This is a genomic window from Lutimonas saemankumensis, from assembly GCF_020171465.1.
In the GTDB taxonomy this organism is placed as follows: Bacteria; Bacteroidota; Bacteroidia; order Flavobacteriales; family Flavobacteriaceae; genus Lutimonas; species Lutimonas saemankumensis.
The window spans coordinates 115,344-173,014 of the sequence record NZ_JAIUZR010000006.1 but is presented as its reverse complement, the minus strand read 5'-3'; the positions used below and the strand labels follow the sequence as shown (position 1 = coordinate 173,014).

Below are 57,671 nucleotides of genomic sequence, written 5' to 3'. Positions count from 1 at the left end.
ATGTTGGACTGAATGTTGCGTCTGACGTATTTATGAACATGGCGGTTTCAGGAATAAATGGAGGTCTGGTTGTCGTAGTAGCGGATGACCCATCAATGCATTCTTCACAAAACGAGCAAGATTCGAGGTTCTACGGGAAGTTTGCAAAGGTCCCTATCCTTGAACCCTCTAATCAGCAGGAAGCCTATAACATGATGCATTATGCTTTTGATCTTTCAGAAGAATTGCAGCTTCCAGTTCTCTTGCGCCTGGTAACGCGCTTATCCCACTCGAAATCCGGAGTGATTTTCAAAGAAAGAAGATGCCAGAACGGAATTCAATTACCGGTTAATACCGATCGCTTTGCTTTGATTCCTGCCAACGCCAAAAAGCAATACAAAAAACTGGTAAATAAAGGAGACCTCTTACTAAAGGCCTCTGAAAAATCTCCATGGAACAAATTGGGACAGCACAAAGACAGGTCTCTTGGAATAGTTGCTTGTGGTATTGGCTATAATTATGTCATGGAAAATCTGGCTGATGATCTTGAATTTTTCTCTTTGCTCAAAATCTCACAATACCCGATTCCTAAGAAAAAGCTTAAAAAACTTTATAAGGATTGTGACGAAGTACTCGTAGTTGAGGAAGGATATCCGCTTGTAGAAGAGATACTTAGTGATTATTTTGGCAATTCAAGAAAGATTACCGGAAAACTTACAGGGCACCTTCCGGAAACAGGAGAATTGACACCAAACCTTGTTGCCAAGGCCATAGGACTATACAGAAAGGAACCCATACCGGTATCCGAACTTGTTGTTGGTCGCCCTCCTCAACTCTGTGAAGGATGCGGACATATTGATCTCTTCAAGGTCATTCAGGAATTGATTCCTTCAATTGGTCAAAAAAAGGTTTTTGGAGATATCGGATGTTACGCTCTGGGAGCCCTGGCGCCAATGAATACGATCAATACACTCATTGACATGGGCGCATCTATTACAATGGCCAAAGGAGGCGCAGATGCAGGACTTGATCATGCCATTGCAGTAATAGGTGATTCAACCTTTACACATTCCGGAATGACAGGATTATTGGAAGCCGTCAATGACAATTCTCCCATCACGGTCGTAATTTCAGATAATTCTGCCGTAGCCATGACAGGCGCACAGGAATCATCCGCAACAGGAAGACTCAAAGAAATTTGTCTGGGATTAGGAGTCCATGCCGATCACCTAAAACAAATCGTTCCACTAAAGAAAAACTTTGAATCGAATGTAGAGATACTCAAAAAAGAAATCAAATATAAAGGTGTCTCGGTTATCATATCGGAAAGGCCCTGCGTTAGATTAAGCAGGGAAAGCAAAGAACAGATTAAACAAAAATTAGCCTCTCTTAACTAAAACCTAATTATGACCTTCAATATTATCTTATCAGGAGTAGGAGGACAAGGGATCCTCACCCTGGCTTCAATTATCGACATCGCTGCACTTAATGACAATTTATTTGTTAAACAGTCTGAGGTTCATGGCATGAGCCAGCGCGGAGGCGCGGTTCAATGTCACATCAGGATAGCTGATAAACAGATCTATTCTGATCTTATACCGGAAGGAGAAACTGACCTGATTCTCTCCGCCGAACCTATGGAATTATTAAGACACATTCCTTCTTTAAGGAAAAAGGGCTGGATCATTACCGACTCAAGTACTTTTGAAAACATTGTGAACTACCCTGACAAACACGAACTTTACAAGCAAATCAAAACACACTGGCATCATATGATCATCAATGCCAAAAGCTGTGCAAAAGATCTTGGAAATTCAAAAATCTGCAACATGGTTCTTCTGGGAGCCGCTTCTTCAAAATTACCTGTCAAAGAAGAAAAAATTGAAGCAGCAATCAATTACTTCTTTAGAGAAAAAAGCGAAAAAGTTCGCCAAAAGAATATAGAAGCCTTCAGGCTTGGGCAGAAAAAAGCAAAAGATTTTACAGAATTTGTTTACTGAAACTGAACTGTTTTCGGTTCCATATGTTTTTTGATGACTTTAGAGAGCAATTTAATTCCTTTTCCAATATCTCGCTTTGGCATATTGGAGAAGGAAAGCCTTATATGATCGTCTCTGACATTATTGGGATCAAAAGTCCTTCCGGTAACAAATACCACACCCTTTTTCAGACAATCATTAAAAACAGGAGTTGCTCTTAAAGGAGCAGGTAATTTGAGCCACACATAGAAACCTCCTTTTGGCTCTATCCAGCTAATCTCAGCTGGCATGTATTGTTTTAAGTTTCTTTGGAGAATTTCTTTTCTTTCCGTGTATTCTTTTCTAAGAAATACCAAATATTTTTCAAGATAACCCTTGGAAACAAATTCATTTGCAAGGATCTGAGTGAAATTTGAGGTACAGGCATCCTGTGCCTGTTTAATTGATTCTGCTTTTTCAAAAATTTCAGGGGAGGCAACCATATATCCAAGTCTAAATCCCGGACCCAGAATCTTTGAAAATGAACCCGTGTAAATTACCTCAACATCCGGTGAGGCCATGGCCTTTATTGATCCGGTCAAGGGCTTATATTCATCTTTGAAATAGAGATCTCCATAAGCATCGTCCTCAATTAAAATGATATCCGTCCCTGACAATACTTCAAGTAGTTGTTTTCTTCTTTCCTGAGAATAAATAATTCCTGCAGGATTGTGAAAATTTGGAGTTATATATAAAAATTTAGGTTTTGTTTTCTGCTGGGAAATAACTTCCCTGAGCTTATCGATTATTATTCCATTTTCATCAATTGGAACGCTCACCATTTTTGCCCCAAAGGTTTCAAAAACCGAAATGGCCCCCACAAAACAGGGATTCTCTGTTAAAATAAGGTCTCCTTCATTCACAAATTCCTGTGTGATAATACTTATAGCCTGTAAAGAGCCTGTAGTAATTAGAATTTTATCTTTTCCTGATTGCATCCCTTTCCCTAGCATCATTCTATGAAGAGAGCTCACCAATGGAGGATACCCTGTTGTTGGGCCGTATTGAAAACAAAGTTTCTTTATGTCATCGCTTAAATTATTGTATATCTCATCAATTTCCTTAATGGGAAAAAGATCGTTATTAGGCATTCCTCCTGCAAAAGAAATCAATCCGCTTCGCGAGGATTGTTTCATCAATTGCTTAATATCTTCGGAATGCATCGAATTGACCGATCTTGAGAATTCATACATCGCTTAGAACTTACATTAGGCTATTCAAAGTAAGGACTTTTTACAACGAAAAGAATTGATAAATGTCAGTTTATGACTACTTTTTTATACGTATTTTACATAAAACTTTTTGGCCTTACCATGTTACATTCAAAACTTATCAATCCGTCAAGTATTGCCGTCATCGGAGGGTCTGAACATATTGATCATATAGGAGGAAGCGTGCTAAAAAACCTTATAGATCAACCTTTTCCCGGAGACCTTTTTGTGGTAAACCCAAAAAAGAAAATCGTTCAGGGAATCAGAGCATTCTCAGATGTAACAGAATTACCTCAAACTGATCTGGCAATTTTTGCAATTCCGGCATCAGAAATACTGTCTTCCGTATTGGAACTCGTTGAGCGTAAAGGCACCAAAGGGTTTATGATCTACTCGGCCGGATTTGCAGAACTCAATGAAGAAGGAAAAAAAATGGAACTGGAAATCACTAAAGTGATTGATGAAGCAGGTGGAAGTCTTCTAGGACCGAATAATATAGGGATGATCAATGAAAATTTTGCCGGAATTTTTACACGACCCGTCCCAAAAATAACAAAATACGGGGCCGATTTTATTTCTGCCTCGGGTGCAACGGCCGTATTTACCATTGAAGCCGCACAACAGATCGGATTATCCTTTTCCGGGCTCTACACGGTTGGAAACAGTGCCCAGATAGGCGTGGAAGAAATACTGGAATATTTGGATATCTCTTATACCCCGAAAGAAAGCAGCAGGGTAAAATTACTCTATATAGAAGGCCTGAAACATCCTGAAAAACTTTTAAAACATGCGCTGTCATTAAAAAAGAAAGGCTGTACCCTGGTAGCCCTGAAAGCCGGCAAAACAAGAAAAGGCCAGCATGCAGCAGCTTCGCATACAGGGGCAATGGCAAATCCCGAAGTTTTTATTCAAGCCCTGTTTAAGAAGGCAGGAATTGTAGTTTGTGAGAGCAGGTATGAGCTGGTAACCATCGGGGCGATTCTTCAACCTTTAAAATCTGTTCCTAAAAGTATTGGCATCATAACCCATGCAGGGGGGCCAGCTGTAATTTTAACGGATGTATTGACCCAAAACAACCTTTTAGTACCTGACCTTTCAGAAGAGCACAAAAATAACCTGGCTTCAATGCTTTATCCAGGGGCAGCTACCGGTAATCCCATTGATATGTTAGCCACGGGCAATGCGGATCAACTTAGAGAAGTTGTCAAATATTGTGAAAATGAGGTCAAAGATATTGATGCCATCGCAGTGATCTTTGGCAGCCCTGGCCTGGGTAGCGTGAAAAAACCCTACGAGGTCATTCATGAAATGAGGTCTCAATGCAAAAAACCCATTTTTGCGATTATGCCTTCAGTGGTCAACGTCAAAAAAGAAATCCAGTTCTTTATTGAAAAAGGGAATATTGCTTTTTATGATGAGTATTTGTTTGGCTCCTGTCTATCTCGAATTGCGGGAGTTGATTTCTTCGATTCCCAGGAATCAGCTGCCAAAAAAAATGAATTCAGGGCTGTTTCTTCTTTGATTGCATCAGAAAAAAAAGGATTTCTTGCCCCGGAGGCATGTTTTAAGGTTCTGTCAGTAATAGGTATACCTGCTGCCAAGCAACATATAGTGCGCTCGAAATCAGAACTTGAAAATTGCTGTGAAGTGATTAATTTTCCGGTTGCGCAGAAGATAATTGGCCCTTTGCACAAAACGGATGAAAAAGGTGTTATTCTCAATGTAAGAAACAAGCAGGAGCTTTTTGAAAATTTTTCTTCACTGATGAAGATCAATGCAGCAGAAGGGGTTTTGATTCAGGAAATGGTCGACGGAAAAGAGGTTTTTGTGGGCGCCAAAAGAGAAGAAGGGTTTCCTCCCCTGATCATGTGCGGCGCTGGGGGAATATATGTGGAAGCATTAAATGACCGTACTCAGTCCCTCGCACCTATTGACAACATAGAAGCCGGAAAAATGATTGAATCGTTGCGGATTTTTCCTATTCTTAACGGGCTTCGGGGTGAAGCGCCTTGTAACCTGGAAGCGTTCCGTAAATCGATTGAGCTGGTCTCAGATCTGATGCTTCAAAACCCTCAAATCACGGAACTGGATTTAAACCCCCTTATTCTTAATGAAAAAGGCATAACGGCTGTTGATGCCCGGATCATGACAGAATAGATTTCTCTTTATAATTGCACTACCTCACCCCTACGATCAGAATAATCACTACCGAGATAATAACTTCGATCCTTCGAGAGAAATCTTTTCTTTATGACTGAAAACTCTGGATTTCCAATATGTTCAATAACCTCTGAATAGCCTAAGCTCTTGGAATCAAAAAAAACAAAGTCATAATCATGTGGCTGGAAATCAATATCCTTTATAAATGCACTCTTTAGAGGTTTTATTGTATCTACCAACCGCGCATAGCAGTCCTTATCTTTTCCAATAAGCACAAAAGATTTGATTTCGGAGGTCTGTTTCGTTTTCTTGGGAACCCCAATTGAATTTACCGAAATAATACCTTTGATAAAAAGGTCAATGGGTTTATAAAGCCATTTCTTTTCTGGAAAATGTTTTCTGTAAAATATACTTAGGGCCCCATAAAAATTCTTCAAATACATCTGGTCCTTTACGGTACTCTCTCCCTTAAAATGCAGAACTCTGGTGTTACCCAGATAAAAATTTCTATAACCTGATTTGAGAATCCTGTAACTCAAATCGATATCATCGCCATACATAAAAAAATCCTCATCGAAACCACCAACCTCATCATAAACACTTTTTTTGATAAACATAAACGCCCCGGTCAGTATATCAATTTCAGCAATTTCATCTCGTTCAATATGATTGGAATAATAAAGTTTTGAGTAACCCAGTAATTTGGTTCCTGCAACTTTCAAAGTGGGAAAATTTCGCTTGCTTTCAGGAAGGTATTTTCCTGACCCATCAATAAACTGTGGCCCCCCTGCGCCAAAATCTTCCTGCTTTTCGGCAAAAGAATAGAACTCTGATATTGTATTCGATTTAAGAATTGTATCCGGGTTCAAAATCAAAACATATTTCCCCTTGGCAATTTTTACACCTAAGTTATTCGCTTTGGAAAATCCTATATTCTCTTTGTTTTCAATCCAGGAAACCCCTTGAAATTCCTCCCTCAGCATGTCACAACTACCATCGGTGGAATTATTGTCCACAACAATGATCTCAACCTGATTTTTTATATCTGATTCAAGTAAACTTTCAATACAATTCTTTAAGAAGTATCGGGCGTTAAAATTGACAATGATAACTGAGACGCTGATCAAGGACAGGTATTTTTGACGCAAAAATAGGACAAATTCCCATTTACTCAAGACATAGCTTTATATTTGTGATATATTCGATCCGATGAAATCAGCTACAGTCAGAGAATTAAAAAAGGAATTGCAGGAGAGGTCCCCAAAGGAAATTCTTGAGCTTTGTTTACGACTTTCCCGGTTTAAGAAAGAAAATAAGGAATTACTCACCTATTTGCTTTTCGAAATAGAAGATGAGGAAGGTTATATAGAAAGCGTAAAAGAGGAAATTGATGAAAAATTCGATCGTGTGAATCGCAAGAGCCCCTATTTTGTCAAAAAAAGTATTCGTTCCATATTGAATCTTACAAAAAAATATATTCGTTATTCCCAGAATAAAGAAACGGAACTTGAATTGCTATTGTACTTTTGCCATAAGCTAAAATACTTCCAGCCCTCCATAAAATACAACCGGAAAGTTTTAACCCTTTATAACCGATTAAAGGAAGATTGCAGAAAAAAAATCGGATTGCTTCATGAGGACCTTCAGTATGATTTTATTCGCGAGCTTGAAAGGCTTTAGATTGATACGTATCAAAATATTTCATGATCTCGATCATTGGTGATAAATTGCTCATAAATTATCTTTATTGTTACGATATAATCTTTGCGGCTCAATCGATACTTCTTTCCAAGTATCTTGAATTAAAAGGATTATTAACAGTAAATCATGACAATCTTAGATTATTTTCTGTCCTGGGAAGAGCAAACACCAAATAACATATTCCTCAGGCAACCAAAAGATGCTGACTGGAAGAACTATTCATGGAAATACTGCGGAATTAAAGCCCGTCAACTTCTGGCTGCCTTAAAAGCTCAAGGATTTGAAAAAGGCGATCGAATTTCAATATTATCTGCAAATTGTGCAGAATGGATCATTTGTGACCTGGCACTTATGATGGGAGGCTATATTTCGGTGCCATTGTATGCAAATATCAATGCGGCATCGATGAAAAAAATCTTGAAAGATTCAGGTTGTAAAGCTATAATTACAGGTAAACTGAATCCTGAAGACTGGTTACTTCAAAAAGAGGTGATAGGAAAAGAAATGAAGGTTATGTCAATGGATGGGCATGATCGAAAAGGGTGTGTCTTATGGTCAGAATTTTGCCAGAGCTACCCTATACCTGAGCCGATTGAAATTAGTTGTGAAGATACAATGACAATTATTTACACTTCCGGAACCACTGGTGACCCCAAAGGAGTTGTTCATACATTTGGTTCTGTAATAACCGCCGTCAAGGTAGCTTCAGATGAAGTGGGATTGAACCAAAAAGGTAACAAATTCGTTTCTTATCTTCCCCTTAGTCATGCGGCAGAAAGGGGACTTATTGAATGCGGAGGCATTTACTGTGGCGGGACGATATCCTTTGTTGAATCCCTGGAGTCATTCTCGAAAAATATTCAAGACACACAGCCTACTCATTTTTTTGGTGTACCAAGAATATGGGAAAAGTTTCAAATTAAAATTTTAGAAAAAATACCGCAAAACCGAATGGATATTTTATTGAATATTCCGTTTATCAACAAAATCTTGATCAAAAAAATAAAAACTTCTCTCGGATTGTCAAATGCAGAGATAATTCTTTCAGGTGCAGCACCTCTTGCACCTGATATTATACGGTGGTTCATGAAGTTAGAAATCAATATCCGTGAAGCTTATGGAATGAGCGAAAATTTTAACGTGATCTCGATGAATCCGGCAGGAGCAATCAAAATTGGTTCAGTTGGCAAATTATTCCCCGGACAGGAAGTAATCATTGATAAGCGAACAAATGAGATTAAACAGAAATGCAGTTGGCTGATGAAAGGCTACTACAGGAATCCAAAACAAACCGCGGAAACAATTGTTCATGATTACCTGTTAACGGGAGATATGGGTGAGCTTACTGAAGACGGATATTTAAAAATTACAGGACGTGTAAAAGATATTTTTAAAACAACAAAAGGTGAATATATTTCCCCATCCCTTCTTGAAATTCCTTTTTTAGAATTAAAAATTATCGAACAGGTATGCATAATGGGAACCTTCTATCCTCAACCTTTTGTGCTCATTTCGTTGTCACATCTGGCTAAAACACTTTCAAAAAACGAAATTGTAAAGAGTCTTGAAAAAGTATTAAACCAGCAAAATGAAGGGGTGATGGAATATCAGCGACTTAAGAAAGTCATCGTATCGAAAAATCCCTGGACCATTGAAAATGGTCTTTTGACCCCAACGTTAAAACTAAAAAGAAGCTTAATCTCCAAAAAATATGAAAGGAAATTAAAGGATATCTATAACAATGATGAATTGGTTTCCTGGGAAAAATAAAGAAAACTTAAATTTCTGCTAAAAAATGGATAAAAATTCACCCTTTTTAAACAAAGTTATTTGGATAACCGGAGCATCTTCTGGAATAGGAGAGGCACTAAGTTATGAGTTTTCAAAAAGAGGTGCCTTTCTTATCCTATCCTCACGGTCTGAATCCAAGCTCTTAGAGGTGAAGAAAAATCTTCCTTTAAATAAGGATAAAGCCAAAGTATTGCCTCTTGATTTAGAACAATTGAATGAATTAGTAAAAAAGGTAGAAAAAGCACTTTCTTTTTTTGGTAAAATAGATTTCTTTATCAGTAATGCAGGGGTTGCTGTGAAAGATTTTGCCTTAAATACTCCTTTGGAAATTGATGTTAAACTAATGAATATTAATTATTTTTCTTCAATTTTGATTTCTAAAGCCTTACTCCCTCATTTTATAAAAAGAAATGCAGGGCATATTGTTGTAACAAGCAGTTTGTCCGGGAAATACGGAGTACCCAAAATTGCCTCTTACGCCGCATCCAAACATGCCCTTCATGGGTTTTATGAAACGCTAAGAAGTGAAATCGTAAACTATAATATCTTTCTGTCAATTATTATCCCTGGAATAATTAAAACTGAAATCACTGCTCATGCTTTAACCGGCAGTGGTAACAAATTCGGAAAAATTGATAAAACTTTTCAAACTGCCTATCCCGTTGATAAAGCCGCAACTAAAATTGCAGATGCAGTGATGAAGAGAAAAGAATCTGCATTTATTGGAGGATCAGAAGGAGTAACCCTATTTCTAAACAGGTTATCCCCCTGGTTATTAAGAAGATTCATACGAAATCATCCCTTAAAAAAAATGAGGCAATTAAAGAGAGCTATCGGCCTTAATTAACTATTCTTTTAAGGGCAGTTATTTCATTAAAGCCCCTTTAAACTACTGGCAAACGGAACCCTGTTAATGATACTTCTCCCCAGGGTAACCTCATCGGCATATTCGATCTCATCACCCACCGAAATACCTCTGGCAATCGTGGTAAGCTTTAGTTCATACTTTTGCAGTTGCCTGTAGATATAAAAATTTGTGGTATCACCTTCCATGGTGGAACTCAGTGCCAGAATAATCTCCCTAACCCCACCCTTATCGACTTTTTCTATCAGGTTATCAATCGTTAGATTATGAGGACCAACCCCTTCAATCGGGGAAATCTTTCCTCCAAGCACGTGATAAAGTCCTTTGAACTGAGATGTATTTTCAATGGCCATAACGTCTCTTATATCCTCAACCACGCAAATAACTTCAGGATCTCTTCGGCTGCTGCTGCAAATTTCGCACAGATCAACATCTGAAATATTATGACAATTTCTACACAATTTGATCCCTTCTCTAAAATCAAGTAAGGCTTTTGAAAGATATTGAGTCCGTTCCCTGGGCTGCTTTAAAAGATGCAATACAAGTCTTAGAGCGGTTCTTTTGCCAATTCCCGGCAACTGCGCCACTTCGTCAACTGCGTTTTGTAATAATTTTGAAGAAAAATCCATTAGGCAAATGTAAGCTTTTTTCACTTTTTAAGTAGTTTTTTTTCATTGGACTCGCGTCTTAATTAAAGTTGAATATGCCTTTTTATCAAAGAAAAATCTGCTATTTTTGCTCATTAAATTCTAAGAATGTCGCCCCTGCTTTTATTGTGTGTCATCCTGCTTTATTTCGGATTACTTTTGGGAGTCACCTATTTCACTTCCTCTGATGACAGCAACATGACTTTTTTCAAGGCCAACCAGAATTCTCCCTGGTATGTGGTGGCATTTGGTATGATAGGAGCTTCACTGTCAGGGGTCACTTTTATTTCTGTTCCGGGATGGGTAGATTCGACAAAGTTCAGTTATCTGCAAATTGTTATTGGTTATTTTCTTGGCTATCTGGTAATTGCCTATGTTTTATTGCCGCTTTATTACAAAATGAACCTTATCTCAATCTATGAGTACCTCAAGATACGGTTTGGAAATGGCAGTCATAAAACCGGGGCATTTTTCTTTTTACTTTCAAGGATACTTATTGCCTCATTCAGGCTCTTTCTGGTGGCCTCTGTTTTACAGTATTTTGTCCTGGATGCCCTTGGTGTAAGGTTTGAAATTACGGTTGTTCTTTCAGTGATGTTCATTTGGCTTTATTCCTTTCGGGGAGGTATAAAAACCATCGTATGGACGGATACACTTCAAACTTTTTTTATGCTGGCCGCAGTTGTCACAGCCACCTTTATGATTTTGGACCAGCTGTCCTTCTCTCTCAGCGATTTTGTAGCAACAGACCAATACAAAAGATACAGTAAAACCATTTTTACCGAGGATATTCGTCAAAAAAGTCACTGGTTCAAATCGCTGCTTGGCGGAATGTTCATTGCCATCGCCATGACCGGCCTGGATCAGGACAATATGCAGAAAAACTTAACCTGTAAAAACTTAAAAGACGCACAAAAAAATATGGTTTCCCTGGGCTTTGTGCTTATTCCCGTGAATTTAATCTTTCTGTTTTTAGGGACCCTGCTATTTACCTATGCGAACCAATTTCAGGTAGAAATTCCAAAGGTCAATGGCAGCGTAAAAACAGACCTTTTGTTTCCTGAAATAGCCCTGAACCAGGAACTGGGCATAGGATTTGGCCTCGTATTTATCCTTGGACTTATTGCCGCGGCTTATTCAAGTGCAGACAGTGCCTTGACCTCTTTAACCACCTCTTTTAGCATTGATTTTTTAAATATCGAATCCAGAACCAAAAACAAGAAAAAGATAAGGAAACTGATCCACCTTCTTTTCTCAGGGCTCCTGATACTGATCATCATCGCCTATGAATATATTCTTGAAGATAATGTGATCAGCAGCCTTTTACTTGTATCTTCTTATACCTACGGGCCTTTGTTGGGCTTGTTTTCTTTTGGCCTTTTCACCAGGTTCATGGTTAGAGAAAACTGGGTATGGTTGATTTCTGTATTATCCATTATCCTGAGCTATTTATTAAATGAATATGCTGAAATGTTATTTGATGGCTATCAGTTTGGATATGAAATTTTATTGGTAAACGGCCTATTCACATTTATTGGCTTGTTTCTGATTCGACAAAAAAGGGTTCAAAGTAAAATTTAGCTTATTTTTGAAGTATGGAAAAAGACCTTAGTCATTATAGAAAAAGTTACGAAAGGAATCCATTGATACGTGAGGATGTACCGGAGAATCCCATGGAGTTATTTCAAAAATGGTTTCATGAAGCCGATGATTTTGACGGGCTTGAAGAAGCCAATGCCATGAGTGTATCAACGATCGGGCTTGATGGATTTCCAAAAACCAGAATCGTTCTTCTCAAGAAAATAACATGGGAAGGTTTTATATTCTTTACAAATTACAACAGTGAAAAAGGTAAGGCCATACAGGCCAATCCCAAGGTTTGCCTGAATTTTTTCTGGCATGGCCTGGAAAGGCAGATCATTATCAAAGGTAAAGTTGAAAAAATCGCTTCAAACCTCTCGGATGGTTATTTTGAATCAAGGCCCGACGGTAGCAAACTTGGAGCAATAGCCTCAGATCAAAGTGAAGAGATCGATTCCAGAGCCTCTCTAGATGCGAAACTAAAAGAAATAGAGGAGAAATATAAGGACAAAGAAATACTGAGGCCTGAATACTGGGGTGGTTATATTGTAAAACCCAGCTCCATTGAATTTTGGCAGGGTCGACCCAATAGGATGCATGACAGAATACTTTATTCTTTACAAGAAGATTTTAGTTGGAAAAAATCTCGTTTGCAGCCTTGATCATGAATCAGATTCATCAGAATGAAAAAAAATATTTCAATTATTTGCTCGTTCCTTAATTTGATTATACTTTTATCTCATTGATCATTATTGTGATTTGAAAAAATGAAAACACTGTTCATTGTTCGTCATGCCAAGTCCTCTTGGAAATATGAAGGAATCAAAGATATCGATCGCCCTTTGAAAAAAAGAGGCATCAATGATGCTTATCTTATCTCCAAACAACTTCAGAAAAAAATTGAAACCCCTTCTGTATTTGTTTCCAGCTGTGCCAACAGGGCATTACACACAGCCATGATTTTTAGCTATTCATTCAACTATCCATTGGCCAACCTTAAGATTAGCAAATCGCTTTACAGCTTTAGCGATGGTTATTTGATTAAAACGGTCAAAGCACTGGATGACGGTTTTGACTCGGCTATTATTTTCAGTCATGATCACGGAATCAGTGATTTTGTGAACAAGTTTGGCAGCAAAGTTATTGATCACGTGCCCACCTGTGGAGTCGTTGCGATTGAATTCGACACCAAGCACTGGAAAAATATTAAAGACGGTAAAACTTTATTTACCGAATTTCCAAGATATTATAAATAGGAATTTTTGAATTTTACATCAATTCGCTTTTTCAAAGTGAAAAGGTTTCTTCATCGCTTTAGCGATGTCCTTATCCCTTTTATATACATCTTTCATAAACATGAGATTGTTATCCTGATCCACCGCGGCGGTTAAATAGATCAGATAGATATTGATGGGTTCCGGCAAAGTTATGGTTGTCGTTTCTCCAGACTTTAAGATCTCATTGATCTTATCCATGTTCCAGACTTCCGGATCATCCATCAGACTCATCAACAGACCCCATTTATCTTCTGTTCTGATACATCCATGGCTAAAGGCTCTATCCTGTTGGTTAAACAAACCTCTGGACGGCGTGTCGTGCAGGTATACCGCATATTTATTGGGGAACATAAATTTAACCTCCCCCAGGGCATTCCAGGGACCCGCTTTTTGTCGGATGATAAAGGGAAAATTTCCGGCCGAATACTGGCTCCAGTCTATTGAGGAATGATCAATTACCTTTCCATTTCTATCCATGACCTCCATATGCTTCGCCGATAAATATCCGGGATCTTTCTTTAATCGGGGTAACGTTTCATGGGTCGCTATGGAATAAGGAAGGGTCCAGGTAGGGTTCATGACAATATACTTCATGACTCCCTTGAAAACCGGTGTTTCTTTATGGTATTTACCAACAATAACTCTGGAATCGAACACTTCCTTTTTGTTCGTAATCCTCTTAACATGGAATCCTGCAATATTTACAATTAAGAAATCCTCGTCGAATTCCTGCAGGATCCATCTGGTTCTTTCAAGATTTAGAATAAGGTTTTCGATCCGTTTTTCAATGGGAACCTGCATCTGTTCAATTGTACCTTTTCCTATTATTCCATCACTTGTGAGCCGATGCCTCCACTGAAATTTCTTAACAGCCTCCTCCAGTTCCTCGTCAAAAACTTCAGAATTCTCTGATTCAAGGTCCTTCAGGTCTCCAACCGCAGTAAGGTACTTTCTGATTTCCGGGATGCGTGAAGAAGTATCACCCGGTTTTAAAGTTTCTCCCTCGCTAACCATGGGCCAGCCACCGGTTTCTGCTTCGTTTCTCAGTTTCTTGAGATGAAACTTCATCAATTTATACATGTAATGCTTGGGTTTCAAATCTTCCAGAACAGTTTTGATATTCCTGTTGTGAAGGGTGGCTGTTAAGAGACTATCAGGATTCGAAGGCCCTTCATTTCTTTCAACGTCCCATTTTTTTCGAATTTCAGATTGATCAAGTTTTCCATCAAGTAAATGAGAAGCATAAATGATCAAAGCATCTGTCATTAACAGATCAAGATCTGCCATCTCTTCCCTGCTAAGACTGGAGTGGTCAGATTTCATTATCAACCCCTCAATTCTCTCAAGATGATAATCTTTTGGCATGAGCCCTTCATCAAAAGATGCCTTCAAACTCTCGATAAGGTCATTTCTGTTCTTTGCATCCCTCCAGGCAGGTTTAAAAGCTCTGTTACTGTAAAATCTTGGCAGCTCAACCTGCGAAAACAATTCGATCCCGTCCACCGCAACAATATCTTCCTCTTGGGGCTGAACCTTGTTTTCGATCCATTGTTCAACAGAAATATTCTGAGAATTAAGGCTCAATAATGGCAAAAAAATCAAGTAAATCCAAATTCTAGAGAAAAGCTTTTGCATAATAAGTTGGTTGAGTTCATCACAAAAATATCCAAATAAAAATAAAAAATCAGATTTAATTGACGGACGAAAGTTCCAGCCCAAAAATTCCTGTCTAATTTTGTTCGATTTTAATTTTAACATTGATTTTTTTCTATATTAGTCAACTGACAATTACAATATCGATGCCTCACAAAGATTTAAAAAAATACTGGAGAACCAATCTTAAATACCTTGGAATCCTTTTGAGCTTCTGGTTTCTGGTTTCCTATATTATGGGTATTGTTTTAGTAGACGAACTCAATACGTTCAAATTAGGAGGTTTCAAGCTCGGTTTTTGGTTCGCCCAACAAGGATCTATTTACTTTTTTGTGCTTATCATAGTGATCTATATAGGGCTCATGAACCGGTTGGATAAAAAATATGGTGTAAACGATTAAATAATGACCTTACAAATCTGGACCTGGCTTTTGATAGCCATTACCTTTTCACTTTATATTGGGATCGCCATATGGTCCAGGGCTTCTTCTACCAAAGAATTTTATGTTGCCGGAGCAGGTGTCTCTCCTTTGGCAAACGGCTTGGCAACTGCTGCCGACTGGATGTCTGCGGCTTCGTTTATATCAATGGCAGGACTGATCTCCTTTAATGGTTATGATGCCTCAGTTTATTTAATGGGCTGGACCGGTGGATATGTCTTACTCGCATTATTGCTGGCTCCTTATCTGCGGAAGTTTGGAAAATTTACCGTTCCTGACTTTATAGGTGATCGCTATTATTCAAACATAGCAAGATCCGTTGCTGTATTTTGTGCTCTTATAGTTTCTTTTACCTATGTAGCAGGGCAGATGAGAGGTGTAGGTCTTGTATTTTCACGATTCCTGGAGGTAGATATAACTACCGGAGTACTCATCGGGATGATCATTGTTCTTTTTTATGCTGTACTCGGTGGTATGAAAGGAATAACGTATACCCAGGTAGCCCAATACTGTGTGCTTATTTTTGCCTTTATGGTACCGGCCATTTTTATATCGATTCAAATGACCGGTATTTTAATTCCACAGATTGGGTTTGGAAGCACCGGAACGGACGGAATATATCTCCTTGATAAGCTTGATCAACTTCACCGTGATCTTGGGTTTCATGAATATACCTCAGGGGCCAAAAGTAAACTAGATGTATTTTTCATTACAGCTGCCTTGATGGTGGGAACAGCAGGATTGCCCCATGTAATCGTGCGATTCTTTACCGTTAAGAAAGTAAGTGATGCCCGTAAATCAGCGGCATGGGCGCTTTTATTTATTGCGGTTCTTTATACTACGGCACCTGCAATTGCCGTTTTCGCCCGAACGAACCTGATTGAAACTGTATCCAACAAACCCTATTCTGAATTACCTCCATGGGTAAGTAACTGGGAGAAAACAGGGCTCATGAAATTTGTAGATAAAAATGGAGACGGCCTTGTACAATATGTTGGAGACCCCATGCTGAACGAATTAACCGTAGATAAAGATATCATGGTTTTGGCTAATCCCGAGATAGCTGAATTGCCAAACTGGGTGGCAGCTTTGGTGGCGGCCGGTGGACTTGCTGCAGCTCTTTCAACGGCCGCAGGCCTGTTATTGGTAATTTCGTCCTCAGTATCCCATGACCTCATCAAAAAGATGATCAATTCGAATATTTCTGAAAAAGGGGAATTGATAGCTGCAAGAATCTCAGCCATCATTGCGGTTTCCATTGCCGGATACTTTGGAATTAACCCCCCTGATTTTGTGGCTGCCACAGTGGCACTCGCCTTCGGATTAGCGGCTGCTTCTTTTTTTCCCGCAATTATTCTGGGGATTTTCGTCAAGCGCATGAACAAAGAAGGAGCCATTGCAGGGATGGTCATAGGAATGTTGCTGATGCTTTATTATATGATGCGATTTAAATTTGACTGGTTTGGAGGCGGAACCCAGGAAGACTGGTGGTTTGGCATCTCTCCCGAAGGGTTTGGAACAGTTGCCATGCTGGTCAATTTTTCCATTTCCTTGCTGATTTCCCTGGTTACTCCTGCCCCACCCGGGAACATTCAGGACATGGTTGAAAATATTCGAATTCCATCGGGTTCCGGAAAAGCACATAGTCATTGATACGATTATTGAGTCGTTCGTCGATTTTTTTTTAGAAATTTTATCGTTAATTTTATTTTCGTCTAGTTCACTTCGTAATAATAAAAACGTTTTAATCGGCTGAGATTAACTTATATTCTGCAGTCTGAATTACTATATAATTTAAATATTGAGTTTATGAATCCATTGCAAATCAACACCTTTAAAGAGTATAAAGAGAAATATGAAAAAAGCGTTTCCGATCCTGAAGCGTTTTGGTCGGAGGTAGCCGAACAGTTTCAATGGAAGAAAAAATGGGATAAGGTGTTGGAATGGGATTTTACAAAGCCCGAAGTCAAATGGTTTCAGGGTGGTAAACTCAATATAACAGAAAACTGCCTGGACAGGCATCTGGAAACCATCGGTAACAAAACAGCCATTATTTGGGAACCCAATGACCCAGACGAAGAATCGCGATATATTACTTACAGACAATTGTATGTCAAAGTCTCCCGATTTGCCAATGTACTGAAGAACAATGGTATCAAAAAAGGAGATCGTGTGTGTTTATATATGCCCATGATACCCGAACTGGCCATTGCGATGCTTGCCTGTGCACGAATAGGAGCGGTTCACTCCATTGTTTTTGCAGGATTCTCATCTACGGCACTGTCGAGCAGGATCAATGATTCAGCATGTAAAATGCTGATTACGGCCAATGAAGTATACAGAGGTACAAAACCGATTAATCTGAAGAAAGTTTGCGATCAGGCACTTGAGAGTTGTCCGTCAGTGGAATCTGTAATCGTATATCGCAGGACCGTTGAACCCACTGAAATGACTGAAGGAAGGGATAAATTCTGGTTTGACGAGCTGCAAAAGGTTGACAACAACTGTGAAGCTGAGTCGATGGATGCGGAAGATATGTTATTTATACTTTATACTTCCGGTTCTACCGGAAGGCCCAAGGGAATGGTGCATACAACAGGAGGTTATATGGTAGGGTCCACTTATACTTTCGAAAATGTGTTCCAGTGCAAAAAAGATGACGTCTACTGGTGTACCGCTGATATAGGGTGGATCACGGGACATTCTTACATTATTTACGGCCCTTTAAGTGCAGGTGCTACAACGGTGATGTTCGAAGGTGTTCCTTCTTTCCCCGATTACGGTCGATTTTGGGAAATTGTTGACAAATTAAACGTAACACATTTTTACACGGCTCCAACCGCCATCAGGGCCCTTGCAAAACACCCTTTGAGTCTGGTCGAGAAGCATGATCTGAGTTCGTTAAAAGTTTTGGGTTCTGTGGGTGAACCTATTAATGAAGAAGCCTGGCACTGGTATAACGACAACATTGGAAAAACCAAATGCCCTATCGTCGATACCTGGTGGCAAACCGAAACGGGTGCTATGATGATATCTCCCATTGCAGGGATAACTCCTACCCGACCTACTTTTGCAACCCTCCCTTTGCCTGGGGTTCAGCCCGTTTTGATGGATGAAAATGGAAAGGAGATAAAACCGAAGAATATGGAACCCGCAGAAGGAAGACTGGCCATGAAAGCTCCCTGGCCGTCAATAGCCCGTACGATTTATGGTGATCACCAAAGATATAAGGACACTTATTTTTCAGCCTATAAAAATATGTACTTTACCGGGGATGGAGCCTATAGAGATGCTTCGGGAAACTACAGAATTACAGGAAGAGTAGATGATGTTGTGATCGTTTCCGGGCATAATCTTGGAACTGCACCTATTGAAAATGCAATTGACGAGCATACCGATATCGTAGAATGTGCCGTAGTTGGATTTCCACATGATGTTAAAGGAAATGCATTATATGCGTTTGTCACTAAATATGATGAATGCAAAACTTCGAATGAGGATTTAAAAACAGAAATCAATCAACTTATTTCATCCACGATTGGTGCCATCGCTAAACTTGATAAGATCCAGTTCGTTTCCGGATTGCCAAAAACCCGATCAGGAAAAATCATGCGACGTATCCTAAGAAAAATTGCTTCCAATGAAGCAGATAATCTCGGAGATATTTCAACGCTTCTCAATCCCGATGTGGTTGAAGAAATCAAAGCGGGATCCTTGTAGAGATCATTTACAATTTTCAGGCTGCCTTTTTGCTGACAATTCGATTTGGGAATCAAATAAGAACCCCATGGATTGTGTTTTATTTTGTAAAAAGTTTTGTGTAACTTAGGTCACACAAAAACCAAACTATGCCCGTCAAAAGTTACCTTGCCCGTCCTCATAACGGGAAATTCAGTGAACTTTTACATGAACTTTCCCAGATTGAAGGCTGTGATATTATTCCCTCAACAAATCAGGAGGTTGCCGTTTTGGTAACTGATACAGAAACTGAATTAGAAGACAATAAACTTTTATCCCAAATCAATTCCATTGAAAGCTTAAAAATGCTTTCAATGGTTTCAGGTTTTGAGGTTGATTCTTAATAACCAAAATCAATTATGATCAAACAAGTAAAAAGCAGAAGAGAATTTTTAAAGAAAATTGCCGCTGTTTCTGCTATGACAGCAGCAGCTTCACTTTTCCCAGGAATTGTATTTGCCGAAGAACAAATCGCAAATGCAGAATCATTGGGAGACCTTGAATGGAACAAAGCGCCTTGCAGGTTCTGTGGTGTGGGATGCGGTGTCCTGATCGGAATGCAGGACAACAAAGCGGTTGCAGTTAAAGGCGATCCAAATTCTCCTGTAAACAAAGGTTTATGCTGTGTAAAAGGATATCATCAGACCATCTGTATGTATGCGGAAGACAGACTTACCCAACCCCTGGTGAAGAAGAACGGAACTTATGTTGAGACAAGCATGGAAGAGGCTTTGGATCTGGTGGCCTCAAAAATGAAGGAGACCATTGAAAAACACGGTAAAGATGCCGTGGCGATGTATACTTCGGGCCAGTCTACAATTCCGGAGGGCTATGTGGCTTCTAAATTTATGAAAGGTGCCATAGGAACAAATAACCTGGATTGCAATGCAAGACTTTGCATGGCGAGTGCCGTAACAGGATTTTTATCCACCTTTGGTGCCGACGAGCCTATGGGTTGTTATGATGACATTGATCAGGCGGATGTCTTTATTACCTGGGGAAATAATATGGCAGAAATGCATCCTGTTCTCTTTTCAAGAATGCTTGATCAGCAATTGAAAAGGGGCGCGGAAATTATCGATTTTGCTACACGAACAAGCAGGTCCAGTACGGCTTCAAACAGATCGATTCTGTTCCATCCCCAAACGGATCTTGCCGTAGCCAATGCCATCGCATTTGAAATTATAAAGAACGGATGGGTCAATGAGAAATTTGTTGAGGATCACTGTAATTTCTTTAAGGGACTTACAGAGATTGGGTACGGAACCGAGGATAAATTTAATTTTAATGATGTACCGGAAAAAATCGATTTTGAGTCTTACAAAACTTTTCTGAATGACTATAGCCCCGAAAAAGTTTCAAATATATCGGGTGTATCTGTAAAGGATATCAAATATCTGGCAAATTTATACGGAGATCCGAATAAAAAGGTAGTCTCTTACTGGTGCATGGGAGTCAACCAGCACACAAGGGGGACATGGATGAATAACTTGATCTATAATATACATCTTCTCACAGGTAAAATATCTCAACCTGGAAACGGACCATTTTCTTTGACTGGGCAACCGAGTGCATGTGGAACAGCAAGGGAAGTCGGAACCTTTACTCATAAGCTTCCCAAAGGAGTTGTGATGAATGAAAAAAACAGAGAATTTGCGGCTAAAATCTGGAAAGTCCCCGTGGAAAGAATTCCTTCGAAACCAACTTACCACGCTACGGAAATGTTCAGGGCCCTTGACAGAGGCGATATTAAATTTCTCTGGACCCAGGTAACGAACCCTCTTGTTTCTCTTCCTAATGTGGCTCGCTTCACCAACGGAGCCAAAAAAGAAGACAGATTTATCGTCGTATCTGACGTATTTCCGACGCCAACTTCAGATGTTGCTGATGTGATTCTTCCTGCAGCCTGGCATATTGAAAAAAATGGAATGTACGGAAATTCGGAAAGAAGGACGCAGCACTGGTTTAAGATGGTAGATCCACCAGGTCAGGCTATGCCTGATGCATGGCAGACCATTGAGGTTGCCAGACGTATGGGGTATGAAGAATTGTTCCCCTATTCCAAAGACAATCATGAAGAGGAAATTTACAACGAATACAGACAATTCCATGAAGGAAAAAAACATGGAATGGCGCCTTTGGAAGTTCTAAAAGAAAGATCAGGCGTCATCTGGCCGTTTGTTGAGGGTAAGGAAACCAAATGGAGATTTAATGCCACCTATGATCCGGCCTGTGACAATGGTAAACAATTCCACTTCTATGGGAAACCGGATGGAAGAGCCGTAATCTGGCAAAGGCCTTATGAACCGCCGGCAGAATCTCCTGATACTGAATATCCCTTCTGGTTGAACACAGGACGTGTGATCGAACACTGGCATACAGGATCCATGACCCGTAGGATTCCGGTCTTACACCAGGCAGTTCCAAATGCATATGTAGAATTACACCCGGAAGATGCAGAGGCCTATGGCATAAGAAATGGAGAACTGGTGAAGGTTGTTTCAAGAAGAGGAACCACAGTTTTACCGGCATCGATCAATGAACGTGGCTTACCAACCAAAGGGCAGGTTTTCGTACCCTTCTTTGATGAGAACATGATGATCAACGACGTTACTTTGGATGCTTTCTGTCCCATTTCCAAGGAACCGGATTTTAAAAAGTGTGCCGTTAGAATAGAAAAAGCATAGGTAGGTTATGAAAAGATTGTTTATCATATTTTTATTCGTTCTGCTTTTGGCGGCTACCATTGGTCTCTGGAGTTACAGTTATTTTGAATCTCTTGAAGAAGCAACTGTGAAGACGACGCGTATCCAGGAATATTCAACTATTCCATCTGAATCCGGAGTCTTTGAAAGATCTCAGTTTGCCTTGGAATACCAGATCATGCCTTTGGATAAAGACTATCAAAGAAACCTAAACACCTATTACAAAAACAGGGCCTTTTACGGAGGGCCTCCAACAGTTCCGCATCCGATTGAAGAAGGCGGAATAGGTGGTAGCAGTTGTTTAAAATGTCATGAGAACGGCGGGTTTGTGCAAAAATTTAAAGCCTATACTCCTGTTACTCCGCACCCAGATAAATTAAACTGTGTACAGTGTCATGTTCGTGTGAAAACGCAATCCAATTTTGTTGCTTCTTCCTGGTCGGGAAATAAAGGATCTACACTTGACAATCAGGCCCTACTAAACAGCCCTCCCGTAGTACCACATCCTTTGCAGCTTAGGGAAAACTGTCTGTCATGCCATGCTGGGCCCAGTGCCGCCAAGGAGATTAGAACAACCCATCCTGAAAGGGTGAATTGCCGACAATGTCATGTGATCAATGATAAAAAAACCAAAGATATAGGAACGTTCAAAAGAGCAATAAAATAGTTAATTCTTATGCGAAGTAGAATTCCTTTTAAAATATTAGGCTTATCACTTATTCTGTTTCTTACTTCCTGTAAGGGAAGAAAAAAAGAGTATCATAATATTATTGATAAAATAAAGGCCCACAGTGTTGAAAACAGCAGAGATGGTATTGAGGAACAATCCCTGTACAGCCTGAATGACCTCGTAGCCATTGATGAAAATGACATTCATTTTTATATAAAGAAGCGTAAAGGCAGTATAAAGTCTTATGCCTGCAGTGAGTGTCATAATAAACCTGTGGAACAACTTCAGAAAGAAGGTCTTGGAAAAAAAGCCCACTGGGATATTGTAATAAACCATGCCGATACCAAAACCATGAAATGTACCTCGTGTCACAATGGAGAAGACATGAACAACTTGAATAGTATCACCGGAGATCCCATAGATTTTGACCATAGCTATAAACTTTGCGGGCAATGTCATATCAAGCAGCAAAAAGACTGGATTGGTGGAGCCCATGGTAAAAATATAAGTGGCTGGAAAAGTGCGAGAGTTTCAAAATTGTGTGTGGAATGCCATAATCCGCATCAACCACAGATTAAAAACAGATGGCCTTCTCGGTACAACACAGTAATGGTGGAAGAACGTAAATAAAACTTGACCTTAAAAAACTTGACCTTACATATGATAAAAAAGGATATAAAAAAATGGTTTTCCCTGGACCTCGGGCAAAAAAAAGAAAAGGCTTGTGGATGCTCCGGAGGTTCGTGCTCCGGTGAGAGCAGTTCGCAACCTAAGGATGGTATTGACCAGGTCTTCAACGTTAATATGAACAGAAGGCAGGCATTTAGGAAAATTACAGCCGGGCTGTTGATCGGTGCCGGAGCCGCCAATGCCTCATGCAGCGTAACGGCGAGTGACAGCAGTAAAGAGAAATCTGAAATTGAATGGGAAGAATACTTTAAAGGTAATTATAAACTGATGTCCGAGGAAGAAAAGAATAAAACTGTGGACAGATTAGTAAGGTCCTATGAACTCAGGACGGGTAAAAAAATAAATATTTCTTCCAAAGACGCTGAACCAGATGTCCTTTTTGGATATGCGTTCAATATTTCTCAGTGTCAGGGCTATATGGACTGTGTCAATGCCTGTGTTGAAGAGAATAACCAAGACCGAGATTCTCAGATGCAGTACATCAGGATCCATGAAATGAAGGACGGTAAAGGGCTGGATTTTGGTGAAGCAGACGACACCTATTATCACGAAGTACCTGCTGAAGGCCATTTTTATCTGGGTACACAGTGCTATCACTGCGATAATCCTCCATGTATTGAAGTCTGTCCCGTTGAGGCTACCTGGCGGGAGGAGGACGGGCTGGTTGTCATTGATTATGACTGGTGCATTGGTTGCCGCTATTGTATGGCTGCATGTCCTTATGACGGACGAAGGTTTAACTGGAGTACTCCGCAGGTTCCCGAGGAAGAGGTTAACAAGAATCAGCATTATTTGGGAAATCGATTGAGGAAAAAAGGAGTCATGGAAAAATGCACCTTCTGTATTCAGCGAAGCAGAAACGGGAAAAACCCGGCATGTGTTGATGCCTGCCCTACAGGAGCAAGGATATTTGGAAATCTTCTGGATCCGGATAGCGAAATAAGATGGGTCCTGGCCAATAAGAAAGTGTTCAGACTCAAAGAAGACCTTGGTACAGAGCCAAAGTTCTGGTATTATATGGATTAACCTCAGTAATTCGAAAAAAATGAAAGTATTTAGAAAACTAGTCAAAGACAGTATCGTATATGTAACGCATGGGGGCATCTATTATCATATCTGGATGGCCCTGCTGACGGCACTGATGCTCCTGGGTATGTTCTGTTATTTTTTACAACTTGACGAGGGGCTAAGTGTAACAGGAATGAATGACAGGGTGAGCTGGGGACTTTACATTTCAAATTTCACATTTTTGGTTGGAGTGGCTGCCGCTGCCGTGATGCTGGTGCTGCCAACCTATGTGTTAGAGGATTTTGACTTTAAACAAGCTGTCTTGATTGGTGAAGGAATGGCCGTTGCGGCGCTGATCATGTGCCTCGCATTTGTTGTGGCCGATATGGGTGGCCCTGCGAGATTATGGCACATCATACCCTTTATAGGGGTCTTTAATTTTCCCAATTCCATGTTAACCTGGGACGTACTGGTATTAAATGGATATTTATTTATCAATTTATCAATACCCTTCTATATTTTATACCAGAGGTATCAGGGAAAAACCCCGAATCCAAAAATTTATATTCCTGGTGTCTTTATTTCTGTTTTCTGGGCCTTTGCTATTCATCTCGTTACTGCATTTCTTTACCAGGGACTGCAGGCCCGGCCATTTTGGAACAATGCCCTGCTCGGTCCTAAATTCCTGGCTTCAGCCTTTGCCGCAGGTCCTGCATTAATTATAATTGCTCTTGCCATAATAAGAAAATATACAGATTTTAAAATAGAGGATAAAACCATAAAGAAAATTGCGATGGTGGTTACCGTGGCGGCACAGATCAATCTGATCATGCTTATTTCAGAGTTATTTAAAGAATTCTATGCACCTACACATCACAGTGAGAGTGCCTATTACCTCTACTTCGGACTTCATGGAAAATCCAAACTTGTTCCCTGGATCTGGACAGCCATTTCGATGAACGTGATCGCTACAATAGCGCTCACGTTTCATAAACTGAGGAATAACCTGACCATACTTTACATTGCCTGTGGTCTCCTGTTTCTTGGGATTTGGATTGAGAAAGGATTCGGATTAATCGTACCAGGATTTATTCCTGGTCCCTGGGGTAAAATTGCCGAGTACTTCCCTACCCTTGTGGAAATAGGAGTCACTATTGGAATCTGGGCCATGGGAGCCTTTATTTTTTCAATTTTGGCGAGAACCGGAATCGCTATTGAATTAGGACAGCTTTCTTATAAAAATAAGAAGGATTGATAGATCATAAACAAGTGCTAATTTTCAGTTATCTTTACATAATAGCAATATTTTGATTTATTTTTCTTTATGATCTCTAAAAAAACTAAATACGGGCTAAAGGCAATGACTTATATTGCCAGAAATCCTGATCAAATGGTTCCGATTGCTCATATTGCTGAGGAAGAAAATATCCCGCATAAATTTTTAGAAAGTATCTTGTTGCTGCTGAAAAAGTCTGGATTTCTTGGTTCAAAAAAAGGAAAAGGAGGAGGATATTACCTGAGAAAGGACGCTTCTGAAATTTATATGACGGATCTGATGCGCATCCTGGAAGGGCCCATTGCTCCTGTGGCATGTGTCAGTTTGAATTATTATGAAAAGTGTGATGACTGCGCGGATGAAAAGACCTGCAGCTTAAATAAACTCATGATTCAGGTCCGGGATGCCAACCTTAATGTCTTTAGAAATACTACTCTCGAAGATTTAAAATAAATACATTTTAACATTTCAAAACTTGCAACTTTCATTTTTTTCTATACATTTGCATCTTTATCCTACTATTCCGATAGGATATATAGTTAAAGTATGTTAAAATATGTTAGTTGATAAATTTTATACGACGAAACCTTCAGATAGAGACTCGCAGGGCAAAAGTTTTGTCAAGGCGATTAGCTGGAGAATCATAGGAACATTAGATACCATTGTTATTTCCTGGATTCTGACAGGTACGCTAACCCTTGCATTATCCATTGGGTCCATAGAACTTTTTTCAAAGTTTTTTCTCTATTACGGACATGAAAGGATTTGGAATATGATTAAATGGAAATAGTTATGAATGATAGCATTTTACAAAAAGAACTAGATAAAGCAAATGCCTATTTACGGGCAAAAGATCCTGCTGAAATCATTCAATGGGCATTGGGTCAGGCAGAACGTCCAATTCTTACCACAAATTTTGGACCCTATTCGGCAAGCCTGGTACATGCAGTGAACACGGTAGCTAAAGATATAAAGGTTATTTGGTGTGATACAGGATACAATACGCCACATACTTACAGGTTTGCCAACGACCTGATAAAAAGGTTTGGTCTCAACATGCATATCTACAGCCCAAAACTTACAGCAGGATTTCGTGATATTACAACAGGAATTCCTCAAATTAATACTGTAGAGCACAAACAATTTACTGAAGAGGTCAAGCTTGAACCCTTTAGACGAGCTCTTAAAGAACACAATCCTGATGTATGGTTTACGAATTTAAGAAAAGATCAAAGTGATTTTCGAAGTTCGCTCGATATTCTGCACTTTGATAAAAACGGGATCTTAAAAGTTAGTCCTTTCTTTTATCACTCCGAATTTGAGATGGAACTATATCTTCAGGAGTTTGCCTTACCTAATGAAAAGAAGTATTATGATCCGACAAAAGTCCTTGCGAAAAGAGAATGTGGACTGCACCTTTAAATGTGGACTGCACCTTTAAATGTTGATTGCAATTATAATTTAACCTTATTAAAATAAAAAATGCTAAGCTTCAGAACCGAAATCGAAAACCCTGTGGTCCAAAAAGACATTATAGAACTTGATAAAAAAATCCAGTTATATCAAAACGGAAAAATCGATGAAGATGGCTTCAGGTCTTTGAGGCTCGCCCGTGGAATCTACGGTCAACGACAGGAAGGTGTTCAAATGATCCGAATTAAACTGCCCTTTGGCAGGTTAACTTCAGAGCAATTACATCGTATAGCTGACGTGTCCGATGAATATTCCAAAGGACGATTGCATATCACAACAAGGCAGGATATTCAGATCCATTATGTAAGCCTTGACAGAACTCCCGAACTTTGGGCCGAACTGGAGAAAAGTGACATTACCCTCAGAGAGGCCTGCGGAAACGCGGTCAGGAACGTAACCGCCTCTGAGACTGCCGGAATTGATCCTGAGGAGCCTTTTGACGTAAGTCCTTATGCCGATGCTGTGTTCAAATTCTTCCTAAGGAATCCTATTTGTCAGGAACTTGGAAGAAAATTCAAGATTTCTTTTTCCTCCAGTGAAAAAGACACTGCTCTAAGTTTTATACATGATCTGGGTTTTATAGCAAAAGTTAAACATGAGAACAATAAGGAAATTAGAGGGTTCAAGGTAATGATTGCCGGTGGCCTCGGGGCACAGCCGAGGCAGGCCGACATTCTTTATGATTTTCTTGAGACCGATAAGATCATTCCTTTTATTGAAAGTACGCTCAGAATTTTTGATCGGCATGGTGAAAGAAACCGGAGGGCAAAAGCACGTTTAAAGCACCTGGTCCTTAAAATTGGATTGGAAAAATTCATAGCGCTGGTAGAAGATGAAAAACTTGCTATTTCGAACAACTCAGTAAGGATTGACACCCATGAATTCGATATTGAAAAGAAAGATGCTAAAATAACAGCTCCTGAAGTACAATTAGAAAGTGAGATTGAGTTTGAAAATTGGAAAAAAAGCAATGTCATCGCTCAAAAGCAAGAAGGATATTTTGCCATAGGAATCAAGGTAAGGCTTGGAGATTTCTATACGGACAATGCCAGAAAACTAGCTGATCTTATCAGGGATTATGCCCAGGATGAATTGCGTTTGACCATCAGCCAGGACATACTGATCCGGGGAGTACAGGATTCTTTTCTACCCTTTTTCTATGTCAAATTAAAGGAATTAGGATTCACCGACCTGGGTTATGGCAGTATTATGGATGTAACTTCCTGCCCGGGAACTGATACTTGTAATCTGGGTATTGCAAGTAGTACCGGGCTCGCTCGAGAACTTGAGAAAACCCTTTCTGAAGAGTTTCCCATGTATGTGGATCGTAAAGATATATCGATCAAGATCAGTGGCTGTATGAATGCCTGTGGTCAGCACAGTATCGCTCAAATCGGATTTTATGGTATGTCCATGAAAAAAGGAAATTTGGTTATTCCCGCTTTCCAGGTTTTACTCGGCGGTGGAAACCAAGGTGATGGCCAGGGAAGATTTGCGGATAAAATTATTAAAATTCCGAGTAAAAAAGCTCCCGATGCTTTGCGACGTTTAATTTATGATTTTGAAGATCATAAATCAGAGGGGCAAAGTTTTAATGCCTATTATCTTGAACAGGGAAAAAGTTATTTCTATTCTCTTTTAAAACCGGTCAGTGAAATCAATGAAGACGATAAAGACCTTTTTATTGACTGGGGACACAATGAGGCATACATCAAAGCCATTGGAGTTGGGGAATGTGCCGGCGTGGTCATTGATCTGGTCAGTACGCTGTTATTTGAATCAGAAGAAAAGTTGGAGAATGCTTCTTTGGGCATTGACCAGGAAAGATGGGCCGACAGTATTTATCATTCTTACGCGGCGATAGTAAATACGGCAAAAGCTGTATTGATCGGAGAGAATATCAAAACCAATACGCAGTCAGGAATCATAAAGGATTTTGATCAGTATTTTGTTGAAAGCGGATTAATTCAAATGGACGGAACCCTGAGTGATCTGGCATATCAAATAAAATCCAACAAGCCCGAACCTTCTTTTGCCCAATCGTATCTAAAGGGGGCAAAAAGGTTTTATGAGATGATCGATAATTTAAGAACAAATGCCTTGAACGATGAATCCTAAAGCGAAATTGACTCTGGTTGGTGCGGGTCCGGGGGATCCTGACCTTATCACCCTAAAAGGGGTTAAGGCCCTTAAATCCGCTGACGTCATATTATATGATGCCCTTGTTAATCCGCAAATTCTGGAGCATGCTCCTCAGGCAAAGAAGATCTTTGTAGGAAAAAGAAAGGGCTTTCATCGTTATACCCAGGACGAGATCAATGATATCATCGTAGAACAAGCTCTTTCCTTTGGTCATGTTATCAGGCTAAAAGGAGGGGATCCCTTTGTTTTTGGAAGGGGATCAGAAGAAATTGACCACGCAGAAAACTTCGGTATACGCACCGAAATAATATCTGGAATTTCATCCAGTATCGCAGTTCCCTCGAGTATAGGTATTCCACTTACCAAAAGGGGCGTATCCGAAAGTTTCTGGGTCATAACAGGATGTAACTCTGAGAGACAGCTCAGTCAGGATCTGGCACTCGCGGCTCAGTCTTCGGCAACCATCGTTGTGCTTATGGGAATGCATAAACTTCCCCAGATCGTAAGCGTTTTTCAGGAATTAGACAAAGGCTTACTTCCTGCGGCTGTTATTCAGAATGGAACCCTGGACAATGAAAAATCTGTAGTAGGAAACGTAGACTCCATTATTGATAAAGTTGAATCAAAAGGTCTTTCCTCACCTGCCATTATTCTCTTTGGAGAAGTAGCAAGAAAAGAGTCTCAATTCAATTCCATTATTCACAGCTTAAATCTGGAAAAAGCATCTTAATCAAAATAACTAAATCCTTTTTTCGGATCAATTTCCAATAAAGAGTTATAAATAAGTCGAATCACATTTTCCACATCTTCCTTATGGACCATTTCAACCGTCGTATGCATATAACGTAATGCCAGTGAAATCAAGGCCGATGGGACCCCTCCGTTTGAATAGGCAAAAGCATCTGTATCCGTACCTGTCGCTCTGGAAGAAGCCAGCCTCTGAAAAGGTATTTTATGTTTTTCAGCGGTTTCAATAACCAACTCTCTCACTTTGTTCTGAACCGCAGGGGCGTATGAAATAACCGGTCCATCACCAGATTTCGTCTCTCCTTCTTTCTTTTTATCAATCATGGGTGTTGTCGTATCATGACACACGTCAGTAATGATCGCCATACTTGGCTGAATGGTATGGGTGATCATCTCGGCCCCTCGCAGCCCTATTTCTTCCTGAACCGAATTGGTAATATACAGCCCAAAAGGCAATTCTTTTTTATTTTGTTTCAATAATCTGGCCACCTCAGCGATCATGAATCCTCCAATACGATTGTCAAGGGCTCTGCAAACAAAATTATTTTCATTCAAAATCATGAACTCATCAGGGTAGGTAATCACACATCCAACATGAACGCCCAGGGCTTCAACTTCCTCCTTCTTCTTGCATCCCACATCGATAAAAATATTATCGAGTTTAGGAGTGGCTTCTTTATCTCTTAATCGGGTGTGAATCGCAGGCCATCCAAAAATTCCTTTAACGATTCCCTTTTTCGTGTGAATATTTACACGTTTAGAAGGAGCAATCTGATGGTCACTTCCTCCGTTTCTTATCACGTAGATCAATCCGTCCTCAGTAATATAATTTACGTACCAGGAAATCTCATCTGCATGCCCTTCAATCACTACCTTGAATTCAGCCTCGGGATTAATTACACCTACCGCTGTTCCGTAATTGTCAGTTATAAAGGTATCTACATAAGGTTTTAAATACTCCATCCATATCTTCTGACCTTCTGATTCATAGCCTGTTGGGGAGGCATTATTTAGGTATTTTTCTAAAAATGTTATTGATTTCTTGGTGAGAATTTTCTTTTGAGTCATTGTTTAATATTTTCTTCTAAATTAAGAAATATCACCTAAAATGAAAGGATTCATCTTACATATTACTAAATTTGTAAAGTCATTTTAACCGGCCTCAGATTTGGATATAATTACAATAATTTGAGAAGATACTATGGAAAAGAAAATTCTGGTTTTACTCTTTTTGCTACCGATATTGCTTTTCTCCCAAAATCCAAAGAAAAAGCAATCCCTGGAGGAGTTGTATATCATAAAAAATGACTCCTTAACTATTCCTTTGGATGAGGTGATTGTTTTGGATAAACGCGAGTTTTCATCTGATACAGAACGGCGCTATTATTACTGGTACTATAAAAAAGTACAGAAAGCCTATCCCTTTGCCCGTATCGCCTCGGACACCCTGGTTGAGATAAATAAAGAACTTGAAGGCATCAAATCCAAACGTAAACGGAAAAAGAAGGTAAAGGAAATTCAGGACTTTATGGAAGGTGAATTTGCGGGGCAATTAAAAAAACTGACAAGGACAGAGGGCCGGATCCTGATCAAACTTATATATCGGCAAACAGGGGAAACCATGTATGATCTGATCAAAGAATACAGAAGCGGCTGGAAGGCTTTCTGGTACAATTCATCTGCAAAAATGTTCCGCCTCTCACTCAAAAAGGAATACAAACCCAAAGAAGAAGCCCTTGACTTTATTGTAGAGGATATTCTTCAACGATCCTTTATAAGCGGAACACTCGACAAAAGGGAACCCAAAATACCTATTGATTACTACCAGTTGCTCAATCAATACCAGGACATTGATATTGAACATGAACTGACTATATATATCGATAAATATTTGAAGTAATTAACCTCCAGGCAAGGTAGAGGCATTCGGATCCATTTCATGGTCCTCTTTGTCAAATGCATCCATTATTTTTTTGACTTCACCCTCTATTCTAGCTTTATCTTTCATATAAGTCGGGGCCAGTGATTCCTGGCCAGGGAACTGTTCGATCATCATCGTTGTAGACGGGAAGGCAAACTCAACCCCCAGGGCAGCAGCCAGCCTGACAATTCCCAGATGAAGGATATGCTTGGATTCCTGTTCCTGACCCCAGTCAAGGCCCTTGAAATATACATTGACCATAATGTTCAAAGAAGAGGCACCAAAACCGATAAAACTGACATTATATGACTGGCTTTTTGTAGATGGATGCAGGGCAATGATCTCTTTAATGCCCTCGACAAAAGTTTCGATCAGATCTGGAGGTGTATCATATCGTATCCCCAGTTCTGTGGTATACCTTCTAAAAACACGTAATCCCTTGTTATTAATATCCGCCTCTGAAATTTTACTGTTGGGTACTTGATATAGTGTTGTGTCTGCAGCACGTATTTGCGTTGACCTCAGACCCACTCTTTCAACCGAACCCTCCACCCCGGCAAACTGAACCCAATCGTCAAGTTGAAAGGGCTTATCTAAAAATATGACCATAGTACCGATTAAATTTTTTACCGAATCCTGTGCTGCAAATGCAACGGCAACGCCACCGATGGATGCTCCTGCAAGGACCGTGGTTGGATCCACCCCAAAAACCGTCAGGATGTGCAAAAATCCGATAAAAATCACGATTCCCTGAACTACCTTGTTCAAAATTGGGGCAAGTTGTTTATCAAGTTTTGTTTTTTTCTCTGGATGATGCTCATGGTAGAAATTTAAAATGGTTTTCAACAATTTCAATATGACAAAGATCCAGAATACGGTTTCAGCAATTTTAAGTCCGGTCAGAAACAAGGCGTTTAATTTAACCATTTGCAGTGAAGGAAGCACTTTCTTAATAAACCGTATTATAATGATAAAAACAATGGGCTTAGCCAGTTCGTGTAAAACGGCCATGGTCTTCGAATCAGAAATGTTCTTAAAGAAAATTCTTTGTAGTAACCTGAGAAGAAAAAACATGATAGGCTCAAGAATGAAAAACAAGATGACCGATAATATCAGTGTTATCAACAGTGCAACGGGTTTCCAAATCAGAACATCATTTACCGTTATTGTAAAAAATTCGGGAAATTTCTTATTGAACCATGTAAATTCCAAAGGAAAGGTTTTACTGTATATTTTTTCAAGATTATCTATTGTTTCCTGGGAATAATACCATTTGTTATTATATTTTTCGATATACACTTCAGGAAGCCTGACCGGGAACGGAGCGTATCTATTCGCATTATGCTTTAGGGTTCTTACACCAAAATCAACAGTATCCACATAGCTAGGATCTGTTGGTATTTTTGAAAAATCAAGTATCAAACCATTACCATCGTAGATTTCCTTGATCCTTTTGGCTATGAACTGAGCTTCGGCCCTATTCCTTTCTCTTACCGTGGTTGCCGCTTTGTCGAGATCATAATTTTCGGGTAACAAAAAATAAATATGCGTATATAAAGTGGTGTTTGGAGAACTTAAGTCAGCTTTTACAGTGTTTTGTCCGTATCCTAAAAAGCTCACAAAAATTAACAGAAAGGAAATTTTTTTCATGACAGGTGATTTGGTTATCGCTAATTTAATAATTAATCGTTATTAAACCGCTCCTCTGCCTATCGTATTGGCTTCCTTTTATTCTTCCAGACACTTTTAAACTCTGAAGTTGATTTATTCGCCTCTTGTTTACGACCTTTTCTGAAACTAGACTTTTTCTCATTTGGCAATAATCTGGATACCAAATCAGATCTTCCTACACGTTGAAGGGTATTTCTGATCCATTGCTGGTTTTCCTTTTTGTACCAAAAAAAGAACCTGTGCTGTTCCTGTTTTTCCTTCTTTGATTTCGGAACATAGGTCTTCTTCAAGGTGTAAGGATGGTATCCACTGTAGTAAATAACCGTCGCTACTGTCATTGGAGTCGGTGTAAAACCCTGTACCTGTTCCAGTTGAAATCCCATATCCTTGGTTTCAGCCGCTAAATTCGCCATATCCTCAAGCCGACTCTCCGGATGGTTGGAAATAAAATAAGGGATCAACTGAAGGTTCAGATTTTTTCGTTTATTGATCCTGTCAAAGGTCTTTTTAAACTTATGAAAATAGGAGAAGGAAGGCTTTCTCATCAGTTTTAGAACCGGGTCGGAGGTGTGTTCTGGAGCAACTTTCAATCTTCCTGAAACATGATTTGTAATCACCTCTTCGGTATAATCATCCAGCTCTTTTGGATCCGTATTCTTATTAAATTCAGGCACCAACATGTCATATCGTATACCACTTCCAATAAAGGATTTTTTAACTCTTGGGTTCTTATCAATGGCCTGATAAAGGTCTGTCATGGGTTTGTGTGAGGTATCCAGATTATGGCATATGACGGGGGATATACAAGAAGGAGCCACGCAACTGTCGCATATGCTCTGGACCTTTCCCTTCATTTGATACATGTTGGCCGAAGGTCCGCCAACATCAGAAAGATAACCTTTAAAATCCGGCATTTTACTTACGAGATCAACTTCTTTCAATACTGACTCCTGACTTCGGCTCGCAATAAATTTTCCCTGATGTGCGGAAATCGTGCAAAAACTGCATCCTCCAAAACATCCGCGGTGGGTGTTGATGGAAAACTTGATCATTTCATAGGCCGGAATGGGGCCTCTTTTATCGTATTTTGGATGAGGCAATCTCGTAAAAGGCAGGTCATAAGAGGCATCCATTTCCTTCTCGGTCATGGTGGGAAACACGGGATTGATCACCAGCAATCGAGAACCTGTTTTCTGTAAAATCCTTCTACCCTTAATTTTATTTGACTCCTGCTCTATGATTTTGAAATTCGAGGCAAAGGTTTTTTTATCCTTTAAACAAGCTTCATGCGAGTTAATCTCCACGTCCTCCCAGTTCTTATTTTTGGGCAAAGTCTCCCATTTCTCCTGTAAAAAGGCCGTTTGTCTGATGGTTTTTATCGAATCAAAAGGAATTCCTTTTTTAAGAAGATGTACCAATTCTCTGAGGGGCTGCTCCCCCATTCCATATACCAGCAGATCAGCCTGAGAATCTTCAAGAATATTGGGTTTTAAAGAATCACTCCAGTAATCATAATGTGTTACACGCCTCAGGGACGCTTCAATTCCTCCTATGACCACAGGTACATCCGGGAATTTATCCTTTAAGATTTTACTGTAAACCGTGGTGGCATAATCGGGCCTGAAACCTTTGTCCCCATTGGGGGTATAAGCATCTTTATCCCTGCGTCTTTTACTGGCCGTATAATTACTGACCATTGAGTCCATAGCCCCTGAGGTAACAGCGAAAAACAGGTTGGGTGTACCCAGTTTTTCAAAATCCTGGAGATTGTCGTTTACGTTGGGCTGAGGTACAATAGCTACTCTCAATCCGTAACTTTCAAGTATTCTTCCCAGTGCCGCAGGACCAAATGCCGGGTGGTCAACATAGGCGTCACCACTGAATATAATTACATCCAGATCTTCCCATCCCCTTATGTTTACCTCCTTTTTAGTTGTAGGTAACCAGTCACTCAGCCTGTGTTTTTCCATTTTGCAAAGATAGGGCTAATAAAATAATTTTATTGATCGCTGTTTTTGATCAACTGAATGTAGAACCTGACAGCGTTTTCAAACTCATCAGTAGATATTCTTTCATTGATTCCATGGAAGGATTTAATATTTGATTTGGTAATTCGAACCGGAAGGAATCGATAAATATTTTCAGAGATCTCATTAAAATGTCTTGCGTCTGTTGCTCCAACAACCAGGTAGGGGCTGACAATGGTTCCCGGATAAATCTCTGCAATGGATTTGTGTATGGCCTCAAAACCAAATGCTTCTGTAGAAGAAACTTTTGAGGGTTCTGTATTAAACCCTGATTCTTTGACTGAAATTCTTTCATCATCAATAACATTCTTAACATGATCAATGACCTCCTGAATGCTTGAACCGGAAATAATTCTAAAATTTACCGTAGCCCTGGCACTCAGGGGGATGATATTATCCTTTACCCCACTGTTGAAAATGGTAGGAGCCGTGGTAGTTCTGATCAACGCATTTCCCGAAGACGATGCTTCATAACTTTTAAGAATCATAGGTTCGAATAAACCTGAATTGGCAAAAGCCATTTTGTTGAAAAAGGGCATTTCGGGCCCAAGATATTCAATAAAACCCTCTATGGGTTTACTTATTTGGGCCTTAAAAGGATTTGACTTCAACGCTGAAATTGCCTTTGACAAAACATCAATTGCCGTTTCTTTCCCAGGCATTGAAGAATGTCCTCCTTCGAGTTCTACAGTAAGCTCGATAGAAACAGATCCCTTTTCAGCCACCCCGACCAATGCTACATCCTGATCCATCCCGGGAATCATACCTTGGGTAATACTGCCTCCTTCATCCATGATAAATTCTGCTTGTACACCCTTTTCAATCAGATAATTGGCCATTGCTCTTGCTCCCAGATTTCCTCCTATTTCTTCATCATGTCCAATAGCAAGGTAAACATCTCGATTGGGTTGGTAATTTTGAGCAAGCAATAATTCAATGGCTTCTAAAACTCCAACGACCCCTATCTTGTCATCAATGCTTCCTCTGCCCCATAATGTATCCCTGATGATCTGTCCTCCAAACGGGGGCTGCTTCCAGTATTTCAAATTGCCCTCAATTACAGGCACTACATCAAGATGTCCCATCAATATGATGGGTTTTTCTTGAGATTGAGTTCCTTTCCAACGGTAAAGATGACTGAATTTATTAAAGACCAGATGATCAAGCAGGGAATCAGCAAGTGGATAACTATTTTTCAGGTATTGGTTGAATCTGACGAACTGCAGTGAATCAAAATTTGAAATATCTTCCGGAGAAACGGTCTGAATTTGAATGGCCTGGGAAAAACGGTCTATGGCCATATCACTGATCTCAATTTTATCCACCTTAGCAACACTTAATTGCTTTGAACTGAGCTTAAATGTATTGATCAATATATAAGCGATCAACAAAGCGAAAAGAGATAAAACTGTATATAAGAGAACTCGATTTTTTTTCATAACATAGTTTAAAAAGACCATTTGAACCTGACAAATATAGCCGTTCCTGTGTTAACCAAGGCATTCCCCTCTGAATCTTCCACTTCATCCATGCTGTAATATTGACCAATTCCAGCCAGCTCCATGGAATTGGATATGGAATAAGTTAGTGTGGGGCCAACATACACAAAGCTTCCCTCAGGGCCGTACATACCCGCAAGCATGACACGGAACAAAGGACTTACGTCATAGGCCCCGCTGCCGAAAAAGGCGAGTCTCGTTGGAAAGAGGTTTTTGGGGCTCAGATCAAGAAACAAAATATCAGCAATTCCACTTTCAAAATTTTCTGCTCCAAACCCATTGTAAAGCGTTTCAAATTGAAGGTTTAAAGAGCTCTTAAAAGTGTAGTCATAATGAAGGGTGGCCGTCGCTTTTCCTCCTTCATTATTGTCTTCCATGGGGTGAAAATAAGTAAATTCCCCACTAAAGCCACCTCCTGCAATACTTCCTGAGAATCCGCCTCCAAGAATATAGTCGGTTTGGGTGTACATTCCTCCTAAAAACTGGATGTCAAAACCTCTCGTATTAAATCGATACAGTAATACAGAGGTCACCTCACTTTCCGAATTTAAAGAAGTGGATAATTCCAATTTGCTGGATTCACCTACGTAATATTGTAATCGGAGTGCGTCACTGCCTGGTTTTTCTTCATAGTCAAAATCAAAGTAAGAATAGGTATTAAAAAGGTCATTTGGATTCCAGACAAAAGTTTGACCCCAGTTGATTCTTTGCCTGCCCAGGGTAATCTGAAGGTTACCGGCCGTATAATCCAGCATAAATCGATCGAGTTGTGACAATCCGATCCAGGAATTATTCTCTGCCCATACCCAGGACAGGTCAAAATATCCAAAATCACGACTCACAAAGTCAGCATATCCGGGAATCAGGGTTACATTGTTTCCAATAATGATTCTGTTTCGAAGTCCGGCCCTAAAAGTAAAATTATCGCTGATATACCAATTGATATCAAAACGATTATGCACCAGGTTTTCAATGGCGATTTCTCCATCATCACCAATGGTTTGCATGGTCGTCATTCCTTTGACATATCCTTTTAACATCCAGTTTTCCTGCGCAAAAACCGTATATGCAGTGAAGAAAAATAAGATGACAAGAAATTGATATTTCAACATATCTGATTTTTTGACTGAAAGATCCAGGATCAATTTACAATTTTCCAGTATCCGAAATTACCTTACCATCGTCAAGTGTTATAACACGCCTGGCTTTGTCCATTACCCTTTGGTCGTGGGTGGCAAAAATAAAGGTTATATTTTCCTCTTTGTTCAGCTTTTCCATGATGTCGAGTAATTGCGTAGTGGCCTTAGAGTCTAGATTGGCCGTGGGTTCATCAGCGAGAATAAATTTCGGTTTAGAGGCCAAAGCCCTTGCCACTGCAACTCGTTGCTGCTGACCACCAGACAATTGATTCGGCTTACTGTTCAATTTATCGCCCAGCCCAACGGATTCAAGCAGGGCAATGGTTCTTTCGTCCATTTTCTTTCGGTCCCAATTTTGCAGCTGCATAATAAACTCTACATTTTCCTTGGCAGTTAAAACCGGAATCAGGTTATAGGCCTGGAACACAAATCCAATATTCTTCAATCTAAAATCGATCAGGTTACCTGAAGACAATTCCGACATGACACTTCCTCCTATCAGAACCTTTCCGGAGGTGGGCTTTTCCAGCCCTCCGATCATATTCATCAAGGTCGTCTTTCCACATCCTGAGGGTCCTACAATGGCAGTAAATTCTCCTTCTTCAAAATTGAGATCAATACCATTTACAGCATGAACAGGTACTTCTGTATCATGATAGGTTTTTGTTAGATTTTTAATTTGAATTATGCTCATATGCTTCCTACTTGAACTATTTGATTATATTGAACGGATCGCTTCTGCCGGGTGAAGCTTTAAGGCTTTTATAGCTGGATAAATGGATGCGATCACTGCAGTAACAACAACCAGGATCGTTATCTGTATATATCTGTATCCCTCCAGCATGGGGTAAGTAATTGCCGCATAGCCTACTGACTCCATGCCTTCACCAACAAATGTCAGGTCGATCCCTGACTCATTATAATAATTGATAACAAACATGCTGATTAATTCCCCTACTATAGCTCCTACCATGGCCAGAAAAATGGTTTCAAGCATGATCATCATAAATACTCTTTTCCTGGTCATCCCTATGGCCATAAGCATCCCTAATTCCTTTGTGCGTTCGAGCACCACCATGAGCATGGTATTCACGATCCCAAAGCCAAGGGCACCTAATATGATGACCATAAACAATCCCATCATGGTGTCCATATATCCAGACATCAGGCTCAGATAGGGAGATATCTCGGCCCAGTCCTCCACCTTGTCATCAGGGAATTTTGACTGCAATCCCGTCACCATGGCTCCAGCCTGTTCAAAATCATCCAGGACCATGACAATTTCATGTGCCTGATTTTCCGGCATCTCCAAGACACGTGCAAGGTCCTGATTCCGTACAAAAACATGGGTTTGATCCCATGGATTATTATCGGTTTTGAAAAGGCCAACCACTTTAAAGGCTGCACCGGTTATTTCCCCATTATAATCCTGAAAGGTCAGGACGATCTTTGACTTGAGTCTGGCCTTCAACTCATCTGCCAGTGCTTTGGAAATAACGATTGAGTTTTTCTTTTCCGCATCAAAAAAATTTCCGGATAAAGAATCAATTCTCTGGTAAATCCTGAAGACCTCCTTTTCTTCCAGGGGATCCACACCTACTATGTTTACGCCCATGTTTTTGTTGGCCGTAGCCGACATTCCCGTAACCAATACTCTTTTGGTGACCGCCCTTACTCCCGGATAATCCAGGAGCTCCCTTATTTTCGTGTTAACCTCCGTAATGGTTTTCTTAACATCTTTATTCTCGGCATAGTCGGGATGGTGCATTTGCATGTGACCCGTTTCATAAACAAAGGTATTTTCCACACGTTGTTTAGCCATTCCGTTCATCCAGGCACTGGAAAACAATCCTCCCAGCAAGCCCGAAGCAATGGCAAAAATAACAACGGAACTTCTTAGTTTGCTTCTCCAGATACTGCGCCAGGCAATTTTAGTCAACACCATATTCTTAAGATCTTAAACCGTTGACCACATCCAACTTTAATATTTTAATCGTAGGATATGACATCGCAATTAAACTCAAAATACTTATAGCAATACCCTGAAAAATAAAGATATTCGGCTCTATACTCATAGGCATTACAGGCTCAAAGTTAAAATCCTGCATCACTTCAACCGCATCGCCTGAAAATTCAATGGGGTTATAATAGAAATAAAACATGACCGGCAAACTGATTATGATTCCCGCCAAAACAGCAAGGGCAGTCAAAAAGAAAAGTTCTACCACCACTACTGTTGCCAGTTTGATTCTTTGCATGCCCACTGATATCATCACTGAAAATTCTCTTATTCTTTCGTTGGTCATCATCAATACCGTTCCAAAAATTCCAAAGGCAATGACCATATACAGGATGGCAATCATAATGACCCCACCCGCATTGTCTGTCTCGATCATCTGCAAGAGTTCCTTATTCATGGCCTCCCATCCCATGACACGGTATCGGTCCTTATCGATTTTTGATCCCACCATGGACTCTACTTCCTTAACCTGGTCCATATCATGGAGGTCAAAGATCAAAGAAGTATAACGATCATAGGCCGAAAAAAGATTCTGGGCCTCCAGCAGTGGTAAATAGGCTGTACTGCGGTTCATTTCAGGCGTAGGCAGTTTTAGTATCCCTTTGACAGGATAAAGCCCCGCAGCAGTTGCGCCATGATAACCGGAAGAAAATAATATCAGGGTATCATTCACCTTAATACCCAGGAATTTTGCCAAACCTTCCGCCACCAGGATACTCCTGTCATCTTGCCCGATAAATTCTCCTTCCTGCAAATACGATTTAACCCGGGTCATCTGATCTTCTCGCTCGGGGTCAATACCCATGACAGCAATACCTTTGGTAGACTCTCCCGAAGATGCAAGGGCAAACGACTCCAGTCTTGGAAAAACCACTCGAACCCTGCTGTCCTTTCTGAATTCTTCAATAAGTTCAGCATCAAAGTCCATGGTATTGTTTATATTTTTATCATCCCAGTAGTCTTTGTTTTGTATTTGAAGATATCCTGAATAGGATTCTACCGCATTTTCCTTCATTTTGGCATAAGACCCCTTTTGAAAACCTCGCATAATAATGGCAAAAAACAAGGCAAACATAATTGAGGCCACCGTGATCAGTGTTCTTCTTTTGTTTCTCCAGATATTTCTCCAGGCTATTTTAACAATGGTTTTCATTACAATTTAATATTAACGGATTCGTTTCATATTCTGCTGTGAAAAAAAGGATTCTTCTATCGGAATGTCAAACTTCACTTCTTTTAAAAATAAAACTGTCTTTTTACCTTCCTCTCCAGTGGGCACAATTTCAATACGGGTAGGAATCAATCGTCCATCCATCTTTTTAAAATCATAGCCAAAATCACTTTTTACCAGTTCGTCCTCCTCATCAAAATATTCTGATTTAATTTGGATGAACTCATCTTTGGTGATCCATTTATAAACTTTACCCCAGATGACTGCTGCTTCCTCCTTGGGTTTCATTTCAATTTTATAACAGTTCAGTCCTTCCACTTCTTCCTCCCCAACCAGGCTGTGGTTGTAATCTACTACTATAGAGCTTTCTTTTAAAATATCATCGTTGGTGTAATCAGACCCCATCCATCCCTGTGACATCATGGAAGCCGGAATTTTCACCATTCTTCCTATTGATGGCATCCAATTCCACATTTCTGTTTTTCGTTTCATAAAAACCTGACCTTTATCCCGTGCAGGAGATGTAATGTAAGTCATGGAATAATCCAGGCCATTGGACCAGGATTTCATCGATATATCTCTTTGCCAGGTGGGTCTGATGATCTGCATTTCCAGAACAGAATTGTTTGTTTTCCCTCTTATTTTTTCATCCGCCTTTTCTATAATTTCTTTTGCTGATAATGTACCTTGAGCGTAAAGAGTTGATCCTGCTGCCACAAGAACGATTATCAATATGAATATCCGTAATAATTTCATAGAATTGAACTCAGAATTAATTCGTATAAATTTAACTCTTTTACTGCTAAAATTCAGCATATTGGGATTATAATTCGTGTATATTTCACCACGAATCTGAGATGCCAAATCTCCTTTTTTCAGGATTAATACTGGTGGAAGGCCTGTGAAACAAACTCAAGAACTTCCGGAAGGGATTCTCGCCAGTACGTCCAGTTATGGGCACCGTCACGCACTCTGTACTCATGGGGGATCTCCTTTTTCTTCATAGCAATGTGTACCAGGCTATTTCCTTCAAACAGGAAATCGTCATCCCCGCAATCAATATACCAGCGAACAGAAGCTGTTTCTTTGACATCCATGTTATTGACAAGTGATACCGCATTATGATGCTCAAAATAATTTTGGAGTTGGTCTTCTTCATAGGCCTCCTTATCCGAGTCTTTAAAACGCTCCTTAAAATCCTCCATGGTCAAAGGCCCCACATAGGCGCTCAAGGGAGCTGCCGAAGAAAACAGCTCAGGATGATGCAAGGCGTACATAAATGTTCCCCCACCTCCCATGGAAAGGCCTGAGATGGCTCGATACCGTTTCTCTTTTTTGATACGGAAGTTTTTTTCAACATAAGGCATCAGTTCCTCAAAGAAGAAATCTTCATAGTTCCATTTTCCGTCAATATTATTGAAATAACCCCTTTGACCCGTATTCGCATCCGGCATTACAATGATCATAGGGGTAGCCTTGCCCTCTTTGATAGCCTTATCCGTGATATGCAATACCTCGCCAAACTGCACCCATCCCGTTTGATCGTCTCCCGCACCGTGTAACAGATACAATACCGGATAGCTTCGTTCTGAGACTTCATAATCAGGTGGTAAATAAATGGCAAATTTGCGTTCGCTGTCCAAAATCTTGCTCTGTAAACTTAAATTATCATAAACTTTACCATTTTGAGCTGAAATGGTCATGGTCCAAAACAAAATGGATAAAACGTAAAAAATTATTTTCTCCTCTTTCATGGTACGATTCTTATGAATTTGACTTTTAGTTGGAATTGCTGACAAACGCAACCTTCTTGCTATCCGGGGACCAACTTGGCACATTGATAGTACCCTGTCCACCATAAACATAACTCAGTATTTTTGGATCACCACCATCCACAGACATCATTCTCAAGTAAACATGCTTATAAAAAGGATGGTCCCCAGACTCAACATCGGTTCCAAAAGACAGAAACAGAATTTTCTTTCCATCCGGAGAAATATGTGGAAACCAGTCATTCAGTTCATCAAAGGTTAGTTGCTCCACTTCACTTCCATCAGGCTTCATTCGATACAACTGCATGGTCCCGGACCTGTTTGAATTAAAGTAAATAAATTTTCCGGAAGGGTCATATTCCGGTCCATCATCCAATCCTTCAGTATTCGTAAGCTGAGTTTCTTTACCAGTAGCTATATCCACACTATAAATATCATACTGATCATTTCTACTTCCCGTAAAAACCAATTCCCTGGCATCTACCGACCAGCCATGCAAATAAGAAGGCCCAAGCCCTTTTTTTGTAACCCGTACAGGTTGTGAAGAACCCTCGACAGGTAGCGTATATATTGCTGAATCTCCGTTATCCTGATCATCATGGTGACTTATGGCCAGTTGCTTGCCGTCAAATGACAGTACATGATCATTATTGTTTCTTACGGCAAAACCTGTATTGATGGTAGATGTTTTCCCGCTTTTCAGATCGTATCTGTGTAAATAGCCATTGGAATTGTAAATCAGTGCTTTACCGTCAGGTGTCCAGTTTGGAGCCTGGATGGAGTGTGCAGAGGAAAAAAGTATTTTACGATGCAGTGTTTCCACGTCCAGCACTTCCATATGACTTCCTAAATAATCCTGGTAGCGTTCACCCGATTCATCAAAGGGTTTGATGATCCTGACATTTCTAAATATGGCTTTTTCCACAACGTCCGGGTTGTGAGAGCAAACAAATAATCCTATAAATACTTCATTCTTTAACTTTGAATTCTCATAAACTATTTTATTCAGAGGCTGACCTAATTTAGCCGTCCCCATAATAAATGTACTGCCTCGCCTTTCGAGTTCAATGATATCAGGAGCAGTATCTTTAGACGGTAACTCGTTTGTATCACCTCCAAGTGAATCCCTGAATTGTAAAGACACCAGGCCGTCCCCATGCACTGCGGCACTGACATGTTCGGAATCAGGTCTGAAACTGTTTCGGGCCATCCAGCCAATTTTTCTATGTGGATCTACACCTGAACCAACAAATTTTATCTGAGCCCTTAGAATGAAATCACCTTGTATACTCTTCCACAAATAATGAAACTGATCGTCATCAAACCACATGTTTTTCCCTGATCCCTCGATCAAATATTCTTGATCATCACTTAGATAGGAAACATTTCCCTGATGTTTGACGGCACCAATATCCGTATTACTGAAAAAAATTCCTGTTGGGTCGGCTTGAGAATTTAATTTTTGATTCGGCATAAGAGAACAAAAAAATAGTAGAATGAGTGTGCTCAGTCGTTTCATGGTTCGTAGATTTAGTTGGGTCATTGTAGTTGCTTTTATCAATTCTACTCTAAAAATATGAAAAAATGCAACGACTTAAACGCTTTGATAAGCTTATCTTAAAACCGCTTCCTCTACGATGAGCGGGTAAACATATCCTGCTCCAAACTCTCTGTCAATTGCCAATATACCCTCAAAAACAACTGTGTCCCCCACCTGTACATTTTCCTGTGTGGTAAATGTCAGGTCAGAACGCGAATCACCTGCGGTTCCATCCATCAGATGCACCCAGTTTCGGTCCATAATATCCCTGTTTATCTTAACCACCTGACCCCTGACACGTACTTTTTTCTTGTTGAAATCCTTTGAATTAGCGTACAGATGGCCAATACTTTGACCTCCTTCTGCCGGACTGATCTTAATACTGTCCAGCATACGCTTAATTTCATTTTTTCGTTTTGAAATTGCTTCAGCTTTTTTTGATTCGGCATCAATGGGTTCCTTACTGATCTGATCAACGAAATATATGCTCTCAAAAACCCTGTTCAGTTCCTTGCTTTCAAAATCACTCATTTTCATGGCCTGGGTAAAATACAGCTTCTCTCCCACCTCAACATCTGTTTTTGATACGGCCAGCCAAAACTCCTTGCCAGATTCGGTTACCAATACATACGTATATCCACTCGTTTGTTGTATTTCCTTAACAATCACCTCATTCTGGGCGATTTCATTTTTAACAGGGATGTATTCTTTCTTTTTATTTTCACATGATAAAGTCAGAATAAAACAAATAATTAAAAAAGTAATTCTCATTGGATCTATATTTAGATGGTTATTTTCTTAAAAGTACAAAATACATAATTCTGAATCATACCTGTCGGGGTAGTATGAATAGTTTCATAATCTTTACAGCTTTCAAAATCGCTTGAAAACAATTCATTCAGGTCTTGTGCATCGTATTGTCTGACAGGAAGGCCACTGCACTTTAACGGCCCCGTCTTTGAAAAGGTTCCGAGAATCAAATTTCCTCCAAAGCTCAATGCTGAACTTGCAACCTTCTTATATATTTTAATATCTTCATCATCCGTTAAAAAATGTAAGCATGCCCGATCATGCCATACTGAATAGGTTTCACTGGGATGAAACTCCCTGATATCAGTACATATCCATGTAATTTTCTCACTTAGAGGACCGAGTCTTTTTCTTGCCCTTTCTATCGCCCTTGAAGATATATCGAGAACAGTTATATTTTCAAAACCATGAAGAAGTAAGTGATCGGCAAGCAAACTGTCACCTCCTCCGATGTCGATAATCCTGGCGGACTTATCTATCCGGGTCGGAATTATCAAATCCAATGAATCATTTGGAACCCTTTGATACCAGCCCGAGTGCTCAAGTGGTTTCTCCTTGTAAACCTTGTTCCAGAATCGTTTTTTTTCTTTGAATTGTTCCATCTTTATTCTCAACAATCGTATTTACTGGATCTGTGGCAATGCAACCACATGAGCATGAACTTCAATCCCGTTCAGGTTTAATTCCAATCTTTTGTCATACATTTTAATGCCTTTTATATCGTTGAGTTTCCCTTTTTGAGAAATAGCTTTTACTCCAAAAAAGGTCTCTTTACCGGCAACTGCCTTTATATGAACGATATGTCCTGATTTACGAACCCCCCGAACCTCCAGAGTGGAACCATCTTTTGTAATGGCCTTGATAGGATACACTTGCCCTTTAGTGTCTATGGCAACAACCGGTTTAAATTGTTCCTCACTTACCAAAACCTTGACCGGTAATTGCTCATCCCTTACAAATGCCTTTATTTCCATGATATACTTCTGATTGGAATCTTCGAGAGCTTTTACGTCATAGATATTTCCATCCTCATCAAATGCCTTAACATCTAATGTATAACCATCAGGGTGCAAGGCTTTGACATGCCAGATAAATTGTTGATTTACATCCGTCTGAACTTCGTATCGACCTTCTTGTGCCCGACCTGAAAAAGTCAGGAAAAGTAATAGTAACAACGCGCAAAAATGAATCACAGACCTCATGAGATTACCTTATCAATACTTTTCAAAAGTACTCATCATATTAGATCTCAACTATGACTTTGGTTAGTTTTTACTAAATCTCACTCCTATAAGAAATGACAAAACTCCAATTTCATTGGAGTTTTGTTCATTTTAAAATCTTGTTTTTTTAATCGGTAGGTTCTACTCTTATCGCAAAATCAGCTGTATCCTCATCCTCTGATTCTGTTTCACTATATCGCTTTCGGAGTTCCTTCAGGTCCGTATTCATCTCACCGGTCTCAATATAATTTTTAAAAGACAACAGGCTGTCAAAATTTGATTTTTTTAGTTTGCCTTTGAACATTCTGGTATTGAGGTAATTATTCATCTCATATTCCATTCGGCTAAACAAAACAGTTTGTCCCGATCCGTTGCGTCGAACCCCATACGTGACTTCCATCTGTTTGGTTGGGAAGTTCTCCGTTTCGTAAACATCGTAGGTATAATAAACACCATCAACATACGCTACAATTCTCTCTTTGTTAATTATATTATTGATTCCGTTCGGGATATGAATTTCTCTTTCTGCTCCAAGTTTGGCTTCACCCGTACTTTGATCAAGCATATAGGATTCATCAATGGTGGCGTTAAAATTACTGACCGTTCCATAAGCCTTCAGTACCTTCCAGACTTGCTGAGGACTACCCTCAACAATTACTTGATTCAGAATGGTTTTACTTTTATTAAAATCACTATGAACTTGCGGGTAAACTGACGTTGTTACCATTAAAAACATTAACAGAAACAGCTTTATGGATAATTTTACATTGGCTTTCATCGTTTCACAATTGGGGGATCGTATGAAACAATTTCTTGTTATACAGGTTAAACTTAAATTTTTAAAAGACGAGCGATTCGCTCCAATTAACACCTCAAACAAATCGAGATTTGAAGTGGCCCTTTTAAAAATAGACGAAGAACTTAACCCCGGGTTACAGTGAGATAAATGGAAAGAACCCTATTTAACATAAAAATAACATTAGAACCTGAAGAATTGACCTTCTTTCAAAAAGAAACAGGTCTCAAACAGCCATTGCCATTTGAGACCTGTTTCAATAATTAGGATCAATAAATGATCATCCAATTATTTAATGCGACTCTTTAGGATCCCGGTGAGGATATTTCTGAATCAACTCCATATGACTTTTCATAAACATTTGAATCGGGGTTACCGCGAATAATCCAGGGTAAAGTTTACCGTATTTTTCACCCGGATCCCTCTTAACATTATAAAAATCCATTCCCGGTAATCCTCCGTGTGACTCTTTAATATGTACTTTAAAATCCTCATAACGGATAGCACCCAGCTGGGAACCACTGTAATGCGTTATATAATTTCTTCGTCCGTTACCCTCACCAAGTAACAATAAAGCCGTCTGGTCTATTCCATCCGTTATCCTGTCGGTTGGTATCTTATCCTTTATACCTGCCACCCTGCATGCCGTTGTAAAAAGATCAGTCACATGAAGAATGTCATTCGGATCCTGATTAGGCTCTATCATACCCGGCCAATAAGCCATGGCAGGAACCCTTACTCCACCTTCAAGTACGTCTCCTTTTGCTCCTCTCAGCAAAGTGTATCCTGAGGTAGGATAAAATGCATACATGGGCCCGTTATCACTTATCCAGATGACGAGAGTATTCTCTTCAATGCCTTCCTCCTCTAAGGTTTTTAGAACATTCTCCACATGCTTGTTGTGCAGAACCATCATCGAAGCCTGGGCATTTCTTTTATCAACTCCAGGATCATTCTGATGTTCTTTTGACCCTGTTATCTGCAGCGCATAGCTCGCCCAATAAATGTAGAAGGGCTGGTCCGTCTTATTTTTTTCTTTGATAAAACTGATCATTTGACGGTTAGCCTCATTTTCAAAAGCCTCCTGCCTGTTGAACCCAAGTTTTCCGGCAATTCCTTCAATGGGCTCCCTTCCCTTACCCTTTTCTCCAATATAACCTGCCACACTTAGGTCTATTCCGGTGCGGGCTTCATATTCATCATATCCTGGAAAATCATGAAAAGATGCATTTACCGGCATCGGCGAATCATATAAATCCTTCGAATCCTGCCAGGCATCCGGAGCACCATTAAAAAGGCCATAGTACGCATAATCATAACCTTGATTTTCCGGAGCGTGTTTGGGCTCATCCCCCATGTGCCATTTTCCCCACATAGCCGTGTGATAACCCGCATCTGATAACAGTTCAGCAGTGGTCACCTCGTTAGGGCTCAGTCCTTCCTTTTGTCCTGGCCAGAGCACACTGAGCAATCCTGTTCTTATCGGATGCCTTCCGGTGTTAATTGCTATTCGAGTGGGTGTACAGGATGGTTCCGCATAGGCTGACCAAAATCGCATTCCGCTAAATGCCATTTTATCCAAAGTAGGAGTTGGTGTACCCCTGTGCTTTCCTCCTCCCTGCCAGCCAAGTTCACCCCATCCAATATCATCTGTAAGTATGTAGATAATATTTGGCTTTTTACCGAATCTTTTTTCAAGATCAGCCAGTTTCTTGTCTACTTCATTATCTTGCTGCTTCCATTTATCTTGGTTTCTTTTCTTATAATACTCATAAGGAGCGTCATTAACTTGAGAAATGGAACTCAATGGAATCAAAATTGCAATGACAAAAAAGAAAATTATCTTTGATTTCATCTTATAAGGTTTTAAGGTTTGTGTACTCAAAAGCACAATTTTATTCGCAAAAAAAAAATGAATTTATGCGATTCAAAAACTCAGAACTTCCATGGTTAAGAGACGGACTTCGGCTATTGGCGGAGGGAGGTAATAATAATATGAATATAGATATTCTAAGTAAACGTGTAGGAAAGGCGAAAACCAGTTTTTATCACCATTTCGGATCTAAAAAAGAATTTCTTTACAGACTGGCCCAATATTGGGAGAAGTTTTACACCGTAGATTACATCGAAGAGTTAAGACGAATAGAGAATCCTAGAAAAAGACTAAAAGAACTGTTGAGAAAAGCCTATTCAGGAATGGATCGGGATTTTGCTTCAATACAATTCAAAGAATTGGCTTTAACGGATGATAAACTGTCAAAATTGGTTGATGAAGTCGAAAAATTAAGGCTTAAGTTTATAAAAGACAATCTTCGGGCTCTTGGAATGGATGAAGAAACGGCAATACTAAAGTCCAAAGGATATATGTATTTATTCTTTGGATGGTCAGTTTTGCATCCTGTGTATTCAGGAAAAGACCGATCGAATATCGACGAGCTTGAAACGCTTATTGAACTATTTATTTTTAGTAAATAAACAACTGGACTGGGGATCAAGGTCTTAGTTATACATATCAATATATTTTTGATCCAGTTCTACAGAATCCTTGTATTTTATTCTAAGGTCGATTAATTTTTTATGTAATTCAGTGACCACCTCCTGATAGTCAGGGTCATTATAGACATTTTTCAATTCCTGCGGGTCTTTTAAGCGGTCATACAATTCCCATTCGTCCACATCATGATAAAAATGAACCAGTTTAAATTCTTTGGTCACGATACCATAATGCCTTTTTACCATATGCACAGCGGGATATTCATAATAGTGATAATAAACAGCTTCTCTCGTCCATAACGAATCTTGACCTTTCAGGAGCGGCATTAAACTTTCACCCTGCATATCTAAAGGTGCCTCAATACCTGCTGCATCCAGAAAAGTCTGAGCAAAATCAAGATTTTGAACCATTTCTTCATTCGTCGTACCCGGTTTTATCTTGTTGGGCCACCGGATAAGTAAAGGGGTTTTAAAAGATTCATCATAAATAAAACGTTTATCAAACCAGCCGTGTTCTCCTAAATAAAAACCCTGATCCGAGGTATATATCACTATTGTATTCTCCGTCAGGCCAGACTCCTCCAGATAGTCAAGGACCCTTCCCACATTATCATCCACTGAAGAAATCGTACCAAGATAATCCTGCATGTATCGTTGGTATTTCCATTGCATTTTTTCCGTAACAGACATTCCCGGCCAGTTCTTCTTAAATTCCTCATTAATGGAATCAAGAATCGGATCATACAATTTCTTCTGTGCGTCATTGGCCCTGTTATAAGGACCATAAAAACCATTTGCAAACTCCTTGACCTCAGGCAATACAGGGCCCATTTCTTTGAGCGTTTCAGGACGTATTTTGCTGTCATGACCATACATCATATGGCTGTACAAATTCATTTCCGCCGTTTTAGCCGCAGTACCCCTGTTGGAATAATCATCAAATAAGGTTGATGGCTCCGGAAATTTCTTTTTACTGAATTCCCTGAACTTCTCAGGACTTGGCCACCAGGGCCTGTGGGGGGCCTTATGCAAATACATCATCATAAAAGGCTTCTCCTTGTCCCTCTTCTTGTCGAGCCAATTCAGAGTCAGATCTGTTATGATATCCGTAACGTAACCCGTGATTATGGTATCGCCATCTGACTTCAGGAACCTTGGATTTATGTAATTCCCCTGCCCGGGTAATATCATAAATTCATCCACTCCCTTCGGATTGTTCCCAAAGTGTAATTTACCAAACATTGCGGTCTGATAACCTGCTTTCTGAAAAAGTTGCGGGAAGGTAACCTGAGTGGTATCAAATGGCATCCTGTTATCGATTTTACCATTAAGATGCGTATGTTTTCCGGTTAAAATTGTTGCTCGAGACGGGGCACAAATCGAATTACTCACACAGGCATTTGTAAATAACAGGCCTTCATTTGCAATTCTGTCAATATTCGGGGTTTGAATCAGATTACTTCCATAAGCGCTAATGGCCTGATAGGCATGGTCGTCAGACATTATGAATAAAATATTCGGTCTCTCTTCCTGTATTTTTTGCTTGTCTGAGCAGGAGATTAAAGTGAAAAAGCCTAAAAAAAATATGAGATGAAGACGAATAGGGTTCATAGTAAGCGTATTTAATGTCTAATTTCCTCCGAATTTAAGGAACATAATGATTACTTCATCAAATTAATTTTGAAATTATACCGATGGTTTCCGGATAAAACGATTTGAGAAAAAAAACCGGCCATGCAGTTTGATCCAAGGTTTTAACAAAAATTTTACAATTTCGGATTAAACTTTAAAGCTGAACGTCTGTCATAAGGGTAAATCTAAAATTTATAAAAATGAAAAATCTTATAGCAAGCTTACTTTTAGTAACATCGATAATGGCTTACGGTCAAAAAGAAGGAAAACCAAGACAGCAAATGCAGGATTTCACTCCTGAGCAACAAGCCATTCTGAAAACAAAGAAAATGGCCCTTCACCTGGATTTGAATCAAAACCAGCAAGATCAATTACTCGCACTCAATAGAAAATGGGCCAAGGAAAAAGAAGCCAAAAAAGCTGAATTAAAAGCCTTGAACAAGGAGGAAATGACTTCGGATCAAAAATTCAAACATATGAATGCTATGCTTGACACTCAAATTGCTCACCAAAATGAGATGAAAAAATTACTGAATGAGGAGCAGTACAAGGTTTGGAAAAAATCAAGGGATAAAAAAAGTCATATGCTAAAGGGAAGAAAAGAACAGTACGCCAAAAAAATGAGAATGCATCAAAGATAAATTGCTTGAATTAGATTAATCTTGAGTTTAGACATGAACCACCCGCTTTTGGGTGGTTTTTTATTTGGTTACCAGTAATTTCATGCCGATACTGATTTCATTAGAGTCCAGCCCGTTCATCTTTTTCAATTCCTCCACGGAGAGATTATTATTTCTTGCAATCGAATAAAGCGTATCTCCTTTAACTACTGTAATAAAGATATCGTTATCATCAATTTTATTCTCAACACTGGCATAACTTTCTGAAATTTCCTCTATACGATCCCTCTCCCTTTTCCAGTCCGGGTCTTCATTCTTCACATATTTACGATAAGCCTTTTCATCAAGAACCAGTTCATCGTATTTGTACAATTCAAAATTTTCAATAAATGAGATCAGCTTTTTAGGGTATTTTCTATCCGTTGCATATCCTGCTTTTTTTAACCCTTTGGCCCATGCCTTATAATCATCCGGTCTCAATTCAAACAAAAATTCGTAACGCCCTCTTGAGGTAAGGAATTTTGAGTGGTCATTAAATGAGCCTTCTGCCGTTGGGTACTTCCTAAAACACTCATTCTTTTTATCATCATCATGATAAACGCGTTTTCCTTTCCAGCCCGAATGGCATTTTATGCCAAAATGATTATTCGATTTTTTAGCCAGGGTACTCAATCCGTTTCCTGATTCCAGAATACCCTGAGCCAGCGTAATACTGGCAGGAATCTTATAGCGTTCCATTTTATCTATGGCTATATTCTTATAGGTACCAATATAGGCAACTGTGAAATCGTTGACCTTTCCCTTATTTTCACTTTCAAAAGATTCAAAAATAGCATCGCTCTCAGCATATAAATATTCTTGCCGTATATCGATCTCTTTCTTTTTGGATTTTTCTGCCGATGATTTATTACTACCGCATGAAATGAATAGCAACGCATTCAAAAAAAGCAAACTGTATAATCTGATGTATCTCATATTTTGATCAATGGTAATTTTCTTTTCAATAAGCGCTGATTCATTCCTTCAACCCCTTGTAATCCTCCGGTATGAATGGCAAGTATCGAACTGTTACTTTTAAATAAATCTTTTTTGACAAGATCCATGATACCGAACATCATCTTGCCGGTATAAACAGGATCTAAAGGAATGGTAGTTTGTTGATAAAAATCGTTGATAAAACTAATCAATTTTTCATTGATTTTCGCATATCCTCCAAAATGATACTCTTTTAGCAGTTCCCAACGCTTTGCATCACCTGTGTTTTTTCGGATTGAGTCCTCTAAAAAATCTCCTTTTAAACTCTGAAATCCCAAAACCTTTTGTGCTTTGCCCGCTTTATTAATAAGACCCGATATAGTCCCTCCCGTACCGACGGATACACAAATGTAATCAAAGGACAGATCATCTTGGGTCAAAATCTCTTCGCAGCCTTTAACGGCCAGCGCATTAGTCCCTCCTTCCGGAACCAAATAAAAGTTCCCAAACTCTGAAAACAGCGATTCAATGAATTCAGGATTCTCTTTCTCTCTGTACTCTGATCGGCTCACAAACTTGAATTTCATTCCGTTGGAATGGGCAAATCTCAGCGTAGGGTTTTCCTTCAGAACTTTTTCGAGGTTATTGGATAGTTCATCTCCTCGAATAATGCCTATGGTTTTAAAACCCTTTAGCTTACCTGCATATGACAAAGCACTGATATGGTTGGAATAAGCCCCTCCAAAGGTTAAAAGAGTGGAGTGGCCCTTGCTCACGGCCTCTTCCAGATTATATTTCAATTTTCTAAACTTATTTCCGGAAATATAAGGATGAAGAAGATCTTCGCGCTTTACAGACAAACGGATACCTCTGCCCTTTAAACTCTCTAATTCAATGCTTTGATTGCAACTGACCTGATTCATAAACCCCTTTTCAATAAACCTCCACTAATTAACTGGTACTAATTCAGAAATACTTATTTTTGCCCATCCTTGTGAAAAGACTATTCTGATATTTGAGAACCACAATTTTTCACATTTAGAAATGACTAAAATGCAATTTAACAATAATAAGTTAGAACCCGAAGACTTCTACTACAGTAAAGAAGGCTATAAGGTTTTTACTGCCGCTTATCATTTAAAAAGGGGGTACTGCTGTAAAAATAACTGCAGGCATTGCCCTTATGGATTTGATCCGAAAAATCCTTAAAATTCCGGACTGTTGCACCATGCCAAATCTTTAAATCCTTGTTTATCGAAGAAACTTTGACCCTTCATGAAACAGGAACCGTCCTAATTTTGGTATGATTATTGATGCCAATAACTTGGTAATAAAGTTTTCATTTAAAGCCTTTTTATGAAGAGATTTTACATTCTTGCTACCCTTTTTTTATTACTTGTTTCCGTTGCCTGTTCCTCTGTAACGGTCTACTCTGATTATGACAGGTCCACAAATTTTACACAATATAAAACCTACGCATTCTACAAAAAAGGAATTGACAAAGTGGAGATTTCTGATCTAGACAAAAAGCGAATTTTGCGTGCCCTGGAAAGAGAGCTTAGGGCAAAAGGTATGACCCCCTCCTCAAATCCGGATATACTGGTCAATATCTTTACGAAGAGCAGAGAAAAAATTGACATTTACAACAATAACTATTACGGCTGGTATCCATGGTATTACGGATATGGATTTTACGGGCCTGGATACGGATTTGGGTACACAAATGTTTCAAGTTCTACGGAGGGTACACTCTTTATCGATCTGATCGATGCTAGAAAGAAAGAACTGGCCTGGCAGGGAATCGGAGTCGGTATCCTTTCTTATTATAAAAATGTTGAGAAAAAAGAAGCTCGTATCAATGAGTTTGTCACCAATATAATGATGCAATATCCTCCCGCACCCGTGGTGGCTTCCAATTAGCTAACTATCCGATGAGCTAGAGAGCATCAATTTGTTCCTGCGTTTCTTCCCAGAGATTCATTAAGCTTTCAACCTTCGTTTTCTTTTCCTGATAGGAAGCAAAAAAATCAGGATTTTCCTTTAACAGTTCAAAATTCTCTGAAATTTCAGCATCATCGTCTATAATTTTTTTCTCCAGATCTGAAATTTCCTTTTCTATTTTACCAAGTTTATTCTGAAGCTTTTTCTTCATTTTTTGACGCTCATGATCCTGTTTACCCGATGAGGAAGATTCTTCAATCTTTTCCTTTTTCGTTCTCATCTCCACGGCCCTCATATCCTCAAGTTCGTGCTGTTCCAAAAAATAATTGATATCTCCCAGATATTCCTTTATTCCACCATCCCTGAAGGAAAATACAGTTGAAGCAAGGTCCTGTAAAAAATCCCTGTCATGAGAGACAAGAATAAGCGTACCCTCAAACTGTTTTAAAGCATTTTTGAGGACATTCTTGGATGCTATGTCCAGATGATTTGTCGGCTCATCCATGATCAGAACATTAAACGGATGAAGCAGCATTTTACAAAGGGCAAGCCTGTTCCTTTCTCCTCCTGAAAGCACCTTGACCTTTTTTTCAACCTCATCACCTCTGAACAAAAAGGATCCAAGCATATCTCTTACCTTCACCCTGTTTCCGTCATTTGCCTCGTTCTCCATGGTTTCAAGAACCGTTAGTTCCCCGTCCAGGTATTCCGACTGATTCTGGGCAAAATATCCAATCTGTACATTATGCCCCAGTTTCAGTTCTCCGTCGAATTCTATCTCGCCAACCATGATTTTTGCCAGGGTTGATTTGCCTTGACCGTTTTGTCCTACAAAAGCTATTTTGCTTCCCCTTTCCAAAAGCATATTTACATCTTGCAGCACTTGAATATCCCCATAGTTCTTGGCGACATCATAGGCCTCAACTACAACCTTACCCGGGGTCACTGACATCGGAAATCTGACATTCATTACCGCATTGTCTTCCACATCAACTTCAATCCTTTCCACCCTGTTCAGCTTTTTTATCAGTGACTGAGCCATGGAGGCCTTGTTCGCCTTGGCCCTGAACTTTTCAATGAGCTGTTCGGTATGTTTGATCTCTCTTTCCTGATTTTTTTGGGCCTGCAATTGTTTTTCTTTGATTTCGCTCCTCAACAAAAGGTATTGGGAATAGGGCTTTTTGTAATCATAAATCTGACCCAGTGAAATTTCAATGGTCCGGTTCGTAACATTATCAAGAAACATCTTATCATGTGAAACCATCATAATTGCCCCGCCAAATCCTTTTAAAAAGTTTTCAAACCAGATAATGGATTCTATATCCAGATGGTTGGTAGGCTCGTCAAGCAGAAGAATATCATGATGCTGCAACAATAATTTGGCCAGTTCGATTCGCATTCTCCAGCCCCCGGAAAAAGTATCTGTCTTTTTATGCAGATCTTCCTGTTTAAATCCAAGGCCCGCCAGGATCTTTTCCGTTTCGCCCTGATAATTATATCCCCCAATCAATTCGTAACGATGGGAAAGTTCATCGAGATCATGCATTAAATTATGATAAATTTCACTGTCATAATCAGTGCGTTCTGCCAGCTGTTTATTAACACCTTCGAGTTTCTTTTCAATACTCTTTATCTCTTTAAAAGCCTGATAAGCCTCCTCAATAACCGTTCGCCCTTCTTCAAAATCAATGTCCTGCTTCAAGAATCCCAGGCTGATGTCTTTATCAAAAGCCATAGATCCGCGATCGTATTCCTGTTCCCCTGCAACAATTTTTAATAAAGTTGATTTTCCGGCTCCGTTCTTACCTACAAGTCCTATTCTATCTCCGGCGTTCAATTTAAATGTAATACCTGAAAACAGTTCTTCTCCTGAGAAAGAGACGGTAATATCATGGGCATTCAGCATTATTCTGTATTAATAAATTTATCTTTGCAAAAGTAATTGAAACTTACGAATCTGCAATGTTGAAAAAAGGCTCGAAACTCTATAGTGTCCTCCATAATAAATGCCCTCGTTGTCAAGAAGGTGATTTCTTTCAATCCTCAGCCTCCCTGACTTTTAAAAACAACCTGAAGATTCATGAAAAATGCAGTTCCTGTGGCCTCAAGTACATGATTGAACCTTCGTTTTTTTATGGAGCCATGTATGTCTCTTACGCTTTGACCGTAGCCATGGCTGTTGCCGTCTTTGTTATTTGTTATCTTATCGGTCTTGAACTGATTCCAGCTTTCATTGCCATAGTGATCATTCTGGTTGTCTCGAACCCCTTCGTGATGAGAATCTCACGGCTTTTGTATATCAATATGTTTGTACATTTCCAAAAGAAAAAAATTAAATAATTGTGAGTCAATGTTTTGACTTAAACCTCCTGATGTCTATTTCTTTTTCCAGAGGACGACCGTTTTCAATAAACTGATATAATTTTTTAGCCATAAGGGGAGCGATCATTACACCTCTTGTGCCAAGTCCGTTTAAAACAGCAAATCTTTCATTATCAGGATGCACTCCAATCAGGGGTCTCCTGTCTCCCGTTGTAGGCCTGACGCCAGCCTCGTGCCCCACTACCCTGTACTCGCAATTGATCACCGTTTTAAGTTTCTTTTCTAATTCGGCCCGTCCTTCCGTGGTAGGTAAATTCGTCTTATCTT

The 57,671-nt window shown here is 39.6% G+C and carries 55 protein-coding genes (2 of these 55 cut by a window edge); 30 read left to right on the top strand and 25 right to left on the bottom strand.

What is annotated here, in order from left to right; all coding sequences use genetic code 11:
- Both LCM02_RS15050 and LCM02_RS15045 read left to right on the top strand, forming a co-directional pair.
- Positions 1-1,376, top strand: partial view of a thiamine pyrophosphate-dependent enzyme gene (locus tag LCM02_RS15050; RefSeq protein ID WP_224931842.1) — the 3' portion only. 238 nt of this gene lie to the left of the window's left edge; 1,376 of the gene's 1,614 nt are visible here — the last part of the coding sequence; the start codon falls outside the window, past its left edge; its stop codon occupies positions 1,374-1,376.
- 9 nt (positions 1,377-1,385) lie between these two features.
- Positions 1,386-1,979 carry an indolepyruvate oxidoreductase subunit beta gene (locus LCM02_RS15045; protein ID WP_224931840.1) on the top strand — a complete coding sequence of 198 codons (594 nt, stop codon included), beginning with the start codon at positions 1,386-1,388 and terminating at the stop codon, positions 1,977-1,979.
- Here the strand turns inward: LCM02_RS15045 and LCM02_RS15040 are convergent.
- Positions 1,973-3,190: an aminotransferase-like domain-containing protein gene (locus tag LCM02_RS15040; RefSeq protein ID WP_224931838.1), complete on the bottom strand. Its 1,218-nt coding sequence runs from the start codon at positions 3,188-3,190 to the stop codon at positions 1,973-1,975. The genes LCM02_RS15045 and LCM02_RS15040 overlap by 7 nt on opposite strands.
- A gap of 72 nt (positions 3,191-3,262) precedes the next feature.
- Here LCM02_RS15040 and LCM02_RS15035 point away from each other — a divergent pair, with 72 nt between their 5' ends.
- Positions 3,263-5,365 carry an acetate--CoA ligase family protein gene (locus LCM02_RS15035; RefSeq protein ID WP_224931836.1) on the top strand — a complete coding sequence of 701 codons (2,103 nt, stop codon included), beginning with the start codon at positions 3,263-3,265 and terminating at the stop codon, positions 5,363-5,365.
- An 8-nt stretch (positions 5,366-5,373) separates the two neighbouring features.
- On the opposite strand, the gene LCM02_RS15030 is transcribed toward LCM02_RS15035, so the two are convergent.
- Positions 5,374-6,495 carry a glycosyltransferase family 2 protein gene (locus tag LCM02_RS15030; protein WP_224931834.1) on the bottom strand — a complete coding sequence of 374 codons (1,122 nt, stop codon included), beginning with the start codon at positions 6,493-6,495 and terminating at the stop codon, positions 5,374-5,376.
- 82 nt (positions 6,496-6,577) lie between these two features.
- On the opposite strand from LCM02_RS15030, the gene LCM02_RS15025 reads away from it, so the two are divergent.
- From LCM02_RS15025 to LCM02_RS15015, 3 genes are all read left to right on the top strand, one after another.
- Positions 6,578-7,048, top strand: a complete 471-nt coding sequence (locus LCM02_RS15025; protein ID WP_224931833.1) for a hypothetical protein — start codon at positions 6,578-6,580, stop codon at positions 7,046-7,048.
- Between the two features lie 147 nt (positions 7,049-7,195).
- Complete coding sequence (locus LCM02_RS15020) at positions 7,196-8,839, top strand: AMP-binding protein (protein ID WP_224931831.1); 1,644 nt, start codon at positions 7,196-7,198, stop codon at positions 8,837-8,839.
- A 25-nt stretch (positions 8,840-8,864) separates the two neighbouring features.
- Entirely contained in the window at positions 8,865-9,707 is an 843-nt protein-coding gene (locus tag LCM02_RS15015; RefSeq protein WP_224931829.1) for an SDR family NAD(P)-dependent oxidoreductase, read from the top strand.
- A 26-nt stretch (positions 9,708-9,733) separates the two neighbouring features.
- Here the strand turns inward: LCM02_RS15015 and recR are convergent, their stop codons facing one another.
- Positions 9,734-10,354 carry a recombination mediator RecR gene (recR, locus tag LCM02_RS15010; RefSeq protein WP_224932256.1) on the bottom strand — a complete coding sequence of 207 codons (621 nt, stop codon included), beginning with the start codon at positions 10,352-10,354 and terminating at the stop codon, positions 9,734-9,736.
- A 126-nt stretch (positions 10,355-10,480) separates the two neighbouring features.
- Between recR and LCM02_RS15005 the strand changes: the two genes are divergently transcribed.
- The 3 genes from LCM02_RS15005 to LCM02_RS14995 all read left to right on the top strand — a co-directional run bounded on the left by LCM02_RS15005 (position 10,481) and on the right by LCM02_RS14995 (position 13,209).
- Complete coding sequence (locus LCM02_RS15005; protein WP_224931820.1) at positions 10,481-11,953, top strand: sodium:solute symporter; 1,473 nt, start codon at positions 10,481-10,483, stop codon at positions 11,951-11,953.
- A gap of 14 nt (positions 11,954-11,967) precedes the next feature.
- Positions 11,968-12,615, top strand: a complete 648-nt coding sequence (gene pdxH / locus LCM02_RS15000) for a pyridoxamine 5'-phosphate oxidase (protein WP_224931818.1) — start codon at positions 11,968-11,970, stop codon at positions 12,613-12,615.
- Positions 12,616-12,720: 105 nt separating this feature from the next.
- Entirely contained in the window at positions 12,721-13,209 is a 489-nt protein-coding gene (locus LCM02_RS14995; protein ID WP_224931816.1) for a SixA phosphatase family protein, read from the top strand.
- A gap of 18 nt (positions 13,210-13,227) precedes the next feature.
- Here the strand turns inward: LCM02_RS14995 and LCM02_RS14990 are convergent, their stop codons facing one another.
- A complete protein-coding gene (locus LCM02_RS14990; protein WP_224931814.1) occupies positions 13,228-14,865 on the bottom strand; it encodes a L,D-transpeptidase family protein in 1,638 nt (545 codons plus the stop codon).
- 164 nt (positions 14,866-15,029) lie between these two features.
- Between LCM02_RS14990 and LCM02_RS14985 the strand changes: the two genes are divergently transcribed.
- The 14 genes from LCM02_RS14985 (at position 15,030) to cobA (ending at position 29,755) form a co-directional block, all read left to right on the top strand.
- Positions 15,030-15,284, top strand: a complete 255-nt coding sequence (locus LCM02_RS14985) for a DUF4212 domain-containing protein (RefSeq protein ID WP_224931812.1) — start codon at positions 15,030-15,032, stop codon at positions 15,282-15,284.
- A gap of 3 nt (positions 15,285-15,287) precedes the next feature.
- The gene (locus LCM02_RS14980) at positions 15,288-16,976 is read left to right on the top strand and encodes a sodium:solute symporter family protein (RefSeq protein ID WP_224931810.1); all 1,689 of its coding nucleotides are present in this window, start codon (positions 15,288-15,290) and stop codon (positions 16,974-16,976) included.
- Between the two features lie 117 nt (positions 16,977-17,093).
- Positions 17,094-19,043 carry an acetate--CoA ligase gene (gene acs, locus LCM02_RS14975; RefSeq protein WP_224932245.1) on the top strand — a complete coding sequence of 650 codons (1,950 nt, stop codon included), beginning with the start codon at positions 17,094-17,096 and terminating at the stop codon, positions 19,041-19,043.
- A 128-nt stretch (positions 19,044-19,171) separates the two neighbouring features.
- Positions 19,172-19,405 carry a hypothetical protein gene (locus LCM02_RS14970; protein ID WP_224931809.1) on the top strand — a complete coding sequence of 78 codons (234 nt, stop codon included), beginning with the start codon at positions 19,172-19,174 and terminating at the stop codon, positions 19,403-19,405.
- 15 nt (positions 19,406-19,420) lie between these two features.
- Positions 19,421-21,748 carry a molybdopterin-dependent oxidoreductase gene (locus LCM02_RS14965; RefSeq protein WP_224931807.1) on the top strand — a complete coding sequence of 776 codons (2,328 nt, stop codon included), beginning with the start codon at positions 19,421-19,423 and terminating at the stop codon, positions 21,746-21,748.
- 7 nt (positions 21,749-21,755) lie between these two features.
- Positions 21,756-22,433: a cytochrome C gene (locus LCM02_RS14960; protein WP_224931805.1), complete on the top strand. Its 678-nt coding sequence runs from the start codon at positions 21,756-21,758 to the stop codon at positions 22,431-22,433.
- Positions 22,434-22,442: 9 nt separating this feature from the next.
- Positions 22,443-23,066: a cytochrome c3 family protein gene (locus LCM02_RS14955; RefSeq protein WP_224931802.1), complete on the top strand. Its 624-nt coding sequence runs from the start codon at positions 22,443-22,445 to the stop codon at positions 23,064-23,066.
- A gap of 30 nt (positions 23,067-23,096) precedes the next feature.
- Positions 23,097-24,152, top strand: coding sequence for a 4Fe-4S dicluster domain-containing protein (locus LCM02_RS14950; RefSeq protein ID WP_224931800.1), 1,056 nt, complete (start codon positions 23,097-23,099; stop codon positions 24,150-24,152).
- 19 nt (positions 24,153-24,171) lie between these two features.
- The gene (gene dsrP, locus LCM02_RS14945; RefSeq protein WP_224931798.1) at positions 24,172-25,389 is read left to right on the top strand and encodes a sulfate reduction electron transfer complex DsrMKJOP subunit DsrP; all 1,218 of its coding nucleotides are present in this window, start codon (positions 24,172-24,174) and stop codon (positions 25,387-25,389) included.
- 69 nt (positions 25,390-25,458) lie between these two features.
- Complete coding sequence (locus tag LCM02_RS14940) at positions 25,459-25,863, top strand: RrF2 family transcriptional regulator (protein WP_224931796.1); 405 nt, start codon at positions 25,459-25,461, stop codon at positions 25,861-25,863.
- 103 nt (positions 25,864-25,966) lie between these two features.
- Positions 25,967-26,200 carry a DUF2061 domain-containing protein gene (locus LCM02_RS14935; protein ID WP_224931794.1) on the top strand — a complete coding sequence of 78 codons (234 nt, stop codon included), beginning with the start codon at positions 25,967-25,969 and terminating at the stop codon, positions 26,198-26,200.
- Positions 26,191-26,832, top strand: a complete 642-nt coding sequence (locus LCM02_RS14930) for a phosphoadenosine phosphosulfate reductase domain-containing protein (protein WP_224931792.1) — start codon at positions 26,191-26,193, stop codon at positions 26,830-26,832. The genes LCM02_RS14935 and LCM02_RS14930 overlap by 10 nt, the downstream gene beginning before the upstream one ends.
- 60 nt (positions 26,833-26,892) lie before the next feature.
- Positions 26,893-29,001, top strand: a complete 2,109-nt coding sequence (locus LCM02_RS14925) for a HEPN domain-containing protein (RefSeq protein WP_224931783.1) — start codon at positions 26,893-26,895, stop codon at positions 28,999-29,001.
- Entirely contained in the window at positions 28,991-29,755 is a 765-nt protein-coding gene (gene cobA / locus LCM02_RS14920) for a uroporphyrinogen-III C-methyltransferase (protein WP_224931781.1), read from the top strand. Before LCM02_RS14925 ends, cobA begins: the two co-directional genes overlap by 11 nt.
- Here the strand turns inward: cobA and LCM02_RS14915 are convergent.
- Positions 29,752-30,840, bottom strand: a complete 1,089-nt coding sequence (locus tag LCM02_RS14915; protein ID WP_224931779.1) for a M42 family metallopeptidase — start codon at positions 30,838-30,840, stop codon at positions 29,752-29,754. The two genes, cobA and LCM02_RS14915, sit on opposite strands and share 4 nt — an antisense overlap.
- A 133-nt stretch (positions 30,841-30,973) precedes the next feature.
- Between LCM02_RS14915 and LCM02_RS14910 the strand changes: the two genes are divergently transcribed.
- The gene (locus LCM02_RS14910; RefSeq protein WP_224931777.1) at positions 30,974-31,672 is read left to right on the top strand and encodes a DUF4294 domain-containing protein; all 699 of its coding nucleotides are present in this window, start codon (positions 30,974-30,976) and stop codon (positions 31,670-31,672) included.
- Here the strand turns inward: LCM02_RS14910 and LCM02_RS14905 are convergent, their stop codons facing one another.
- From LCM02_RS14905 to LCM02_RS14840, 14 genes are all read right to left on the bottom strand, one after another.
- Positions 31,673-33,343: a mechanosensitive ion channel family protein gene (locus tag LCM02_RS14905; protein WP_224931776.1), complete on the bottom strand. Its 1,671-nt coding sequence runs from the start codon at positions 33,341-33,343 to the stop codon at positions 31,673-31,675.
- A gap of 59 nt (positions 33,344-33,402) precedes the next feature.
- The gene (locus tag LCM02_RS14900; protein WP_224931774.1) at positions 33,403-35,334 is read right to left on the bottom strand and encodes a YgiQ family radical SAM protein; all 1,932 of its coding nucleotides are present in this window, start codon (positions 35,332-35,334) and stop codon (positions 33,403-33,405) included.
- Positions 35,335-35,363: 29 nt separating this feature from the next.
- A complete protein-coding gene (locus tag LCM02_RS14895; protein ID WP_224931773.1) occupies positions 35,364-36,830 on the bottom strand; it encodes a M20 family peptidase in 1,467 nt (488 codons plus the stop codon).
- Positions 36,831-36,838: 8 nt separating this feature from the next.
- Complete coding sequence (locus tag LCM02_RS14890; RefSeq protein ID WP_224931771.1) at positions 36,839-38,002, bottom strand: hypothetical protein; 1,164 nt, start codon at positions 38,000-38,002, stop codon at positions 36,839-36,841.
- 34 nt (positions 38,003-38,036) lie between these two features.
- Complete coding sequence (locus tag LCM02_RS14885; RefSeq protein WP_224931769.1) at positions 38,037-38,723, bottom strand: ABC transporter ATP-binding protein; 687 nt, start codon at positions 38,721-38,723, stop codon at positions 38,037-38,039.
- 24 nt (positions 38,724-38,747) lie between these two features.
- The gene (locus tag LCM02_RS14880) at positions 38,748-39,974 is read right to left on the bottom strand and encodes an ABC transporter permease (RefSeq protein ID WP_224931767.1); all 1,227 of its coding nucleotides are present in this window, start codon (positions 39,972-39,974) and stop codon (positions 38,748-38,750) included.
- 4 nt (positions 39,975-39,978) lie between these two features.
- Positions 39,979-41,202 (bottom strand): ABC transporter permease, encoded by a 1,224-nt coding sequence (locus LCM02_RS14875; protein ID WP_224931765.1) that lies wholly within the window; start codon positions 41,200-41,202, stop codon positions 39,979-39,981.
- A gap of 12 nt (positions 41,203-41,214) precedes the next feature.
- Entirely contained in the window at positions 41,215-41,976 is a 762-nt protein-coding gene (locus LCM02_RS14870) for an outer membrane lipoprotein-sorting protein (protein WP_224931763.1), read from the bottom strand.
- A gap of 125 nt (positions 41,977-42,101) precedes the next feature.
- The gene (locus tag LCM02_RS14865) at positions 42,102-42,974 is read right to left on the bottom strand and encodes an alpha/beta hydrolase (RefSeq protein WP_224931760.1); all 873 of its coding nucleotides are present in this window, start codon (positions 42,972-42,974) and stop codon (positions 42,102-42,104) included.
- 25 nt (positions 42,975-42,999) lie between these two features.
- Positions 43,000-44,511, bottom strand: a complete 1,512-nt coding sequence (locus LCM02_RS14860; RefSeq protein ID WP_224931758.1) for a TolB family protein — start codon at positions 44,509-44,511, stop codon at positions 43,000-43,002.
- 93 nt (positions 44,512-44,604) lie between these two features.
- Positions 44,605-45,303: a GW dipeptide domain-containing protein gene (locus tag LCM02_RS14855; protein WP_224931756.1), complete on the bottom strand. Its 699-nt coding sequence runs from the start codon at positions 45,301-45,303 to the stop codon at positions 44,605-44,607.
- Positions 45,304-45,314: 11 nt separating this feature from the next.
- Entirely contained in the window at positions 45,315-45,944 is a 630-nt protein-coding gene (locus LCM02_RS14850; RefSeq protein ID WP_224931746.1) for a class I SAM-dependent methyltransferase, read from the bottom strand.
- Positions 45,945-45,965: 21 nt separating this feature from the next.
- Positions 45,966-46,517: a DUF7486 family protein gene (locus LCM02_RS14845; protein ID WP_224931743.1), complete on the bottom strand. Its 552-nt coding sequence runs from the start codon at positions 46,515-46,517 to the stop codon at positions 45,966-45,968.
- A 175-nt stretch (positions 46,518-46,692) separates the two neighbouring features.
- A complete protein-coding gene (locus LCM02_RS14840; protein ID WP_224931741.1) occupies positions 46,693-47,343 on the bottom strand; it encodes an SRPBCC family protein in 651 nt (216 codons plus the stop codon).
- A 22-nt stretch (positions 47,344-47,365) separates the two neighbouring features.
- Here LCM02_RS14840 and LCM02_RS14835 point away from each other — a divergent pair, with 22 nt between their 5' ends.
- Positions 47,366-47,506, top strand: a complete 141-nt coding sequence (locus tag LCM02_RS14835; protein ID WP_224931739.1) for a hypothetical protein — start codon at positions 47,366-47,368, stop codon at positions 47,504-47,506.
- A gap of 147 nt (positions 47,507-47,653) precedes the next feature.
- Here the strand turns inward: LCM02_RS14835 and LCM02_RS14830 are convergent, their stop codons facing one another.
- Positions 47,654-49,216: a sulfatase-like hydrolase/transferase gene (locus LCM02_RS14830; protein ID WP_224931737.1), complete on the bottom strand. Its 1,563-nt coding sequence runs from the start codon at positions 49,214-49,216 to the stop codon at positions 47,654-47,656.
- A gap of 65 nt (positions 49,217-49,281) precedes the next feature.
- On the opposite strand from LCM02_RS14830, the gene LCM02_RS14825 reads away from it, so the two are divergent.
- Positions 49,282-49,836: a TetR/AcrR family transcriptional regulator gene (locus LCM02_RS14825; RefSeq protein WP_224931735.1), complete on the top strand. Its 555-nt coding sequence runs from the start codon at positions 49,282-49,284 to the stop codon at positions 49,834-49,836.
- A 24-nt stretch (positions 49,837-49,860) separates the two neighbouring features.
- Here the strand turns inward: LCM02_RS14825 and LCM02_RS14820 are convergent, their stop codons facing one another.
- Entirely contained in the window at positions 49,861-51,465 is a 1,605-nt protein-coding gene (locus LCM02_RS14820) for a sulfatase family protein (protein WP_224931733.1), read from the bottom strand.
- A gap of 221 nt (positions 51,466-51,686) precedes the next feature.
- Between LCM02_RS14820 and LCM02_RS14815 the strand changes: the two genes are divergently transcribed.
- Positions 51,687-52,127, top strand: a complete 441-nt coding sequence (locus LCM02_RS14815) for a hypothetical protein (RefSeq protein WP_224931731.1) — start codon at positions 51,687-51,689, stop codon at positions 52,125-52,127.
- 60 nt (positions 52,128-52,187) lie between these two features.
- On the opposite strand, the gene LCM02_RS14810 is transcribed toward LCM02_RS14815, so the two are convergent.
- Both LCM02_RS14810 and LCM02_RS14805 read right to left on the bottom strand, forming a co-directional pair.
- A complete protein-coding gene (locus LCM02_RS14810; protein WP_224931729.1) occupies positions 52,188-53,081 on the bottom strand; it encodes a glucosaminidase domain-containing protein in 894 nt (297 codons plus the stop codon).
- A complete protein-coding gene (locus tag LCM02_RS14805; protein ID WP_224931704.1) occupies positions 53,078-54,004 on the bottom strand; it encodes a 1-aminocyclopropane-1-carboxylate deaminase/D-cysteine desulfhydrase in 927 nt (308 codons plus the stop codon). Before LCM02_RS14805 ends, LCM02_RS14810 begins: the two co-directional genes overlap by 4 nt.
- 121 nt (positions 54,005-54,125) lie before the next feature.
- On the opposite strand from LCM02_RS14805, the gene LCM02_RS14800 reads away from it, so the two are divergent.
- Both LCM02_RS14800 and LCM02_RS14795 read left to right on the top strand, forming a co-directional pair.
- Positions 54,126-54,290 carry a DUF5522 domain-containing protein gene (locus tag LCM02_RS14800; protein ID WP_394369948.1) on the top strand — a complete coding sequence of 55 codons (165 nt, stop codon included), beginning with the start codon at positions 54,126-54,128 and terminating at the stop codon, positions 54,288-54,290.
- Between the two features lie 147 nt (positions 54,291-54,437).
- Positions 54,438-55,001, top strand: a complete 564-nt coding sequence (locus tag LCM02_RS14795; RefSeq protein WP_224931700.1) for a DUF4136 domain-containing protein — start codon at positions 54,438-54,440, stop codon at positions 54,999-55,001.
- Positions 55,002-55,017: 16 nt separating this feature from the next.
- On the opposite strand, the gene LCM02_RS14790 is transcribed toward LCM02_RS14795, so the two are convergent.
- A complete protein-coding gene (locus tag LCM02_RS14790; RefSeq protein ID WP_224931698.1) occupies positions 55,018-56,928 on the bottom strand; it encodes an ABC-F family ATP-binding cassette domain-containing protein in 1,911 nt (636 codons plus the stop codon).
- A gap of 56 nt (positions 56,929-56,984) precedes the next feature.
- Between LCM02_RS14790 and LCM02_RS14785 the strand changes: the two genes are divergently transcribed.
- The gene (locus LCM02_RS14785) at positions 56,985-57,362 is read left to right on the top strand and encodes a DUF983 domain-containing protein (RefSeq protein ID WP_224931696.1); all 378 of its coding nucleotides are present in this window, start codon (positions 56,985-56,987) and stop codon (positions 57,360-57,362) included.
- Positions 57,363-57,369: 7 nt separating this feature from the next.
- Here the strand turns inward: LCM02_RS14785 and LCM02_RS14780 are convergent, their stop codons facing one another.
- Positions 57,370-57,671, bottom strand: partial view of an NAD(P)/FAD-dependent oxidoreductase gene (locus LCM02_RS14780; RefSeq protein WP_224931694.1) — the 3' portion only. 754 nt of this gene lie beyond the right edge of the window; 302 of the gene's 1,056 nt are visible here — the last part of the coding sequence; its start codon lies beyond the right edge, outside the window; its stop codon occupies positions 57,370-57,372.

Excerpts from the sequence above, each read along its gene's own strand:
- LCM02_RS14910 (WP_224931777.1), top strand. The coding sequence starts at position 30,974 with ATGGAAAAGAAAATTCTGGTTTTACTCTTTTTGCTACCGATATTGCTT.
- pdxH (WP_224931818.1), top strand. The coding sequence starts at position 11,968 with ATGGAAAAAGACCTTAGTCATTATAGAAAAAGTTACGAAAGGAATCCA.
- LCM02_RS15035 (WP_224931836.1), top strand. The coding sequence starts at position 3,263 with ATGACTACTTTTTTATACGTATTTTACATAAAACTTTTTGGCCTTACC.
- LCM02_RS14855 (WP_224931756.1), bottom strand. The coding sequence starts at position 45,303 with ATGAGAATTACTTTTTTAATTATTTGTTTTATTCTGACTTTATCATGT.
- LCM02_RS14850 (WP_224931746.1), bottom strand. The coding sequence starts at position 45,944 with ATGGAACAATTCAAAGAAAAAAAACGATTCTGGAACAAGGTTTACAAG.
- LCM02_RS14820 (WP_224931733.1), bottom strand. The coding sequence starts at position 51,465 with ATGAACCCTATTCGTCTTCATCTCATATTTTTTTTAGGCTTTTTCACT.
- LCM02_RS14915 (WP_224931779.1), bottom strand. The coding sequence starts at position 30,840 with ATGACTCAAAAGAAAATTCTCACCAAGAAATCAATAACATTTTTAGAA.
- LCM02_RS14785 (WP_224931696.1), top strand. The coding sequence starts at position 56,985 with ATGTTGAAAAAAGGCTCGAAACTCTATAGTGTCCTCCATAATAAATGC.
- LCM02_RS15040 (WP_224931838.1), bottom strand. The coding sequence starts at position 3,190 with ATGTATGAATTCTCAAGATCGGTCAATTCGATGCATTCCGAAGATATT.
- LCM02_RS14865 (WP_224931760.1), bottom strand. The coding sequence starts at position 42,974 with ATGAAAGAGGAGAAAATAATTTTTTACGTTTTATCCATTTTGTTTTGG.
- LCM02_RS14805 (WP_224931704.1), bottom strand. The coding sequence starts at position 54,004 with ATGAATCAGGTCAGTTGCAATCAAAGCATTGAATTAGAGAGTTTAAAG.
- LCM02_RS14875 (WP_224931765.1), bottom strand. The coding sequence starts at position 41,202 with ATGAAAACCATTGTTAAAATAGCCTGGAGAAATATCTGGAGAAACAAA.
- LCM02_RS14965 (WP_224931807.1), top strand. The coding sequence starts at position 19,421 with ATGATCAAACAAGTAAAAAGCAGAAGAGAATTTTTAAAGAAAATTGCC.
- LCM02_RS14835 (WP_224931739.1), top strand. The coding sequence starts at position 47,366 with ATGAAACAATTTCTTGTTATACAGGTTAAACTTAAATTTTTAAAAGAC.
- LCM02_RS14830 (WP_224931737.1), bottom strand. The coding sequence starts at position 49,216 with ATGAAATCAAAGATAATTTTCTTTTTTGTCATTGCAATTTTGATTCCA.
- LCM02_RS14885 (WP_224931769.1), bottom strand. The coding sequence starts at position 38,723 with ATGAGCATAATTCAAATTAAAAATCTAACAAAAACCTATCATGATACA.
- LCM02_RS15045 (WP_224931840.1), top strand. The coding sequence starts at position 1,386 with ATGACCTTCAATATTATCTTATCAGGAGTAGGAGGACAAGGGATCCTC.
- LCM02_RS14955 (WP_224931802.1), top strand. The coding sequence starts at position 22,443 with ATGCGAAGTAGAATTCCTTTTAAAATATTAGGCTTATCACTTATTCTG.
- LCM02_RS14935 (WP_224931794.1), top strand. The coding sequence starts at position 25,967 with ATGTTAGTTGATAAATTTTATACGACGAAACCTTCAGATAGAGACTCG.
- LCM02_RS14880 (WP_224931767.1), bottom strand. The coding sequence starts at position 39,974 with ATGGTGTTGACTAAAATTGCCTGGCGCAGTATCTGGAGAAGCAAACTA.
- LCM02_RS14940 (WP_224931796.1), top strand. The coding sequence starts at position 25,459 with ATGATCTCTAAAAAAACTAAATACGGGCTAAAGGCAATGACTTATATT.
- LCM02_RS14810 (WP_224931729.1), bottom strand. The coding sequence starts at position 53,081 with ATGAGATACATCAGATTATACAGTTTGCTTTTTTTGAATGCGTTGCTA.
- LCM02_RS14800 (WP_394369948.1), top strand. The coding sequence starts at position 54,126 with ATGACTAAAATGCAATTTAACAATAATAAGTTAGAACCCGAAGACTTC.
- LCM02_RS14990 (WP_224931814.1), bottom strand. The coding sequence starts at position 14,865 with ATGCAAAAGCTTTTCTCTAGAATTTGGATTTACTTGATTTTTTTGCCA.
- LCM02_RS14925 (WP_224931783.1), top strand. The coding sequence starts at position 26,893 with ATGCTAAGCTTCAGAACCGAAATCGAAAACCCTGTGGTCCAAAAAGAC.
- LCM02_RS14840 (WP_224931741.1), bottom strand. The coding sequence starts at position 47,343 with ATGAAAGCCAATGTAAAATTATCCATAAAGCTGTTTCTGTTAATGTTT.
- LCM02_RS14825 (WP_224931735.1), top strand. The coding sequence starts at position 49,282 with ATGCGATTCAAAAACTCAGAACTTCCATGGTTAAGAGACGGACTTCGG.
- LCM02_RS14890 (WP_224931771.1), bottom strand. The coding sequence starts at position 38,002 with ATGTTGAAATATCAATTTCTTGTCATCTTATTTTTCTTCACTGCATAT.
- LCM02_RS14930 (WP_224931792.1), top strand. The coding sequence starts at position 26,191 with ATGGAAATAGTTATGAATGATAGCATTTTACAAAAAGAACTAGATAAA.
- LCM02_RS14870 (WP_224931763.1), bottom strand. The coding sequence starts at position 41,976 with ATGAAATTATTACGGATATTCATATTGATAATCGTTCTTGTGGCAGCA.
- LCM02_RS15015 (WP_224931829.1), top strand. The coding sequence starts at position 8,865 with ATGGATAAAAATTCACCCTTTTTAAACAAAGTTATTTGGATAACCGGA.
- recR (WP_224932256.1), bottom strand. The coding sequence starts at position 10,354 with ATGGATTTTTCTTCAAAATTATTACAAAACGCAGTTGACGAAGTGGCG.
- LCM02_RS15005 (WP_224931820.1), top strand. The coding sequence starts at position 10,481 with ATGTCGCCCCTGCTTTTATTGTGTGTCATCCTGCTTTATTTCGGATTA.
- LCM02_RS14995 (WP_224931816.1), top strand. The coding sequence starts at position 12,721 with ATGAAAACACTGTTCATTGTTCGTCATGCCAAGTCCTCTTGGAAATAT.
- LCM02_RS14860 (WP_224931758.1), bottom strand. The coding sequence starts at position 44,511 with ATGAAACGACTGAGCACACTCATTCTACTATTTTTTTGTTCTCTTATG.
- LCM02_RS14960 (WP_224931805.1), top strand. The coding sequence starts at position 21,756 with ATGAAAAGATTGTTTATCATATTTTTATTCGTTCTGCTTTTGGCGGCT.
- LCM02_RS14970 (WP_224931809.1), top strand. The coding sequence starts at position 19,172 with ATGCCCGTCAAAAGTTACCTTGCCCGTCCTCATAACGGGAAATTCAGT.
- LCM02_RS14895 (WP_224931773.1), bottom strand. The coding sequence starts at position 36,830 with ATGAAAAAAAATCGAGTTCTCTTATATACAGTTTTATCTCTTTTCGCT.
- LCM02_RS15020 (WP_224931831.1), top strand. The coding sequence starts at position 7,196 with ATGACAATCTTAGATTATTTTCTGTCCTGGGAAGAGCAAACACCAAAT.
- LCM02_RS14950 (WP_224931800.1), top strand. The coding sequence starts at position 23,097 with ATGATAAAAAAGGATATAAAAAAATGGTTTTCCCTGGACCTCGGGCAA.
- cobA (WP_224931781.1), top strand. The coding sequence starts at position 28,991 with ATGAATCCTAAAGCGAAATTGACTCTGGTTGGTGCGGGTCCGGGGGAT.
- LCM02_RS14905 (WP_224931776.1), bottom strand. The coding sequence starts at position 33,343 with ATGAAAAAAATTTCCTTTCTGTTAATTTTTGTGAGCTTTTTAGGATAC.
- LCM02_RS14900 (WP_224931774.1), bottom strand. The coding sequence starts at position 35,334 with ATGGAAAAACACAGGCTGAGTGACTGGTTACCTACAACTAAAAAGGAG.
- LCM02_RS14980 (WP_224931810.1), top strand. The coding sequence starts at position 15,288 with ATGACCTTACAAATCTGGACCTGGCTTTTGATAGCCATTACCTTTTCA.
- LCM02_RS14985 (WP_224931812.1), top strand. The coding sequence starts at position 15,030 with ATGCCTCACAAAGATTTAAAAAAATACTGGAGAACCAATCTTAAATAC.
- LCM02_RS14795 (WP_224931700.1), top strand. The coding sequence starts at position 54,438 with ATGAAGAGATTTTACATTCTTGCTACCCTTTTTTTATTACTTGTTTCC.
- LCM02_RS14790 (WP_224931698.1), bottom strand. The coding sequence starts at position 56,928 with ATGCTGAATGCCCATGATATTACCGTCTCTTTCTCAGGAGAAGAACTG.
- LCM02_RS14815 (WP_224931731.1), top strand. The coding sequence starts at position 51,687 with ATGAAAAATCTTATAGCAAGCTTACTTTTAGTAACATCGATAATGGCT.
- dsrP (WP_224931798.1), top strand. The coding sequence starts at position 24,172 with ATGAAAGTATTTAGAAAACTAGTCAAAGACAGTATCGTATATGTAACG.
- LCM02_RS15025 (WP_224931833.1), top strand. The coding sequence starts at position 6,578 with ATGAAATCAGCTACAGTCAGAGAATTAAAAAAGGAATTGCAGGAGAGG.